General features: G+C 64.3%; 54 protein-coding genes (2 of these 54 cut by a window edge). 42 read left to right on the top strand and 12 right to left on the bottom strand.

Annotated elements, in window-relative coordinates; all coding sequences use genetic code 11:
- A protein-coding gene (locus ACN0TK_RS03825) for a dihydroorotase (protein ID WP_417308115.1) crosses the window boundary here: on the bottom strand, positions 1 to 364 show its 5' portion. Its footprint begins 959 nt before the window's first position; 364 of the gene's 1323 nt are visible here — the first part of the coding sequence; the start codon lies at positions 362 to 364; the stop codon falls past the left edge of the window.
- 51 nt (positions 365 to 415) lie between these two features.
- Here ACN0TK_RS03825 and ACN0TK_RS03820 point away from each other — a divergent pair, with 51 nt between their 5' ends.
- The 3 genes from ACN0TK_RS03820 (at position 416) to ACN0TK_RS03810 (ending at position 2548) form a co-directional block, all read left to right on the top strand.
- Entirely contained in the window at positions 416 to 1240 is an 825-nt protein-coding gene (locus ACN0TK_RS03820) for a YgfZ/GcvT domain-containing protein (RefSeq protein ID WP_417308114.1), read from the top strand.
- Between the two features lie 35 nt (positions 1241 to 1275).
- Positions 1276 to 1884: a hydrolase gene (locus ACN0TK_RS03815; RefSeq protein WP_417308142.1), complete on the top strand. Its 609-nt coding sequence runs from the start codon at positions 1276 to 1278 to the stop codon at positions 1882 to 1884.
- 121 nt (positions 1885 to 2005) lie between these two features.
- Positions 2006 to 2548 (top strand): hypothetical protein, encoded by a 543-nt coding sequence (locus ACN0TK_RS03810; protein ID WP_417308113.1) that lies wholly within the window; start codon positions 2006 to 2008, stop codon positions 2546 to 2548.
- Between the two features lie 4 nt (positions 2549 to 2552).
- Here ACN0TK_RS03810 and ACN0TK_RS03805 read toward each other — a convergent pair whose 3' ends face one another.
- Positions 2553 to 3725: a penicillin-binding protein activator gene (locus ACN0TK_RS03805; protein WP_417308112.1), complete on the bottom strand. Its 1173-nt coding sequence runs from the start codon at positions 3723 to 3725 to the stop codon at positions 2553 to 2555.
- 191 nt (positions 3726 to 3916) lie between these two features.
- Here ACN0TK_RS03805 and rsmI point away from each other — a divergent pair, with 191 nt between their 5' ends.
- From rsmI to ACN0TK_RS03780, 5 genes are all read left to right on the top strand, one after another.
- Positions 3917 to 4810, top strand: a complete 894-nt coding sequence (gene rsmI / locus ACN0TK_RS03800; RefSeq protein WP_417308111.1) for a 16S rRNA (cytidine(1402)-2'-O)-methyltransferase — start codon at positions 3917 to 3919, stop codon at positions 4808 to 4810.
- Positions 4779 to 5174: a YraN family protein gene (locus ACN0TK_RS03795; protein ID WP_417308110.1), complete on the top strand. Its 396-nt coding sequence runs from the start codon at positions 4779 to 4781 to the stop codon at positions 5172 to 5174. The genes rsmI and ACN0TK_RS03795 overlap by 32 nt, the downstream gene beginning before the upstream one ends.
- Positions 5171 to 6115 (top strand): glutathione synthase, encoded by a 945-nt coding sequence (gene gshB / locus ACN0TK_RS03790; RefSeq protein WP_417308109.1) that lies wholly within the window; start codon positions 5171 to 5173, stop codon positions 6113 to 6115. Before ACN0TK_RS03795 ends, gshB begins: the two co-directional genes overlap by 4 nt.
- Positions 6115 to 6909, top strand: coding sequence for a serine hydrolase domain-containing protein (locus tag ACN0TK_RS03785; protein WP_417308108.1), 795 nt, complete (start codon positions 6115 to 6117; stop codon positions 6907 to 6909). Before gshB ends, ACN0TK_RS03785 begins: the two co-directional genes overlap by 1 nt.
- 293 nt (positions 6910 to 7202) lie before the next feature.
- On the top strand, positions 7203 to 7838 hold the full coding sequence (locus tag ACN0TK_RS03780) for a MarC family protein (RefSeq protein WP_417308107.1): 636 nt from the start codon (positions 7203 to 7205) through the stop codon (positions 7836 to 7838).
- Between the two features lie 229 nt (positions 7839 to 8067).
- On the opposite strand, the gene ACN0TK_RS03775 is transcribed toward ACN0TK_RS03780, so the two are convergent.
- Entirely contained in the window at positions 8068 to 8904 is an 837-nt protein-coding gene (locus ACN0TK_RS03775) for a GH25 family lysozyme (RefSeq protein ID WP_417308106.1), read from the bottom strand.
- Between the two features lie 254 nt (positions 8905 to 9158).
- A complete protein-coding gene (locus tag ACN0TK_RS03770) occupies positions 9159 to 9365 on the bottom strand; it encodes a hypothetical protein (RefSeq protein WP_417308105.1) in 207 nt (68 codons plus the stop codon).
- 596 nt (positions 9366 to 9961) lie between these two features.
- On the opposite strand from ACN0TK_RS03770, the gene ACN0TK_RS03765 reads away from it, so the two are divergent.
- Positions 9962 to 11005 (top strand): LacI family transcriptional regulator, encoded by a 1044-nt coding sequence (locus ACN0TK_RS03765; RefSeq protein WP_417308141.1) that lies wholly within the window; start codon positions 9962 to 9964, stop codon positions 11003 to 11005.
- Between the two features lie 15 nt (positions 11006 to 11020).
- Here the strand turns inward: ACN0TK_RS03765 and ACN0TK_RS03760 are convergent, their stop codons facing one another.
- The 4 genes from ACN0TK_RS03760 to ACN0TK_RS03745 all read right to left on the bottom strand — a co-directional run bounded on the left by ACN0TK_RS03760 (position 11021) and on the right by ACN0TK_RS03745 (position 15523).
- Positions 11021 to 12826, bottom strand: a complete 1806-nt coding sequence (locus tag ACN0TK_RS03760; protein WP_417308104.1) for an ABC-F family ATP-binding cassette domain-containing protein — start codon at positions 12824 to 12826, stop codon at positions 11021 to 11023.
- Between the two features lie 156 nt (positions 12827 to 12982).
- Positions 12983 to 13459: an iron-responsive transcriptional regulator RirA gene (rirA, locus tag ACN0TK_RS03755; protein ID WP_417308103.1), complete on the bottom strand. Its 477-nt coding sequence runs from the start codon at positions 13457 to 13459 to the stop codon at positions 12983 to 12985.
- 274 nt (positions 13460 to 13733) lie between these two features.
- Positions 13734 to 14837: an ATP-dependent DNA helicase gene (locus ACN0TK_RS03750; protein ID WP_417308102.1), complete on the bottom strand. Its 1104-nt coding sequence runs from the start codon at positions 14835 to 14837 to the stop codon at positions 13734 to 13736.
- Positions 14837 to 15523: a fumarylacetoacetate hydrolase family protein gene (locus tag ACN0TK_RS03745; protein ID WP_417308101.1), complete on the bottom strand. Its 687-nt coding sequence runs from the start codon at positions 15521 to 15523 to the stop codon at positions 14837 to 14839. Before ACN0TK_RS03745 ends, ACN0TK_RS03750 begins: the two co-directional genes overlap by 1 nt.
- A gap of 176 nt (positions 15524 to 15699) precedes the next feature.
- Here ACN0TK_RS03745 and ACN0TK_RS03740 point away from each other — a divergent pair, with 176 nt between their 5' ends.
- Positions 15700 to 16734 carry a proline racemase family protein gene (locus ACN0TK_RS03740; RefSeq protein ID WP_417308100.1) on the top strand — a complete coding sequence of 345 codons (1035 nt, stop codon included), beginning with the start codon at positions 15700 to 15702 and terminating at the stop codon, positions 16732 to 16734.
- Between the two features lie 2 nt (positions 16735 to 16736).
- Here ACN0TK_RS03740 and ACN0TK_RS03735 read toward each other — a convergent pair whose 3' ends face one another.
- Positions 16737 to 17048 carry a Dabb family protein gene (locus tag ACN0TK_RS03735; RefSeq protein ID WP_417308099.1) on the bottom strand — a complete coding sequence of 104 codons (312 nt, stop codon included), beginning with the start codon at positions 17046 to 17048 and terminating at the stop codon, positions 16737 to 16739.
- 334 nt (positions 17049 to 17382) lie between these two features.
- Between ACN0TK_RS03735 and ACN0TK_RS03730 the strand changes: the two genes are divergently transcribed.
- The 12 genes from ACN0TK_RS03730 to ACN0TK_RS03675 all read left to right on the top strand — a co-directional run bounded on the left by ACN0TK_RS03730 (position 17383) and on the right by ACN0TK_RS03675 (position 28114).
- Complete coding sequence (locus tag ACN0TK_RS03730) at positions 17383 to 18486, top strand: BMP family ABC transporter substrate-binding protein (protein ID WP_417308098.1); 1104 nt, start codon at positions 17383 to 17385, stop codon at positions 18484 to 18486.
- Positions 18487 to 18673: 187 nt separating this feature from the next.
- Positions 18674 to 19786 carry an ABC transporter permease gene (locus ACN0TK_RS03725; RefSeq protein ID WP_417308097.1) on the top strand — a complete coding sequence of 371 codons (1113 nt, stop codon included), beginning with the start codon at positions 18674 to 18676 and terminating at the stop codon, positions 19784 to 19786.
- Positions 19786 to 20706 carry an ABC transporter permease gene (locus ACN0TK_RS03720; protein WP_417308096.1) on the top strand — a complete coding sequence of 307 codons (921 nt, stop codon included), beginning with the start codon at positions 19786 to 19788 and terminating at the stop codon, positions 20704 to 20706. The genes ACN0TK_RS03725 and ACN0TK_RS03720 overlap by 1 nt, the downstream gene beginning before the upstream one ends.
- A 10-nt stretch (positions 20707 to 20716) precedes the next feature.
- Positions 20717 to 21733, top strand: coding sequence for a formamidase (locus tag ACN0TK_RS03715; RefSeq protein WP_417308095.1), 1017 nt, complete (start codon positions 20717 to 20719; stop codon positions 21731 to 21733).
- Positions 21730 to 22449 carry a cysteine hydrolase family protein gene (locus tag ACN0TK_RS03710; RefSeq protein WP_417308094.1) on the top strand — a complete coding sequence of 240 codons (720 nt, stop codon included), beginning with the start codon at positions 21730 to 21732 and terminating at the stop codon, positions 22447 to 22449. The genes ACN0TK_RS03715 and ACN0TK_RS03710 overlap by 4 nt, the downstream gene beginning before the upstream one ends.
- A complete protein-coding gene (locus ACN0TK_RS03705) occupies positions 22449 to 23996 on the top strand; it encodes an ABC transporter ATP-binding protein (protein WP_417308093.1) in 1548 nt (515 codons plus the stop codon). The genes ACN0TK_RS03710 and ACN0TK_RS03705 overlap by 1 nt, the downstream gene beginning before the upstream one ends.
- Positions 23996 to 24670 carry a cysteine hydrolase family protein gene (locus ACN0TK_RS03700; RefSeq protein ID WP_417308092.1) on the top strand — a complete coding sequence of 225 codons (675 nt, stop codon included), beginning with the start codon at positions 23996 to 23998 and terminating at the stop codon, positions 24668 to 24670. Before ACN0TK_RS03705 ends, ACN0TK_RS03700 begins: the two co-directional genes overlap by 1 nt.
- Before the next feature lie 32 nt (positions 24671 to 24702).
- Complete coding sequence (locus ACN0TK_RS03695) at positions 24703 to 24891, top strand: DUF4089 domain-containing protein (RefSeq protein ID WP_417308091.1); 189 nt, start codon at positions 24703 to 24705, stop codon at positions 24889 to 24891.
- Positions 24888 to 26306, top strand: coding sequence for an AtzE family amidohydrolase (locus ACN0TK_RS03690; protein WP_417308090.1), 1419 nt, complete (start codon positions 24888 to 24890; stop codon positions 26304 to 26306). Before ACN0TK_RS03695 ends, ACN0TK_RS03690 begins: the two co-directional genes overlap by 4 nt.
- Entirely contained in the window at positions 26299 to 27066 is a 768-nt protein-coding gene (locus ACN0TK_RS03685) for a 5-formyltetrahydrofolate cyclo-ligase (RefSeq protein ID WP_417308089.1), read from the top strand. The genes ACN0TK_RS03690 and ACN0TK_RS03685 overlap by 8 nt, the downstream gene beginning before the upstream one ends.
- 5 nt (positions 27067 to 27071) lie before the next feature.
- Positions 27072 to 27458, top strand: coding sequence for an oxalurate catabolism protein HpxZ (hpxZ, locus tag ACN0TK_RS03680; protein WP_417308140.1), 387 nt, complete (start codon positions 27072 to 27074; stop codon positions 27456 to 27458).
- A gap of 11 nt (positions 27459 to 27469) precedes the next feature.
- The gene (locus ACN0TK_RS03675; RefSeq protein WP_417308088.1) at positions 27470 to 28114 is read left to right on the top strand and encodes a GntR family transcriptional regulator; all 645 of its coding nucleotides are present in this window, start codon (positions 27470 to 27472) and stop codon (positions 28112 to 28114) included.
- 324 nt (positions 28115 to 28438) lie between these two features.
- Here the strand turns inward: ACN0TK_RS03675 and ACN0TK_RS03670 are convergent, their stop codons facing one another.
- The gene (locus ACN0TK_RS03670) at positions 28439 to 29170 is read right to left on the bottom strand and encodes an SDR family oxidoreductase (protein WP_417308087.1); all 732 of its coding nucleotides are present in this window, start codon (positions 29168 to 29170) and stop codon (positions 28439 to 28441) included.
- Between the two features lie 205 nt (positions 29171 to 29375).
- Here ACN0TK_RS03670 and ACN0TK_RS03665 point away from each other — a divergent pair, with 205 nt between their 5' ends.
- The 9 genes from ACN0TK_RS03665 to ACN0TK_RS03625 all read left to right on the top strand — a co-directional run bounded on the left by ACN0TK_RS03665 (position 29376) and on the right by ACN0TK_RS03625 (position 40016).
- Positions 29376 to 30146, top strand: coding sequence for an IclR family transcriptional regulator (locus ACN0TK_RS03665; protein ID WP_417308086.1), 771 nt, complete (start codon positions 29376 to 29378; stop codon positions 30144 to 30146).
- A 115-nt stretch (positions 30147 to 30261) separates the two neighbouring features.
- Positions 30262 to 31191 carry an ArsR/SmtB family transcription factor gene (locus ACN0TK_RS03660; protein ID WP_417308085.1) on the top strand — a complete coding sequence of 310 codons (930 nt, stop codon included), beginning with the start codon at positions 30262 to 30264 and terminating at the stop codon, positions 31189 to 31191.
- A 146-nt stretch (positions 31192 to 31337) separates the two neighbouring features.
- On the top strand, positions 31338 to 32849 hold the full coding sequence (locus ACN0TK_RS03655) for an alpha-N-arabinofuranosidase (protein ID WP_417308084.1): 1512 nt from the start codon (positions 31338 to 31340) through the stop codon (positions 32847 to 32849).
- Positions 32850 to 33218: 369 nt separating this feature from the next.
- Positions 33219 to 35126, top strand: a complete 1908-nt coding sequence (locus tag ACN0TK_RS03650) for an ABC transporter substrate-binding protein (protein ID WP_417308083.1) — start codon at positions 33219 to 33221, stop codon at positions 35124 to 35126.
- Positions 35127 to 35260: 134 nt separating this feature from the next.
- A complete protein-coding gene (locus tag ACN0TK_RS03645) occupies positions 35261 to 36265 on the top strand; it encodes an ABC transporter permease (RefSeq protein WP_417308082.1) in 1005 nt (334 codons plus the stop codon).
- Between the two features lie 5 nt (positions 36266 to 36270).
- Positions 36271 to 37128 (top strand): ABC transporter permease, encoded by an 858-nt coding sequence (locus ACN0TK_RS03640; RefSeq protein WP_417308081.1) that lies wholly within the window; start codon positions 36271 to 36273, stop codon positions 37126 to 37128.
- A 4-nt stretch (positions 37129 to 37132) separates the two neighbouring features.
- Complete coding sequence (locus tag ACN0TK_RS03635) at positions 37133 to 38161, top strand: ABC transporter ATP-binding protein (RefSeq protein ID WP_417308080.1); 1029 nt, start codon at positions 37133 to 37135, stop codon at positions 38159 to 38161.
- On the top strand, positions 38158 to 39078 hold the full coding sequence (locus tag ACN0TK_RS03630; protein WP_417308079.1) for an ABC transporter ATP-binding protein: 921 nt from the start codon (positions 38158 to 38160) through the stop codon (positions 39076 to 39078). The genes ACN0TK_RS03635 and ACN0TK_RS03630 overlap by 4 nt, the downstream gene beginning before the upstream one ends.
- The gene (locus ACN0TK_RS03625; protein ID WP_417308078.1) at positions 39075 to 40016 is read left to right on the top strand and encodes a family 43 glycosylhydrolase; all 942 of its coding nucleotides are present in this window, start codon (positions 39075 to 39077) and stop codon (positions 40014 to 40016) included. Before ACN0TK_RS03630 ends, ACN0TK_RS03625 begins: the two co-directional genes overlap by 4 nt.
- 68 nt (positions 40017 to 40084) lie before the next feature.
- On the opposite strand, the gene ACN0TK_RS03620 is transcribed toward ACN0TK_RS03625, so the two are convergent.
- The gene (locus ACN0TK_RS03620; protein ID WP_417308077.1) at positions 40085 to 41170 is read right to left on the bottom strand and encodes an ABC transporter ATP-binding protein; all 1086 of its coding nucleotides are present in this window, start codon (positions 41168 to 41170) and stop codon (positions 40085 to 40087) included.
- Positions 41171 to 41382: 212 nt separating this feature from the next.
- Between ACN0TK_RS03620 and ACN0TK_RS03615 the strand changes: the two genes are divergently transcribed.
- The 3 genes from ACN0TK_RS03615 (at position 41383) to ACN0TK_RS03605 (ending at position 44523) form a co-directional block, all read left to right on the top strand.
- Positions 41383 to 42633, top strand: a complete 1251-nt coding sequence (locus ACN0TK_RS03615) for an extracellular solute-binding protein (protein WP_417308076.1) — start codon at positions 41383 to 41385, stop codon at positions 42631 to 42633.
- 106 nt (positions 42634 to 42739) lie between these two features.
- Entirely contained in the window at positions 42740 to 43672 is a 933-nt protein-coding gene (locus tag ACN0TK_RS03610) for a carbohydrate ABC transporter permease (RefSeq protein ID WP_417308075.1), read from the top strand.
- Complete coding sequence (locus ACN0TK_RS03605; RefSeq protein ID WP_417308074.1) at positions 43669 to 44523, top strand: carbohydrate ABC transporter permease; 855 nt, start codon at positions 43669 to 43671, stop codon at positions 44521 to 44523. The genes ACN0TK_RS03610 and ACN0TK_RS03605 overlap by 4 nt, the downstream gene beginning before the upstream one ends.
- A 15-nt stretch (positions 44524 to 44538) precedes the next feature.
- Here ACN0TK_RS03605 and ACN0TK_RS03600 read toward each other — a convergent pair whose 3' ends face one another.
- A complete protein-coding gene (locus tag ACN0TK_RS03600; protein WP_417308073.1) occupies positions 44539 to 45555 on the bottom strand; it encodes a LacI family DNA-binding transcriptional regulator in 1017 nt (338 codons plus the stop codon).
- Positions 45556 to 45853: 298 nt separating this feature from the next.
- Here ACN0TK_RS03600 and ACN0TK_RS03595 point away from each other — a divergent pair, with 298 nt between their 5' ends.
- The 8 genes from ACN0TK_RS03595 to ACN0TK_RS03560 all read left to right on the top strand — a co-directional run.
- Complete coding sequence (locus tag ACN0TK_RS03595) at positions 45854 to 47782, top strand: ABC transporter substrate-binding protein (RefSeq protein WP_417308072.1); 1929 nt, start codon at positions 45854 to 45856, stop codon at positions 47780 to 47782.
- Positions 47783 to 47884: 102 nt separating this feature from the next.
- On the top strand, positions 47885 to 49993 hold the full coding sequence (locus ACN0TK_RS03590) for a family 10 glycosylhydrolase (protein WP_417308071.1): 2109 nt from the start codon (positions 47885 to 47887) through the stop codon (positions 49991 to 49993).
- Positions 49994 to 50001: 8 nt separating this feature from the next.
- Entirely contained in the window at positions 50002 to 50988 is a 987-nt protein-coding gene (locus ACN0TK_RS03585; protein ID WP_417308070.1) for an ABC transporter permease, read from the top strand.
- Complete coding sequence (locus ACN0TK_RS03580) at positions 50988 to 52163, top strand: ABC transporter permease (protein WP_417308069.1); 1176 nt, start codon at positions 50988 to 50990, stop codon at positions 52161 to 52163. The genes ACN0TK_RS03585 and ACN0TK_RS03580 overlap by 1 nt, the downstream gene beginning before the upstream one ends.
- A gap of 4 nt (positions 52164 to 52167) precedes the next feature.
- Positions 52168 to 53910 (top strand): ABC transporter ATP-binding protein, encoded by a 1743-nt coding sequence (locus tag ACN0TK_RS03575; protein ID WP_417308068.1) that lies wholly within the window; start codon positions 52168 to 52170, stop codon positions 53908 to 53910.
- A 10-nt stretch (positions 53911 to 53920) separates the two neighbouring features.
- Positions 53921 to 54694, top strand: coding sequence for a hydroxypyruvate isomerase (hyi, locus tag ACN0TK_RS03570; protein ID WP_417308067.1), 774 nt, complete (start codon positions 53921 to 53923; stop codon positions 54692 to 54694).
- Positions 54695 to 54721: 27 nt separating this feature from the next.
- Entirely contained in the window at positions 54722 to 55597 is an 876-nt protein-coding gene (locus tag ACN0TK_RS03565) for a 2-hydroxy-3-oxopropionate reductase (protein ID WP_417308066.1), read from the top strand.
- A gap of 88 nt (positions 55598 to 55685) precedes the next feature.
- Positions 55686 to 56123 carry the 5' end (the start) of a beta-galactosidase gene (locus ACN0TK_RS03560; RefSeq protein WP_417308065.1) on the top strand. It continues 1671 nt past the right edge of the window, so the window shows 438 of its 2109 coding nt (coding positions 1–438); the start codon lies at positions 55686 to 55688; its stop codon lies off the right edge, out of view.

The following is a 56123-nucleotide window of genomic DNA, read 5'->3' as shown; positions in this document are numbered from 1 at the left end:
CGAAGTCGCAGTGCATGCGGTTGGTGCCGAGCGCGATCTTTTCCTCGAACCGTTCGCGGCTCGTGGTCAGTGGATTGGTGTTGGGCATTTCGAAAACGCCCGTCACACCGCCCATTACTGCGGAAAGCGATCCGGACTCCAGATCTTCCTTCTGCGTCAGTCCCGGTTCGCGGAAATGCACCTGCGTATCGATGACGCCCGGCAGCACATGCAGCCCGCTGCAATCGACGATGTCACCGGCATCGGACGCCCCGAGATCGCCGAGTGCCACGATCCGCCCATTGGTGACGCCGATGTCGATCACCTGGCGTCCGTCGTGGTTCACCACGGTGCCGTTCTTGAAGATCGTGTCGTACTGCGCCATGTCTGGGGTCCCGGCCTACTGTCGTTGCGCCGGGTGTAACGGAAGCCCGCCATGCCCACAATCCATCGACCCAATCGTGTCGCCTTCCGCTTTTCAGGCCCGGACGCGCAAAAGCTGCTCTTTGACGTTGTTACCGGTCGTCTGATGGCCGAGCCCGGTCCCGGCGTGCCCTGGGCGCTCCTGTCGCCGCAGGGCAAGGTGCAGGCCGAAGGGCTGAGCGGCTGGGCTGACGACGCCTTCTGGCTCGATGTCGATGCGTCGGTCGCCGACGCCTTTTACAAAAAGATGCGGCTTTACAAGCTGCGCGCCGATCTCGAGATCGCGGATTTGCGCAATAGCCACGCGGTCGGCTGGAGCGCCGAAGAGCCGGGGGCGGGCGTCACCCATCTCGACCCGCGCGGGCTTGGCACCCGCGTCATTGCTGAGAAAGCCTCGGCTGCAGACTGGCTGGAGGCGGACGACAGCTACGCCGCGCGCCGCATCGCCGCCGGCGTGCCGGAGCAGGGCAGCGATTTCGGCATCGACGAGGTGTTTGCCCACGATATCGGCCTGGATCTGCTTGGCGGCATCGACTTCGCCAAGGGCTGCTACATCGGTCAGGAGGTCGTAAGCCGCATGAAGCATCGCGGCACCGCGCGTCGGCGTCCGGTGATCGTGTCGGGGCTCCCGCCGTCCACGCCCCCCGGCTCTGCCGTATCGGCCGGCGGCCGCGAGGCCGGGCGTCTGGGCAAGGTGGTCGATGGCACGGCCGTCGCGATCCTGCGGCTCGATCGGATCTCCGATCCAGCGGCTGTCAGCGTCGATGGCGCGCCCGTTCGCGTCGCATCGCCGGAATGGGCCAGCTACGCGTTTGGCGAATCAACGTCCGCCGACTAGTCTGCGGCCTTCAGCATCGGGGGCAGATCATGGTGGTGAGCAGGGCGCGCGCCTGGCAGCGCATGCTGAGCGGTCGACGGCTGGATCTGCTCGACCCCTCGCCGCTCGACGTCGAACTCGTCGACATCGCGCATGGACTGGCGCGCGTGGCGCGCTGGAACGGTCAGACGGTCGGCGACTATCCCTTTTCGGTGGCGCAGCATTCGGTGCTGGTGCTCGAACTGTTCCGGGCGGTCAATCCGACGGCCGATGCACGCGCACTGCTCTATGCGGTGCTGCATGATGCACCCGAATACGTGATGGGCGACATCATCTCGCCCTTCAAGGCGGCGATGGGCGGCAATTACAAGGATGTCGAAAACCGGCTGCTCGGCGCGGTGCACCTGCATTTTTCGCTGCCCGCCACACCGCCCACGGCGTTGACGCGGCAGATCAAGAAGGCCGATCGCGAAGCCGCCTACCTCGAAGCCACCCACCTCGCCGGCTTCGCCGTGGACGAGGCGCGGCGCTTCTTCGGGGAACCGAGCGTGCCGCTGTTCGAGTTCGAGCCGTTCGAGCAGTTGATCCGGCCCTGGCCGACCCGCGAGGCGCATGATCGGTTCGTCGCGACGGTCGAGACTCAGCTGGCACAACTGGCTGTGTGAACCAACGCCAAGCTTAACGTGGTTAAATTAAGTATAATGCCTGTTCCATTTTGACCCAATTGCTCTCGGTATGGTTGATGTCTGGTTAACGCCAGCGCACCGGCTCGAGAGGATCTTGGGTATGAAAAGCGACACCAGGACCATCATCACCACGGCTGCCGTGATCGGTGGCGCGGCGATGCTGATGGCCTTGCCCAGTCTGTTGCCGCCCGCGATTGCCAAAGCCGAGCCGATGGCAACGCTGCTCAGCTCAGCCAACGAGATTCTGCCGCCCGCCATTCGCATGGACGATCTGGTCCGCTGGGACTTCAAGAGCGCCCCCGGCGTCGTGATCGATGACAGTGTCTCGACCGAGCCCCTGGGATACAGCGAAGTCGAAAAGATCGGCTACGGCCGAAGCGAGACCGTCAAGATCGTCGAGACGGCAACCGGCGTCTATTCGAGCGATGGCATCTACAGCCCCTACGTCCGCTATCCCGGCATCGAGCTGCAGCCCGACATGGGCGCAGCGCTGTTTGCAATCTGGGGCGGCGCCGGCGGTTGGACCTTCCTGCGCTCGATGACCGCCGGGTCGTTCCTCTCGATGACCCCTTTTGACGGCGGCAATCTCGTGGTCACCGATGACGGAACCTGCGTCGTGACCAAGCGCGCAGTCAGCTGCTAGGCCGCTAGAGCTTCGCGCCTTCGGCGATGCTGGCGCTGCCGATCGCCACCTGCTTGATCACCAGCGCATATTCGCTGCGTCCATTGGCAAGGAAGCGGAACACGCCGTCACGACCATTGAACCCGGCCGGCAGCGTCAGCTGCGCGCGGTCGTAGCGCGGCGTGCCATTGGCCAGCGACGATGCGTTGGCGAGGATTGTGGCCGTATAGGCAATGGTCGAGAGCGGATGCGGCGTACCGCCGAATTTCGCCTGATACTCCGGCGTCAGCGCCGCCAGACCGGCATCGTCGACAGCCGGGAAGATCGCCCCGGCCAGCGTCGTGGTATTGTAGATCGACGCATCGCCATTCCAGTCGGCCGAGCCGACGAGCTGCACCTTGCCGGGTTCGATGCCGGCTTCGGCGAGCAGGTTGGCAAAGCTCGGTGCCGTCGCCCGGTCGGGGATGAACACGGTGTCAATCTGCCCTGCCTGGATCAGCGGGGTCAGCTGCGTGACGATGGTGCGCGCCTCGGCTTCCGACGAGAAATTATATACAGCCCGCGCCGCCAGTCCGAGATCGGCTGCCGCCTGACGGAAGGCACCTTCCTGGATCCGGCCGAACGCGGTCGTCGGGAAGACGCCAGCATAGGCGCGCTTGCCGATCTTGTTCACATAGCTCATCGACCGCTTCATTTCGGTCTCGGGCAGAACGTTCAGCAGGTAGATGCCTGGCGCCGCAGCGCCGGAATTGTTGGAAAAGCCGATTACGGGGATGCCCGCGGCCCGCGCCACCTGTCCGGCTGCCGTCACCTGATCGGCGCGCAGCGGCCCGAGGATCAGGCTCGCGCCTTCGGCCAGCGCTTCCCTTGCAGCCTGGGTGGCCCCGCCAGCACCATCGCCTGTATCCTTCACCACCACGGTGATATTGTCCTGGATCGTGCCGCTGTTCTGGATGAAGTCGACCGCGAGTTCCGAGGCATTGGCCAGCGAGGTGCCGACCTGAACCAGCGAGGGGTCGCCGCTGAGCGGCAAGAGCAACGCCACGCGCACCGGCCCGCTGCCGAATGTCCGACCACTGGCCGTTGGCAGCGTATCGGAGCTGGTTGTGCCGCCCGAAGTCGTGCCGCTCGGGCCGAAATTGAGACCGCCCGTCGAACAGGCTGCAAGCAGCGCCACCGTCACGAGCCCGATACCCATCGTTCTCAGTGTCCTGAACGCGCCGCCGTGCTTGCTCGATGTCACGTGCTCACCCTCTGCAATCGTCGAAATAACCCGTGAGCCCATAAAATGTACCGCCCGGGTGGCGGCAGGGCACCCAAACGCGTCTATACAGAAACGGAGCCGCCGCTTAAAGACCGACGTTAACCTGCACTTAACTCATCGGGGGAATGCCTGTGGCCGATCGGCCGTCCAGCTACACCATTCAGGGCACCAGTTTCGAAGCGCCACCCGGCCAGCCCGGGCTGCATGTCGTGGCGACGCCCATCGGCAATCTGCGCGATATCACGCTGCGCGCGCTGGAAACGCTGGCCGGCGCCGACCTGATCCTGTGCGAAGATACGCGGCATTCGGCAACGCTGCTCGAGCATTTCGCCATCCGCACTGCGCGCCAGGCGCTGCATGAGCACAATGAGCGGGCGCGGATCGACGATGTGCTGCGCATGCTCGCCGAGGGCAAGGTGATCGCGCTGATATCGGACGCCGGCACGCCGTTGCTGTCCGATCCCGGCTTCCCGCTGGTGCGCGCCGCGCGCGAAGCCGGCCATCCGGTCTATGCTGCGCCCGGGGCTTCGGCGCTGCTGGCCGCCTTGGCGGTTGCCGGCCTGCCGACCGACAGCTTTGCCTTTATCGGCTTCCTGCCGCCAAAGGCCGGCGCCCGCGCCAATGCCCTGACGCCGCTGGTATCGCGCCCCGAAACGCTGGTCTTTTACGAATCGCCGCGCCGCCTCGGCCCCGCGCTGGCCGCCATGGCCGAGGCGTTCGGCTCGGACCGCGAGGCGGTGGTCGCGCTGGAGCTGACCAAGCGCTTCGAGCGCCAGCATCGTGGGCTGCTGTCGGAACTTGCCGACCATTTCGAGGCCGAAACGACCAAGGGAGAAGCCGTAATTCTCGTCGCCGGTGCGACGGCGCATGCCGTCGATGAGGCCGACTGGCAGGCGGCGCTGACCGAAGCCCTGGGCGATCAACCGCTTCGCGCCGCCGTCGACGAAATCACCGCCCGGTTCGGGCTCAAGCGCAAGCTGGTCTACAATGCCGCGCTCGCCCTCAAAGCCGCATCCTAGCCGGCTGGCAGCCGAACTCTTCGGCCGGCGTGGCGAGCGCCTGGCTGCCTGGTATCTCAGAGCGAAATTCTACACCATCGTCGCCGAACGCGTCCGCACCCCGGTCGGCGAGATCGATCTCGTCGCGCGGCGCGGCGGCGTGACCGTGTTCGTCGAGGTCAAGGCGCGGCGCAGCACCCATGCCTATGCCGATGCGCTGGCTGCGGTGAACCGCCGCCGGATCTCCCGGGCAGCGGGCTATTACCTGTCGCGTCACCCCGCACTGGCGGCCACCACATTGCGATTTGACGTGATTTTCCTTGCACCCTTCAGGTGGCCGCGTCATTTGAAGCATGCCTTTGACGCCAGCCAGGACGTAACATGACCCTCAAAGTCGCGGTCCAAATGGACCCCATCGAGACCATCACTCCGCTCGGCGATTCGACTTTCGCCATGATGCTCGAGGCCCAGGCCCGTGGCCATGAACTGGCCTACTACGTGCCGCAGTCGCTTGCCCTGCGCGACAATGTCGTCTCGGCCAATCTGGCGCCGGTCGAGGTCTTCGACAAACCCAAGGGCGAGCATTTCACGCTGGGCGAGTTCGCCCGCGGCGATCTGGCAGAATACGACGTGCTGCTGATGCGGCAGGATCCGCCCTTCGACATGAACTACATCACGCTGACCCATATGCTGGAGCGGCTGCACCCTAGGACCTATGTAGTCAATCCGCCGGCCCACGTGCGCAATGCGCCCGAGAAGATCCTCGTCACCGAATTTCCGCAGCTGATGCCGCCGACATTGGTGACGCGCGACCGCGAGATGATCCGCGACTTCCGCCGCGAGCACGGCAACATCATCTTGAAGCCGCTCTACGGCAATGGCGGTGCCGGCGTATTCCTGCTGCAGGAGGGCGACCAGAACCTCGCCTCGCTGATCGAATTGTTCGAGACGAACTTCCCCGAGCCCTTCATGGTGCAAAAATACCTGCCGGATGTGCGCAAGGGCGACAAGCGCATTATCCTGATCGACGGCGAGCCGGTGGCCGGCCTCAATCGCATCCCCGCTGATGGCGAGGCGCGCTCCAACATGCATGTCGGCGGCCGTCCCGAACTCAGCGAGCTGACCGAACGCGAGCGCGAGATCTGCGCCACCATTGGCCCGGCACTCAAACAGCGCGACATGATCTTCGTCGGCATCGACGTGATCGGCGACTACCTGACCGAAATCAACGTCACCAGCCCCACCGGCATCCGCGAAATCAAGCGCTTCGGCGGTCCCGATATCTCGGTGATGATCTGGGACGCCATCGAGAAACGGGTGGGGTAATGCGCCCTGACCTGCCACGTGCCATTGCCGCGGCGGGGTTTGACGATGGGACTCAGCTTTCCATCGCGGTCGCTGACCAGAACGGAGAGATATTCGAGGCTGTCGGCGGGGAATGGCCCGACGGGCGCCCCGTTGCCCTGACGGATCGGTTCTATCTTGCCAGCCTCGCCAAGCAGATGACCGGCGCAGCGGCAGCGCTGCTGGTTTGCGAAGCGCGCCTCGATCCGAATGCGCCTCTGTCGCGCTACATGCCCGATCTGCCGGGTTGGGCGAATGGCGTCACGATCAGCCAACTTGCCCACCACACCGGCGGCTTGCCGGAGAGCGGGACGATGGAGGACGCGCTCGGCTCGGGGCGCTGGACGTCGGAATATGCGCTAGCGCAATTGCGGCAGATGCCAGAACTGCCGCATGTGACGGGCGCGGCACATATCTATTCCAATGCCGGCTATATCCTGCTGGCTGAGGTCGTCGCGCGGCAGGCCGGGCAGAGCTTTACCGCGTTCGCCAAACAGCGACTTTTGCGTCCCTTCGAGCTCACCGGAATCGGCTTTGCGAGTGAGCCCGGTAGCGAACCTCAGTGGGAGCGGATGGGTCCAATCCTGCCGTGTTCAATCGGTGACGGTGGCGTGTGGACCACGGCCGCCGATTTCGCGCGCTGGCTCGCAATGATGAATCGCGATGAGCTCAGGCTGGCAAACCGGATGACCCGGCCCGGACGGCTGTCGAACGGTTCTGCGGTGGACTATGGCTGGGGCATCGGCCTGCGTCGGCACTCTGGCCGATCGCTCTAATTGCACGGCGGCAGTTGGGTCGGCGCTCGCGCCCGCGCCGTCCGTATGCCCGACCCGGGAATTGCAGTTGTGGTTCTTGTGGCATCGGACCGTGAAGCCGGCCTCTCGGAGTTGGTAGACCGGTTGGTGGTCGAGCTCGTATAGCCAGACCGCACGCTGTTGCCGCCGTCCCGGTGCTCGCGCTTGGCTGGAGGCGCAACGCCCTGTGCCCTGATATGTCCCGCCGCCCGCGATGGCCCTTTGCCCGGACGCGCAAAATGGCTTAGGGCTGGGCTTCGACTTCGGGGAACACGATGAGCAGCTTCTTTGTCGCAATAGCGACTCTGTTCGCGACGGTTGGCGTCGCCGACATCGCCTTCATTTTCGCGGCGCTGACCAAGGACAACACGCCAGCGGAACGGCGCGTGTTCGCGACCCGCGGCGTGCTAATCGCACTGGCGATCCTGTTGTTCTTTGCTGTGCTCGGCAACGCCATCCTCGACCTGTTCGGCATCACCATTCCGGCGCTGCGCACCGCGGGCGGTGTGCTGCTGCTTTTGATCGCGATCGACATGGTGTTCGCCCGCCATTCGGGCGGCACCGGCACGACGGATGAAGAGGAAAAAGAGGCCAGACAGGCGGGAGACATTTCTGTCTTCCCGCTTGCCATGCCGTTGCTGGCCGGGCCCGGCGCCATCAGCGCAGTCATTCTGCTCACGACCGGCGCGAAGTCCGATCTCGAGTTCTGGCTGGTTCTGCTGGCCATCGTCGCCATCCTGGCACTGGCCTGGCTGACGCTGTTGATCGCGATACCGATCCAGCGGCTGTTGGGGCTCACCGGTTTGTCGGTGGTGTCGCGGGTCGTTGGTATTCTGCTCGCCGCCCTGGCGGTGCAGTTTGTCTTCGACGGCATCAGGACCAGCGGGCTGATCCCGGGCCTGACAGGCTGACCGCTACTTGCGCGCCATCGTCGAGGTCACGGTGGAGCCACCAGGCGTGGGCTTTGCGGCCTTGTCCTGCTTGGGCTTCTTGGCTTCCTTGTTCTTGCGTAACTGGCCTTTGGCCATGATCGATCCTCCACGCGCGGACCACGCTGGTCCGGCTGACCGCGGACGCTAGACCTGCGGCTGATCCGGCACAAGCAGATTGCGTGGCGGTGGCCGGCGGCCACCAACACATCTACTTGAGACTGCGGCAACGCCCCTGTGCGCCGAGCCGTTCGGCATTGCGCGGATCGCAGCCGGTGAGCAGGAAGCGCACCCACTCGCCCTCGCTGCCGTAAAAGGCGTTGCGATCGACTTCGGTGTGAACGCCCGACATCGTGCCGGTCTGCGTCCACTGCCAGAACAGCCACGGGCGGTTGCCGTACTTGTGGTGCGGCTCGGCAGCGGTCGAGCGCAGCCAGAACGAGGAATCGAAATGCTCGCCCGCGAGGATGTCGCGGTAAAAGTTCATGTCGGTATAGATGATCGGCACCTTGCCGGTGTGGCGCTCCATCGCGGCCAGCATGACACGGACCTTTTCGAGGATATCCTCGCGGTTGTGCCGGTTGGTGCAGCTCGAATGATTGTTCCACTCGAGATCGAGCACCGGGGGCAGGGCGTCCGGATCGGCGGGAATCATCTTGGTGAACCAGGCGGCCTGCTGCGAAGCGAGGCTGCACCAGGTCATGAAGTGATAGGCGCCGCGCGCCACCCCGGCGTTCTTCGCCCGGTGCCAGTTGTCGTAGAAATTGGGATCGATGTAGTCCTTGCCCTCGGTCGACTTAATGAAGACGAAGTGCGTCCCGCCGGCCTTGGCCGCCGAAAAGTCGATCCGGCCCTGATAGCGGGCCACGTCGAGCCCCTGGATCGGCAGGCTCCAGGCGCGGCGCACCCCGGCATGCGGATCATTGTCGCCGGGCGTGCCGATGTGGCTCGTGGGCGAGCGTCCACAAGCGGCCAACAGCGCCAGCAGAGCGACAAGCGCCAGCGTTTTCAAAGGTGTGCGGATCGGGAGGGCGGCAGTGGCTGTCATGTCGCAAAAAGGCCTTCGGTCACAGAGATCGAAAGGCTTTGATTCAACATGGTGCGCTTAATGAAACCTTGCCCTAACCCTTTGATATCGGGGCATGGTTAATGCCGTGGCAGGAGGTGTGGCGTCTTCCCGGCCCCCGCACGCTGGCGAGAGCGGGCAACGTGCAAAAAAATCCCGGCGCGATCTGTGGCCGTACCGGGCGTGTATCGGGAAATCGTCGTTGGTCGCAGTCGCCGCGTAAAGTCCGGGGCGGCTTAGCTGTGCATTACGGATTCGCGAACGGCTTCCTCAGCCTCTTCGACACTGTCGAACAGCTGGCCATCCACGGAAAAGGCATCGAGCTTCACGGCGAGAAAGCGGAAAGCGTCGCCTTGTGCAACCAAAACGCCCTTGGGTTCGCCGTCGATATCGATGGCTATGGGCTTGCCCGCCTGGGGGCTATCGAGTTCTGCATGCTGCATGGAATGTGCTCCATCGGCACGTCGTCCCTGATTGGACGACGCAGGTGTTACCGGGAAAGTGAGACGATGACGTGACGGCGGGTCACATTCGTTTCAGTAGGCAACACCCGATGCGATGAACTCCGGCGCATACGACAATACCGTCCTGGAGGAATGTGCGGTCTGCGATGTGCATTTGCGTCTCCTTTCGGTCAGTATTGGGCCTCAGAGCGAATCGAGCCGTTTATCTACTTCGGCTTCTTGACGTTCTTGTACGGCGAGCTTCCAACCCTGCGCTTCTGATAACGGCGGGACCGGCGATGATCAAGTGCGCAAAAAGACTCAACCGCGCTTGAACCCTTCCATCAGCATACCGCCAGACGCCGGGCCGAGCGAGCTGGCGGCTTTGCCTTTGTCGGTCGCGAGGCGGAATTTTGTGCTCAAGCGCCGCCATACAAACGAACGGAAAGTGCTGGCCGCCGATATCGGCATGCCTTGATATTACCCCCGCGTTCTGATGATCTTCATGGTGCGGATCCTGTGTGCCCCTCAAGCGGCGCCGGGTCGGGCCTCGAAGAAGGCCGGTCCGCGAGAGGGAGGAGACATCGTTGGCCCGCATGGACTCGCGCGATTCGGCGCGCGGTGTGCCGCACGCGTCTATCGCGCGCCCGGCCACGAAACCGACCTTGCGCACCATTGCCCAGATGACGGGCTTCAACGTCACGACGATTTCGCGTGCGCTCAACAATGCGCCCGAGCTCAGTGCCGACACGCGCGACCGCGTGCAAAAGATCGCAGCCGAGATCGGCTATGTGCCCGATCGCACGGCGCTGCGGCTGAAGACCGGCCGCACCCACGTCATCAGCCTGCTTCTCGATGCCCAGGACGATCTGTTCGGCATGGGCCAGTCCATGGTCAGCGGCTTGACCGAGGCGCTGCGCGGCACGCCGTACCACGTTGTGATCACGCCGGGATTTCGCAACGCCCCGCCGCTCGACCCGATTCAGTACATCGTGCGCAATCGGGTCGCCGATGGCATCATCCTGTCGCGGACCGAGCCCGACGATGCCCGCGTCGCCTTCCTACTCGACGAGGATTTCCCCTTCGTTTCGCATGGGCGGACGGGTTTCGCCCGGCCCCACGCCTTCGTCGATTATGACAATGAGGCCTTCGCGCACCATGCCGTGCTGCGCCTCGCCGAAAAGGGATGCCGCCGCGTCACCATTCTGGTGCCGTCACAGCGCTACAGCTTCGGCCTGCAATTGCGCGCCGGGTTCAACGCGGCGGTGGCGGAGGCGAAGCTCGATGGCGAGATCATGGAGGGGGTGACGATCGACACGGCCGCGGAGGAGATTCGTCTCGCCACCATGGAGCGCCTGTCGCGTCCGGACTCGCCGGATGGCTTCATCTGTTCCGGAGATTCGGCGGCGCTCGGTGTCATGGCCGCGATCACCGATCTGGGGCTGACCATCGGCCGCGATGTTGAGATCGTCGCCAAGCAGACCTCTGGCATTTTCAGTCAGGTCCGGCCGCGGGTCGACACGATCCACGAGGATACCGCCCTGGCCGGAACGCAGATGGGCGAATTGCTGCTGCGTCGCATTCAGGGCGAAGACCCGGCGACGCTGCAGATCATCCAGCAGCCGCAGATCTGGTTCTGAGCGGGCTGCCCGGCCTCAGCCGTCCATTTCCTCGCGCAGCGCTTCGAGCTCAAGCCACCGGTCTTCGGCAGCACCCAGAGCGGTCTGGGCCGCCTCCAGTGCCTTGCTTGCCGCCGCGAACCGGTCCGGCTTGCGCGAGAACAGCTCCGGATCGGCCATTTCCTCCGTCAGAGCAGCGATCTCTTTTTCCAGCCGCGCGATCTCGCCAGGCAGGGTTTCGAGGGCGTGCTTGTCCTTGAAACTCATCTTCTGCTTAGGCGCCGGTGCGGGTGCCGCGACCACCGGAGCCGACTTCACCGCCTTCAGGGTTTCGTTTTCCGGGGCGCGCACGCCATAGCCGCGCTGGCGCACCATGTCGGAATAGCCGCCGGGGTACTCCGTCCATCGCCCGTCGCCTTCGGCGACGATCACCGAAGTTGCCACCCGGTCGAGGAAATCACGGTCATGGCTGACGACGATCACTGTGCCCGGATAGTCGGTCAGCATTTCCTGCAGCAGATCGAGTGTCTCGAGATCGAGATCATTGGTCGGCTCGTCGAGCACCAGCAGGTTTGACGGCAGCGCCAGGGCGCGGGCGAGGGCCAGCCGGCCGCGTTCGCCGCCCGACAGCTTGCCGACGGCGGTGCCCGCCTGCTCGGGCGTGAACAGGAAGTCTTTCATATAGCCCACGACATGCTTGGGCGTGCCGTTGATGTCGAGCGTATCCGAGCCGCCCCCGGTCAGCGCTTCCTTCAGCGTCGACTGCGGGTCGAGCGCGGCGCGGCGCTGGTCGAGCGTCGCGAGTTCGAGATTGGAGCCGAGGCGGACCGTGCCGCTGTCGGGTTTGAGCGCGCCCGTCAGCATGCGGATCAGCGTCGTCTTGCCCGCTCCATTGGCGCCGATGATGCCGACCCGGTCGCCACGCACGACGCGGGTCGAGAACGACGACACCACCGGCTTGTCATAGGTCTTCGATATCTCGTCGGCTTCAATCACCAGCTTGCCCGACTGGTCGGCTTCCGACACGGCCATCTTCACTTCGCCCACCGCGCGCTTCTGGTCGCGGCGCTGCTGGCGCAGGTCGTTCAGCCCTTCGAGCCGGCGCACATTGCGTTTGCGGCGGGCTGTGACGCCATATGTGAGCCAATGCTCCTCGCGCACGATCTTGCGATCGAGCTTGTGCCGTGCGGTCTCTTCTTCCTCGAGCACCTTGTCGCGCCATTCCTCGAAGCCGGAAAACCCCTGGCTCAGCCGGCGCGTCGTGCCGCGGTCGAGCCAGACGGTGGCGCGGGTCAGATCGGAAAGAAAGCGACGGTCATGGCTGATGATGATCAGCGCCGAGCGGATCGATTTGAGTTCCTCTTCCAGCCATTCGATGGCCGGCAGGTCGAGATGGTTGGTCGGCTCGTCGAGCAGCAGGATATCGGGCTCGGGCGCCAGCACGCGGGCCAGCGCCGCGCGACGGGCCTCGCCACCGGATAGCCGTGAGGGTTCCTCGGCGCCAGTCAGGCCCAGCGCATTGAGCAGATAGGGCGCGCGATAGCTGTCGTCGCCCTCCTGAAGTCCATCCTCGACATAGTCGAGCACCGTGGCAAAGCCGGTAAGATCGGGCTCCTGCGGCAGATAGCGGATGGTCGTGCCGGGCTGCACGAAGCGGCGCCCGCCATCGGAGAGGATCTCGCCCGCCGCAATCTTGAGCAGGGTCGATTTGCCGGAGCCGTTCCGGCCGACGAGCGCCAGCTTTTCGCCGGGCAGCAGCGACAGGTCGGCGGCCTCCAGCAACTGGGTGGACCCCAGCGTCAGGGCGATGGATTGCAATGTAAGGATGGGCGCGGGGGCCATGGGCGTTCCGATCTTGGGATCGCGCCGCATAGAGCATGTCGGGCCGGGCAGATCAACGGCGGTTCGATTGGCTCTGCCGGCCCCGGTGCACCACCACCGGGCGGTTGCACGAAGCGATGCTGACGCGGGACGTCGCGCCTTGGTGCAGGGCGGCGTCTAGTTGGCGGACTGCGCGATCAGCACCGGCTCCATATCCTCGAACTTGAGGCCGAGGCGCTGACGCAGCGAGCGGCGTTTGCTGGCGAGGTCGGCAATCGTGTGGCTCTCGAGCACTTCGAAGAATGCACCGAGTGCTTCGCGCAGCGCCGCGTTGACGTCGCAGCTGTCGACCAGCGGGCAGGTGATCTCACCGTCCTCGAAGCATTCTGCCATGGTGAAATTGTCTTCGGTCAGCCGCACGGTATCGAGCAGCGTGATCTCCTCGGCAGGCCGACCCAGTCGGATGCCGCCGTGGCGCCCGCGCACGGTTTCGATTAGCCCGGCCTCGACCAGCGGCTTGATCAGCTTGAACAGGAACAGTTCGGAAATCGCATGCGCCTTGGCAATGTCGGCGACCCGGCTGAGGTCCGGGTCGTTGACCGCACAATAGATCAGGGTGCGGATGGCATAGCTCGACTGGCGGGTCAGTCTCATGGATCACTCCGATTATGCACAACTGCCGCCGTGCGTGCGTTCGAGTCCAGTACGGGATTGGGCTGCTGATTAACGCAGCGACCCGTATGAAGTCCACATAGCTTATAACGGTTCTAAACTTCGTCAAGTAAACATGAATGTGATGTTCATGAAATATCTTGTTACGTTGGCGGCAAGTCCCTGAAACCCGGTGCTTTCCGGTGACGGGTCGTACAATGGTGAGCGAGCGCATATGGCCCGGTCCGACTGGCGAATTGCCTGCCCGGCGCCAGTGTCAGCTGACCACGGTTATCTGCTCGCTGGCCCGGGTGACCGCGGTATAGAGCCAGCGGCTGCGGTCCTCGCGGAAAACGTGGCTTTCGTCGAACAGATAAACATTGTCCCACTGCGAACCCTGCGCCTTGTGCACGGTCAGGCAGTAGCCGAAGGTGAACTCGTCGAACTGGCGGCGCTCGGGCCAGCTCAGTTTGTCCTCCTCGCCGGCAAAGAATGCGGCGTGGGTGACGACCTTGGCCGAGACGACATTGGAGCGCCCGGCGCCCGGCTCGTCGGGCTCGAGCTCCATCTTGTAGCGGTCGCCGGTGCGTTTCTTCACTTCGCTCGCGACCCAGATCTGACCGTTGAGCAGTTTCTTGACCGGATTGTTCCTCAGACAGACCAGCCGGTCGCCCGCCACCGGCTGGTGCCGCGGCAGGCCCTTCAGCTCGCGCAGCCGGTCATTGTAGGAAACGCGGGTCTTGTTGCGGCCGGCGAGCACCTGATCGGCATCGAGCACCGCCTGCCGGTCGACATCTTCGCGACCGATGACCAGGCTTTCGCCATAGCGGCCATGCTCGAGATAGCCGCCTTCGCGGATCTCCATCGACATGCGGATGATCGGATTGTCTGCTGCCTGCCGGTGGATCTCGGTCAGCATGAAATCCGGTTCCTGCGCGGTGAAAAAGCCCGCGCCCTGCACCGGCGGCAGCTGGAAGGGGTCGCCCAGCACCAGCACCTTGGTGCCAAAGCTCAACAGGTCGCGGCCGAGGTTCTCGTCGACCATCGACACCTCATCGATGACGATCAGATCGGCACTCGCCGCATCGCTCTCGGGGTCGATGGCGAACTTGGGTTCGCCCTCCTTCTCGCTGACCAGGGAATAGATGAGGCTATGAATGGTCGAGGCGCCGCGCGCGCCGTACTTGCGCATCACCATCGCCGCCTTGCCGGTGAAGGCAGCGTATTTGACGGTCTTGACGCCCTGGGCGAGGTGGCGGGCCAGAGTCGACTTGCCAGTGCCGGCCCAGCCGAACAGGCGGAAGACCTGCGGGCCGTCCTTTTCCTTGAGCCACGCCGAAACCGCCTTCAGCGCCTCATCCTGTTGCGGCGACCACTCCATCAGGCGATGGTCGCCGTGACGGTGCCGATGCCGGCAATGCTGCCCTCGAGCCGGTCGCCCCTGACCACGGCACCGACGCCCGAAGGCGTGCCGGTGAAGATCAGGTCGCCGGGGCAGAGTTCGAAATAGCGGCTGAGCTCGGCGATCACGTGCGGCAGGTCCCAGGTCATCTGCTCGAGATCGCCCGACTGGCGCGTCTCGCCGTTGACGGTGAGGGTGATCGCGCCGCTCAGCGGCCAGGCTACGTCGGCGGCACGCGCCAGCTCGCCCATCGGTGCCGAATGGTCGAAGCCCTTCGCGACTTCCCAGGGCTTCGTGGCCTTCTTGGCCCAGGCCTGCAGGTCGCGCCGCGTCAGGTCGATGCCCGTCGCATAGCCCCACACATGCTGGCGCGCGGCATCGACGGAGATATCGCGCCCACCGGTGCCGATAGCGGCGACCAGCTCGATCTCGTGATGCAGGTCCTCGGTCATCGTGGGGTAGGGGACGTCAGCACCATGGGTCATCAACGCATCGGCGGGCTTGGCGAAAAAGAACGGCGGCTCGGCATTGGGGTCGTGCCCCATCTCGCGCGCATGGGCGGCATAGTTGCGCCCGACGCAGTAGATCCGCCGCACCGGGAACTGCCCGCCCCCCTTGACCGGCGCCACAACCTGCGGCGGCGCCGCGAAAACCAGATCGTCCATTGCAAAAACCTCAATACCGATGCGCGGTGACCATAGCGATCTTCTGAATGGCACAAAACAAGAACTTTAGCGCCCGTCCGATCGCTTGGGGAGAGCCGGCTGCGCTGCAGGGTGCGGAAGCGCTTGCCGGGGTGCCGGCACTTGCCTTACGCCAGTTCGATCCGTGGAGACAGGACATGCGCTGGTCAAAAACCGTCACGATGGTGGAAGCCCATGCCGAGGGCGAGGTGGGGCGGGTCGTGACCGGCGGCGTCATCGACGTGCCCGGCGCAACGATTGCCGACAAGCTGCGCCACATCAACGAGGTCGACGACAGCCTGCGCCGCTTCCTGGTGTTCGAGCCGCGCGGCGCCGCGCAGATGAGTACGCTGCTGACTTTTCCGCCGACCCGGGCCGACGCAGATATCGGCTTCATCGTGCTGCAGGGCGACAAGGCGCACGCGATGAGCGGATCGAACAGCATCTGCCTCGTCACGGTGCTACTGGAGACGGGCATGCTGCCAATGCATGATCCCGAGACCATTGTGCGCATCGATACGGCAGCCGGACTGGTCGTCGCCCGGGCGAGCTGCCACGACGGCAAGTGCGAGCGGGTCACGCTGACCATGACCCCGTCCTTTGTCCATACGCTCGATCGCCCGGTGGAGGTGCCGGAGCGCGGACAGGTGCGCGTCGATATCGCCTATGGCGGGGTGTTCTATGCGCTGGTCGATGCGGGCGCGCTCGGGCTCGAGATCGTGCCGGAACAGGCACGGCAACTGGTGGCGGCGGGATCGGCCATCCACCGTGCGCTCTACTCCGGGCCCGCGATCACCCATCCCGAGATCCCGGAGGTGGCCGGCATTGCCTATGTGATGTTCACCGGCCGCAATGCCGAGGGCGAGCCGGTCAGCGCGACGATCATGGCGCCGGGGCGGATCGATCGCTCGCCATGTGGGACCGGCAATTCCGCGCGGCTGGCCGTGGCGGCGGCGCGCGGCGAGGTGCAGCCGGGCGACAGCTATTCGGCGCGCTCTATCATCGGCTCGCGATTCGAGGTGACCCATGCCGGTGAGACCAGCGTTGCGGGCATGCCTGCGGTGATTCCGACGATTTCCGGGCGCGGCTGGATCCATGGCATCCATCAGATCGGCGTCGATCCGACCGATCCCTTTCCGCACGGCTTTGCGGTGGCGGACACCTGGGGCGATGCCTTCGATTTGATGCGCTGAGCTCAGATCGCGATATCGAAGACGATGAGCCCGCTGTCGCGGCCGCCTTCGAGTGCCGCGACCATCTGCGCCCCTGCGGCCTTGTGCGCCGGATCGACCAGATAGGCGTCGCGCGCCGCTGCGTCGCCGAAATCGATGACGAAACCGTGCTCGAAGCCGAGGCTTTTGCCCTCCGGACTGACATTGGCGCCGAACTGCATGGCGACGATGCCCGGCAGGTGATCGCGCAGGGCCGCCAGGTCGCCGAAGATCGCCGCGCGCGCGTCCGCCGTGACGTCAGCTCTGAATTTCACCAATACGATATGTCGGATCATCTCACTCTCCCTTTGCCGCACCGTGACGGCCAATTACCGGGCTGACAAGCCGCGCCGGCAGGTCTTAACGCCCGTTAACCAGCTGTATGCAACAAGATCCATTATGAACAAATAATAGGCATTGGTAGCTGAGCGGCACGATTCATGTGCATCTCGCAGTTAATGCGCTTCGTATGCACCGCGCGTACGCAGCCTGAAGAGTGGAATAAACCCAAACACTTACAAGCAAGTGAGCGAGAATTGGCAAGTTGGCACGCCGTTTGCAACGTCTGTCTTCGGAGGCGCTGGCAGCCAGACTGTCATTGCCATGGTGCAAATCAGGGGAACTTCCGTCATGTCATTTTCTCATCTCTCGCGGCGCTCGCTGCTCAAGGTCGGCGCAGCCGGCCTCGCAACGGCCGCGCTGCCTTTCGGTCTCGCTCGGGCGCAGACCGACGTCGTGCTCGGCATCGTCTATGTCGGTCCCAAGGATGACTTCGGCTGGAACCAGGCGCATGCCGTTTCGGTCCAGGCGCTCAAGGACCTGTCCGGCATCACCGTGGTCGAGGAAGAAAACGTCCCCGAGACCGACGCTGTCTCCAAATCGATGGAGTCGATGATCAATCTCGATGGCGCGAACCTGATCCTGGCGACGTCCTTCGGCTACTACAACCCGTTCGTCGTCGAGCTGGCGCGCAAATATCCGAACGTCACCTTCCGCCACGCCGCGCCGCTGTGGAACGAAGAAACCGATCCGATGAACGCCGGATCCTACTTCCCCTATCTCAACCAGGCGCATTACGTGAACGGCGTCGCTGCCGGCCTGAGCTCGGGTGGCAAGATCGGCTTCGTGGCCGCCAAGCCCATCCCGACCGTGCTCTCCAACATCAACTCGGTGCTGCTCGGCGCCCGCTCGGTGAACCCCGATGCGACCGTGCAGGTGATCTTCACCGGCGAGTGGAGCCTGCCGGTGCGCGAGGCCGAGGCCACCAATGCCCTGATCGACGCCGGTGCCGAAGTCATCACCTGCCATGTCGACAGCCCCAAGGTGGTGATCGAGACCGCCGAAGCGCGTGGCATCAAGACCTGCGGCCACAACGCCAGCCAGGCGCCGCTGGCGCCGACCGGCTTCATCACCGGCGCCGAATACAAATGGGAGACCATCTACTCCCAGTATGCCGATGACATTGCGGCCGGAAACACCCCGCCGAACTTCCTGGTCGGTGGCTACGACAACGACATGCTGCGCAACACGCCCTATGGCGCCGGCGCCACGCCCGAAGCGATCACCGCCGCCGATGCCGCCATCGCGGCGCTCATGGCCGGCGAGCCGATCTACAAGGGCACGCTCAAGGACAACCAGGGCAATGTCGTCGTCGACAAGACCTACGACAACTACGACCCCTACCTCGACGGCATGAACTGGCTGCTCGAGGGTGTGCAGGGCTCGATCACCTGAGGTCAGGTTTGCGGCAGCGGGGGCGGGTGCACGCCGCCGCTGCCGCAGAACGCGAGGGCGGCCGCGCGTCGGCCGCCCGACCATCCGAGCCCCCATGGTGCGTCTGTCGCGCCACGCGGGCGATGCGTCCGGACCCACGCCTTCGACCCGAGCGCGATGAGGTCCTCCAAAACGGAGTGTCGCCGAAATGACTGCCGAAACCGCCGATGCTGCCGCTCCGGAACGCGCCGGTGCCAATCTGCAAGCCCTGCGCTTTGCCGAATCGATCGCCATTCCGGTCGGCGCCATCATCGTCTCGGCCATTCTGTTTGCCCTCTTCCTTCTGGCCATCGGTCATGACCCGGTGCAATTTTACAACCTCGTGTGGGTGGGGGGATTTGGTTCGTCCTTTTCCTTCCAGAACTCGCTGCAGCGCGCCGCGCCGCTGATCCTCACCGGGCTCGCCTTTGCCATTCCGGCCCGCATCGGCTTGACGATGATCGGCGCCGAAGGCGCGCTGGTCCTCGGCGGCTTCAGCGCCGCAGCCATTGCCATTCCGCTGGTTTCGTCCGGCGTGCCGCCGCTCGTCACGCTGCCGACCATGGCCATCGCCGGCATGGTGACCGCCGGGCTTTGGGTCGGCTTCACCGGCTGGCTGAAATATGCGCGCGGCGTCAACGAGACCATCGCCTCACTGCTGATGAGCTATATCGCCATCGCCATCATGAACTTCTTTGTCGAAGGCGCGCTGCGCGATCCGGCTTCGGCCAACAAGCCCTCGACCATGCCGATCGGCGATGCCTATCGCATCGGCGCGATCCCCGGCACCGACGTCCACTGGGGCTTTGCCGCCGGCATCGTGCTGGCAGTGCTGCTGTGGATGCTGATGAGCCGCACCACCTTCGGCTTTGCCGCCCGCATGACTGGCGGCAACCCGCGCGCCGCGCAGGCCCAGGGCCTGCCGGTCGGCTGGCTGATGGTGATCTGCTGCATGATCGCTGGGGCCTGCGCCGGCCTTGCCGGCTTCTTCGAGGTGGCCGCCATTCACGGCCAGGCCAATGCCTCGCTGGTCGCCGGCTACGGTTTCACCGGCATCCTCGTGAGCTTTCTCGCCCGCCACAATCCGATCGCCATCGTGCCGGTCGCCATCCTCTTCGGTGCCATCGCTGCGGCCGGCGGCGTGGTGCAGCGCCGCATGGGCCTGCCCGATGCGACGGTGCTGGTGCTGCAGGGGATCCTCTTCGTCGTGCTGCTGGTCTCCGAGACCTTCTACGGCCGCTTCAAGATCTTCCAGCCGCGCGCAACCGGGGACCGCACCTGATGGATTCGAACGCTCTCGTCACCGTCCTCATCGCCATGCTCGGCGGCGCCATCCGGGTCTCGACACCCTTCATGTTCGTGGCGTTGGGCGAAACGCTGACCGAGAAATCCGGGCGGATCAACCTGGGGCTCGAGGCCAATCTGGTCCTCGGTGCCATGGTTGCCTATGCGGTCTCCTACATGACCTCAAATCCGTGGCTTGGCGTCCTCGCGGCGGGTGGCTCGGGCCTCTTTCTGGGGGCGCTGCACGGTTATATCTGCAAGCTGCCCAAGGTGAACGATATCGCCGTCGGCATCGCCATGATGAGCTTCGGCACCGGCCTCGCGTTCTTTTTCGGCAAGCCCTTCATCCAGCCGACCGCGCCGCGGCTCGACGCCATTCCGCTGGGCGACTGGACCGGCAACCCGATGCTGGCTCAGGCGCTGCAGGTCAACCCGCTGTTCTTTGTCGGCATCATCCTCGCCATCGCCATGTGGTGGGCTTTCCGCAACACGCGCTGGGGCCTGATCGTTCGCATGACCGGCGACAGCGCTGCCTCGGCCAAGGCCATGGGCGTTTCGGTCGATCTCGTGCGCTTTCTCGCAACGGCGGCCGGCGGCTTTCTCGCCGGCATCGGCGGGGCTTTCCTGTCGCTCTACTATCCGGGCAGCTGGAACGAGGGCCTCAGCTCCGGCCAGGGCCTGATGGCCGTGGCGCTGGTTATCTTTGCGCGCTGGGACCCGATCAAGTGCATCCTCGCGGCGCTGCTCTTCGGTGCGGCGGGCGCCATCGGCCCCGCCCTGCAATCGATCGGCATTTCCCAGGGCTACTACTTCTTCAACGCCGCCCCCTACATCCTGACGCTGATCATCATGATCATCTCCGCGGGCTCGAAAGCCTCGGCCAGGGATGTGCCGGGCGAACTGTCGATCACCAAATAGGAGCGGGCTGATGAGCGGTCTCGGCGGACTGAACAAATCCGAAAACGGCGTGGTCATCGGCCTCGTGCAGCTGCAACTGCCGGTGACGGAGACGCGCGACGATCTGGCCCGGCAGACGGCGCGGATCGTCGAACTGGTCGGCAAGGCGCGGCGCAACCTCGGCACCATGGACCTCGTGGTGTTTCCCGAATACGCGCTGCATGGGCTGTCGATGGACACAAATCCCGAGATCATGTGCGATCTCGACGGCCCGGAAGTCGCGGCGTTCAAACAGGCCTGTCGCGACAACGCGATCTGGGGCTGCTTTTCCATCATGGAACGCAACCCCGGCGGCAACCCCTATAATTCCGGCATCATCATCGACGATCAGGGCGAATTGCAGCTCTACTATCGCAAGCTCCACCCCTGGGTGCCGGTCGAGCCCTGGGAGCCGGGTGATCTCGGCATTCCGGTGATCACCGGACCCAAGGGCTGCCAGCTGAGCCTGATCATCTGTCACGACGGCATGTTCCCCGAAATGGCGCGCGAGGCCGCCTACAAGGGTGCCGAGATCATGCTGAGGACCGCCGGCTATACGGCGCCGATCCGCCAGTCCTGGCGCTTCACCAACCAGGCCAACAGCTTCCACAATCTGATGGTCACCGCCAATGTGTGCATGTGCGGCTCGGATGGCACCTTCGACTCGATGGGCGAGGGCATGATCGTCAACTTCGACGGTGCGATCATTGCCGAAGGCACGACCGGCCGGGCAGACGAGATCATCACCGCCGAAGTGCGGCCCGATCTCGTGCGCGAGGCGCGCGCCAACTGGGGCGTCGAAAACAACATCTACCAGCTCGGCCACCGTGGCTTCACCGCGGTGAAGGGCGGGGCGCAGGACTGCCCCTACACATTCATGCACGACCTCGTCGCTGGCCAGTACCGGCTGCCGTGGGAAGACGAGGTGAAGGTCACCGACGGCACGCCATCGGGGTTCGACGCCCCGACCCGGCTCTATGGCGAGACCCATCAGGAGGCGGCCGAATGAGCCTCACCGACGAACGGGTCGACGCCGCCTTCGTCCCCGGTGGCCGCACCGTCGCATCCGATCCCTACGCCTGGCCCTTCGATGGCGATCTCGGCCCGCACAATACCGCGCTGGTGGTGATCGACATGCAGATCGATTTCTGCGCGCCCGGTGGCTATGTCGATTCAATGGGCTACGATATCTCGCTGACCCGCGCGCCCATCGAACCGATCCAGGCCGTGCTCAAGGCAATGCGCGCCAGGGGCTACCCGATCATCCACACCCGCGAGGGCCACAAGCCGGACCTGAGCGATCTGCCAGCCAACAAGCGCTGGCGCTCGCAGCGGATCGGCGCCGGGATCGGCGATCAGGGCCCCTGCGGCCGCATCCTGGTGCGCGGCGAGCCGGGCTGGGAACTGATCCCCGAACTGCAGCCCGAGCCGGGCGAGGCGATCATCGACAAGCCGGGCAAGGGCAGCTTTCTCGCCACCGATTTCGAGCTGGTGCTGCGCATGAAAAACATCCGCAACATCATCCTCGCCGGCGTCACCACCGATGTGTGCGTGCATACGACGATGCGCGACGCCAATGACCGCGGCTATGAATGCCTGCTGCTCTCCGACTGCACCGCCGCCACAAAGCTCGAGAACCATCTCGCGGCGCTCGACATGGTCAAGATGCAGGGTGGCGTGTTCGGCGCGGTGGCCAGTTCCAGCCAGCTGATCGAGGTGCTGTGATGAACGCCGTGACCCCCATGCCTGTGCCCGAAACCAAGGGGCGGGCGCCCTCGCTCGAAGCAGTGGGCATGACCAAGATCTTCGGCCCGCTGGTGGCGCTCGACGACGTCTCGATCAACGTCGAAGCGGGGTCCTTCCACGCGCTTCTGGGGGAGAACGGCGCCGGCAAGTCGACGCTGGTCAAATGCATCATGGGCTTTTATTCGGCCGACAAGGGTCAGGTGCGGCTAGACGGCAAGGATGTGTCGATCCGCACGCCGCGCGACGCCCGGGCCAATGGCATCGGCATGGTCTATCAGCATTTCACCCTGGTCCCCTGCCTGACGGCGGCGGAGAACCTCGTGATCTCGCGCGCCGATGCACCCTCGGTGATCGACTGGCAGAAGGAGAAAAAGCACCTCGCGGACTTCATCGAGCAGATGCCCTTTCGCGTGCCGCTCGATGCGCCGGTCTCCTCGCTCTCGGCCGGTGAGAAACAGAAGCTCGAGATCCTCAAACTGCTCTATCTCGACCAGCGCTTCATGATCCTTGACGAGCCGACCTCGGTGCTGACCCCGGGCGAGGCCGACGAGATGCTGGGCCTGCTGCGCGGCATGGCGGCGCGCAAGGAGATCACCGTGCTGATGATCTCGCACAAGTTTCGCGAGGTGAAGGCCTTCTGCGACCATTTCACCGTGCTGCGGCGCGGCCAGTTCACCGGTTCGGGCGACGCCCGATCGGCGACCGTTTCCGACATGAGCGCCATGATGATCGGCGATACGACGATCACCGAACGCGCGGCGCGCAAGCCCACCGAAGGGGGCCGCGACATGCTGGAACTGGCGGCGCTGTTCGCCGACGACAATGACGGCATGCCGGCGATCCAGTCGGTGAACCTCAAGGTCAAGGCGGGCGAGATCGTCGGGATTGCCGGGGTCTCCGGCAATGGCCAGTCGGCGCTGGTCGAGGTGCTCTCGGGCCAGCGGCAGATGAGCGACGGCGGCATATTCATCCGCGGCGACCGATTCGAGCCCAAGCGCAAATCCTACGACAAATACAAGGTCTTCGGCCTGCCCGAGGAGCCGCTGAAGAACGCCACCGTGCCGCGCATGAGCGTTGCCGAGAACATCGCCTTCAGGTCCTTCGACAAGCCGCCGGTGGCCAGCATGGGCTGGTGGATGTCGCCGGGCCCGATGCGTGCCAAGGCGCGCGAGTTGATCGCCAAATACCGGGTGAAGACCCAGGGGCCGGACGCGCCGATCGAAACCCTGTCGGGCGGCAATGTGCAGCGCGCCGTGCTGGCGCGTGAGCTGAGCGGCGACGTCGACGTGCTGATCGTCGCCAATCCCTGCTTTGGGCTGGATTTCGCTTCGGTCGCCGATATCCGTTCGCAGATCATGGAGCAGCGCAATCGCGGCGCCGCGGTGCTGCTGGTGTCGGAAGACCTCGACGAAATCCTCGAACTGTCGGACCGCGTGGCGGTGATGTCGGGCGGCACCATCACCTATGTGGCGCCGATCGAGGAAACCGACCGCAACACCATCGGCCAGCACATGGCGGGGCATTGATGACCATCGAGATTCCCGCGCAGCCCTATCCCTATCCGCTCGACCCCGCGCATACCGCGCTGGTGGTGATCGACATGCAGCGCGACTTCATCGAAAAGGGCGGTTTCGGCGACAGCCTCGGCAATGATGTGGCGCGGCTCGAGGCGATCATCCCGACGACGGCGGCGCTGATTGCGCTGTTCCGCAGGCAGGGCTGGCCGGTGATCCATACGCGCGAGGCGCACAAGCCGGACCTGTCCAACTGCCCGCCCTCGAAGATCCGCCGCGGCAATCCGACCCTGCACATCGGGGAAACCGGCGCGATGGGACGGCTGCTGATCGCTGGGGAGCCGGGCAACCAGATCGTCGATGCGCTGGCGCCTGCCGAGGGCGAGATCGTCATCGACAAGCCGGGCAAGGGGATGTTCTGGGACACCGGCATCCACGAGAGGCTGCAGGCGATGGGCATCACCCACCTGGTTTTTGCCGGGGTGACGACGGAAGTGTGCGTACAAACCTCGATGCGCGAGGCCAATGATCGCGGCTATGAATGCCTGCTGATCGAGGATGCGACCGAGAGCTACTTCGCCGAGTTCAAGCACGCCACGGTCAAGATGATTGCCGCGCAAGGCGGAATTGTGGGATGGGTAACCCCACTCTCGGAGCTCGACAGGGCGGTAGGCGCGCCCGGATGACGGGCCCGGACAGCAAAGAGGCGTCGGGGGACATGGCCTATAAACCGTTCGATGCCGATGCGATGATGGACGCGTCGGCCAACCTGCTGCATTTGCGGATCGACGAGGACTATCGGCAGGGCATCCGCATGAACCTGAAGACCGCGGCCAAGATGGCGGCGCTGCTCGAACAGGTGAAACTGCCCGACGACGCCGAACCGGCGGCGGTCTATCGGCCATGAACCCGCTGCTCAAGGCGACGGCGACCGCGGCGCAGATTGCCGAGGGCGTGCAGGCCGGTACGGTCAAGGCGCGGGCGGTGATCGATGCCAGTCTGGACCGGATCGCCGCACATAACGACACGCTGGGCGCCTTTACCGAAGTCACCATGTCCCGGGCCCGCGAGGCCGCGGACCGCATCGACAGCATGGTGGCCAATGGCGTCGAGGTGGGACCGCTGGCCGGGGTGCCGTTTTCGGCCAAGAACCTGTTCGACATCAAGGGCGTGACGACCCTCGCCGGCTCCAAGATCAACGGCGACGATCCCCCGGCGGCCGAGGATGCGACGCTGATCGCCCGGCTCGAGGCGGCGGGCGCCATTCTCGTCGGCGCGGTCAACATGGGCGAATATGCCTATGACTTCACCGGCGAAAACGCCCACCACGGCCCGTCGCGCAATCCGCATGCGCTCGACCACATGTCGGGCGGTTCCTCCGGCGGGTCGGCGAGCTGCGTTGCCGGTGGGCTGACGCCGCTGAGCCTGGGGTCGGACACCAATGGGTCGATCCGCGTGCCGAGTTCGCTGTGCGGGCTGTTCGGACTGAAGCCGACCTATGGCCGGCTGAGCCGCGCCCACACTTTCCCGTTTGTCGCGAGCCTCGATCATCTCGGGCCCTTCGCGCGCTCGGCGACGGATCTGGCGCTCGCCTATGACGCGATGCAGGGCTATGACGAGGCCGACCCGGCCCAGACCAAGCGCCCGCATGAGCGCACGGTCGCGCGCCTGCGCCACCCGGTGCCGGGGCTGCGGATCGGCATTGCCGACGGCTATTTCATCGGCGACGCGGACGTGCAGGCCCATGTGCAGCATGTGGCCAAGGCCCTCGACGCGACGCGGACGGTCAGCCTGCCGGACGTGCCCTCGGCGCGGGCCGCAGCCTTTCTGATCACCATGGCCGAAGGCGCATCGCTGCATCTCGACCGCCTGCGTGAACGCCCCGACGATTTCGATCCCGATACCCGCGACCGGCTGCTGGCCGGCGCCATGCTGCCGGCCGCCTGGGTCGACAAGGCGCAAAAGCTGCGCCGGGCCTGGCGCGAGAAAGTGCTGCCGCTGTTCGACGAATTCGACGCCATCCTGGCGCCCTCGACGCCGATGAAGGCGCCTTTGATCGGCCAGAAGACCGCCAGTTTCGCCGGTGTCGAAATGCCGGTGCGGCCGAACCTCGGGATCTATGCCCAGCCCATCAGCTTCATCGGCCTGCCGGTCTGCGCCGTGCCGGTGTGGCTGCCGGGCGCCGATCTGCCGCTCGGCGTGCAGGTGATCGCGCCGCCCTGGCGCGAGGACCTGGCGCTGCGCATTGCCTATCAGCTCGAAACCTCGGGCGCCTGCGTGGCGCCGGTGGCGAAACAATTTGCGGAGACCGACGATGAGTGATGCGGGGCGCTGGGCCGGACGCAACCCGGAAAAGGATCTGGTGCGCAACGACGTGTGGCGATCGCTGGAAGCGGACGGCGTGGCCGTCGGGCCGGCCTGGAGCATGATCCCCAATTTCGTCGGCGCCGACCTCGCGGCCTGGCATCTGGCGCAGGCACCGGAATGGGCGGCGGCGAAGACCGTCAAGACCAATCCCGACGCGCCGCAGATCCCGGTGCGGCTGCGGGCACTCTATCAGGGCAAGACCGTTTATGCCCCGGTGCCCTATCTGACGCGCGAATTTCCCTATCTCAGGCTCGATCCGGAGGTACTGAAAGCCAAGGGCGTCTCGTTCGAGCTGGCCGCCACCTCGGAAGGCTTCATGGCGCATGGCGAGCGCATCGAGTTCGAGGACGTTGCGCCGCTCGATTTCGCGGTGGTCGGCTCGGTCGCCGTCTCGCGGCTCGGCGGGCGGACCGGCAAGGGCGCCGGCTTTGCCGATCTCGAAACCGCGATCTTCCGGGAACTTGGGATCATTTCGGACACGACGCCGATCGCGACCACCATTCATTCGAGCCAGCTCGTCGGACCCGATCGCGTGGTGCTGGAAGCCCATGACTCGCCGCTCGATTATGTCGCGACCGAACAGGGGCTGATCGCCACAGGCAATCGCGACCAGCGGCCGGGGGGCGTCGACTGGGAGCGGGTGCGGCCGGATCAGTTCGAGAACATTCCGTTCCTGACGGCGCTGCGGTCGCGCATGGAACAGCGTCGGCCATGAGCGATATGGCGTCCAACCGCCCCGAAGTGCTGGCCGAAGTGCGGGCCGTCTTTGCGCGCTATGAGGAGGCGCTGGTGGGCAATGATGTCGCCGTGCTGGACGAGCTGTTTCTCGATAGCGCCGAGACCATCCGCTACGGCATTTCCGAGAACCTTTACGGCATCGCGGCGATCCGGGCCTTCCGCAATGCCCGCCCGGCACAGGGGCTGGCGCGGACGCTGGAAGATACCGTCATCACCAGCTATGGCGACCAGATGGCGATCGCGTCGACGCTGTTCCGGCGCGATGAAGCGCCCGGAAAGATCGGCCGGCAGATGCAGACCTGGATCCGCACCGCGACCGGCTGGAAGGTGGCCGCCGCCCATGTCAGCATCATCGACGCGCCGGCCTAGGAGCAGTTCCCGTGTTGAAGCGCACATCCTCCGAAGAGATCCGCCGCCAGATCGCGGAGCGGATCATCGGTGGCCTGATCGAGCCCGGTACGCCGCTCGACGAAACCCAGCTGGCGGCTGAATTCGCGGTGAGCCGCACGCCGGTGCGCGAGGCGCTGCGGCAGCTGGCGGCGAGCGGGCTGGTAGATCAGCGTCCGCATGCGAAAGCGCTGGTCGCCAAGCCCGACGATGCCGTGCTGGCCGGGATGTTCGAGGTGATGGCCTGGCTCGAAGCGCTCTGCGCCGGCCTTGCGGCCGAAGCCATGAGTTCGGCGGAGCGCGAACAGCTCGACGTGCTGCACACGAAAATGGCGGCGCTGGTGCGGGCCGGCGACGCGGTCGGCTATGGCGAGCGCAACGACGAGTTCCACGCCCTGATTTACGACGGCGCGCACAATGCCTATCTGGGCGAGATCACCCGCTCGACGCGGCAGCGCGTGCAGCCCTTCCGCCGTGCGCAGTTCAACGCGCTCGGGCGGCTGGCGAAATCGCATGCCGAGCACGGGCTGATCGTCGAGGCGATCCTGCGCGGCGAACGGCATGAGGCCGAAACCGAGATGCGCAACCACATCACCATCGTCCGCACCGAAGTGCAGCGGCTCGGCCAGCCCGCCTGAACGGCGGACGGACTGAACGGTTTTCGCCGATATCGTTTTCTGTCGGTTTTTCGCTCTCTCGCGCTGCCTCCCAGGCCGTAGTGACTGGAGCAGTCTGGCACGGGCGGCAGGCGCGGGCACAAGTTCTGGTTCGTGCTGGTAGGGCAGGGGCTTGTGGCCGGTCTTGGCTACGCTGGCCGCTAGCGTTGGCCGGGCACCAGGGCACGCGGCGGTGGCGGCCGCACAAAATCGCCGCGCCAGCGCGCCGGAATCGCCATCTTGATGAACGGCGGCTGCAGATCTGGCCGGCGGCATACGCGATGCCACCGGCCGTTCGGGTCGTGATCAGGCGGTCCAGCCGCCGTCGATATTGTGAACCTGGCCGGTCGTGTAGGTGGCGCCCGCGAGATAGACCGCGAGATCGGCGATCTCTTCGGGCTGGCCGATGCGGCCGATCGGCTGACGGGCGATGAACGCTTTTTTGGCCGCTTCGAAATCGCCGGTGGCGTGCCAGCGCTCGTGCAGGCTCGGCGATTCCACCGTGCCCGGCGCGATGGCGTTCACCCGGATGCCCTTGTCGGTATAGTCGGCGGCCATGGATTTGGTGAGCCCGATGACCGCGGCCTTGGAGATCGAATAGGCGGCGCGGTTCGGCACGCCCGTCACCGAGCTGGCGACAGTCGCCATGTTGATGATGCAGCCGTCCTTGCGCTCCAGCATCTGCGGCAGCACCGCCTTGATGGCCCGCACCTGCGCCCAGACATTGAGGTCGAAAGCGAATTCGAGGTCGGAGTCCGGCATCTCAAGCACCGTGCCGGAATGAACGACGCCAGCGCAGTTGAACAGGATATCGATGTGGCCGATCTCGGCCACGGCCTTTTCGACCTCTTCGGGTTTGAGGACGTTCAGCACCCGTGTGGTGATGCCCGGCGTGCCGTCAAGCTCCTTGAGCCGGTCGGCATTGATGTCGGTGGCGATCACCGTGGCGCCCGCCTTGGCGAAGGCTTCGGCCGAGGCCCGGCCGATGCCCTGCGCGGCGGCCGTGATGAGGACGATCTTGCCGCTGATGTCGGCCATTTGGGTCTCCCTGAAACCGGATGGTGGACGTGGCGCCTTGCCGGCACCGGATGGCCGGAAGCGCGGCCATTGTCTCGATCATCCATATGTGAATAGACTATTTGCAAGTAAGCATGCGCCGCGCAGCGGCGTCAATGCGACCTCGGGCTGCGCCGCATGACTGCGCAAGTGAATGCGCCGCTTTGGGGCGCCGGGAGACCAGCAGATGTCCGACCCGCATGATGCGGACCGCTATCGCGCCCCGGCGCTCGACAAGGGGCTCGATATTCTCGAGCTGCTCGCCGACAGCGACGCGGGTCTGAGCCAGGCCGAGATCGCCAAGGCGCTGGGCCGCAGCGCCAACGAGATCTACCGCATGCTCGACCGGCTGGTGCGGCGCCGCTATGTGCGGCGCACACCCGCCGACCGCTACGAGGTGACGCTGAAACTGTTCGAACTGGCGCACGCCCGGCCGCCGCTCGGCCGGATGGTGAATGCCGCCATGCCGGCGATGCGGAGCTTCGCCCGCGACACGCGGCAGGCCTGCCATCTGAGTGTCTATGATCGCGGCGCGCTGATTGTCGTGGCGCAGGTCGATGCACCGGACTACTGGAATGTCTCGATCCGCACCGGCGCCCGTTTCAGCCTCACGGGCACAGGGTCGGGCCTCGTTCTGCTGGCGCATACGCCCGCCGAGGAGCGCCGGCTGATACTGGCCGAGCAGCAGCCGGCCCAGACGCTCGACGATGCCGTCGCGGCGGAGCTGCAGACCATTCTCGCGCAAGGCTATGGTGATGTCCCGAGCCGCCAGATTGCCGGGGTGCGCAATCTCGCCGTGCCGGTGCTGGGGCCCATGGGCCGGGTGCTGGCGGTCTTTGCCTGCCCCTATACCGAGCGGCTCGACAGTCTCGACGCGCCGTCACGCCAGGCGACGCGCCAGGCCCTGATCGCGGCCAGCGCCACGATCTCCGAGCGTCAGGCGCGCGAAGAGGGCTGAAGCGCAACACTTTGAAGCAATTTCGCCGCGAGGGGACGCGCGCCCCGGACCTGCGCCTTGTCGTAATCGGAAAGTTTGATACACATCGCGTCCCTATCAAACAGGCCTGATCAGCATGAGCCGGAACTTCCTTGTCGTCGACCCCTCGGAGCAGCCCGAAGTGCTGCGCGCGCTGGCTTCCGAACTGCGCGTCGGCATGCTGAAACTGCTGCAGGTCGAAGGCGCGATGAACGTCAACGACATCGCCACCTGCCTCGCCCAGCCGCAGTCGACCATCAGCTCCAACCTGCAGGTGCTGGTCGATGCCGGGCTGGTGCGCACGGAGTCGCGCAAGGCGCGCAAGGGCAACCAGAAGATCTGCCACTCGCTGTTCGACGAAGTGCTGGTGATGTTCAAGGAAGACACCGGCGCAGTGCGGGCCAATACCATCGAGGTGGCGATGCCGCTGGGGCTCTATACCAGTTGCGATGTCTCCTCGCCCTGCGGGCTGTGCTCGACGACCGGCATCATCGGCATGCTCGATGTGCCGGACACGTTCCTCGATCCGGACCGGATGAACGCCGGGCTGATCTGGTTCACCCGCGGCTATGTCGAGTACCAGTTTCCCAACAATGCCAAGCTGGCGCAAAAGACCATCGAGAGCATGGAATTCGCCATGGAGCTGAGCTCGGAAGTGCCCGGCACCCATGCCGACTGGCCGAGCGACATCACCCTGAGCGTCAATGGCACTGAAATCGGCACATGGCTGTCGACCGGCGATTTCGGCGATCGCCGCGGCGTCTTCACCCCGGACTGGTGGAAGCTCAAGGGCTCGCAATATGGCAAGCTCAAGAGCTGGCGCGTCACCCATGAGGGCACCTTTGTCGACGGCATGAAGATCTCGCCGATCTCGCTGTCCGATCTCGACCTCGGAACGCACCATTCGATTCGGCTGCGCATTGCCGTGAAGCCCGATGCGAAACATCCCGGCGGCATCAATATCTTCGGCCGCGGCTTCGGCAATTACGATCAGGACATCCTGTTGCGGCTGGAAACCGCGGGCTGACGGCATTGCGCTGCCCGGTTCGATCGGGCGCTCCCGTCATTTTGCGACCAATGGATCATCAAGCCGCCTTGCGCTGACCAAGCGCCACCGATAGAACCGCATAAACTGATATAGATCAGGAATATGGACTATCGGAGGAGGATGCGGTGAAAGCCACCGTCGTTGCGAACAAGGAATTCACGATCTCGAAAATCGACGATCGTGTCTATGGGGCGTTTCTCGAGCATCTCGGGCGTGCCGTTTACGAGGGCATTTACGAGCCGGACCACCCAACCGCCGATGCGGATGGCATGCGCGGCGACGTCGCCAAGCTGGTCAAGGATCTCGACGTGCCGATGGTGCGCTATCCCGGCGGCAATTTCGTTTCCGCCTATAACTGGGAAGACGGCATCGGCCCGCGCGAAGAGCGCCCGACCCGGCTCGATCTCGCCTGGCACACCTCCGAATCCAATGCCGTCGGCATTCACGAGTTCGCCGACTGGTGCGCCACCGTCGGCACCGAGATGATGCTGGCCGTGAACCTTGGTTCGCGCGGCGTCGACGAGGCCCGCAATTTCCTCGAGTACGTCAATCATCCCGGCGGCTCCTACTGGAGCGACCTGCGCATCAAGAACGGTCGCAAGGAGCCCTGGAACGTCAAGATGTGGTGCCTCGGCAACGAGATGGACGGCCCCTGGCAGGTCGGCCACAAGGATGCCGACGAATATGGCAAGCTCGCCGCCAACACGGCCCGCGCCATGCGCATGTTCGATTCCTCGCTCGAGCTGATCGTCTGCGGCTCGTCGCACATGGACATGCCCAGTTTCCCTGACTGGGAGCGCATCGTGCTCGAGCACACCTATGATCACGTCGATCATATCTCGCTGCACATGTACTTCGCCAACCGCGACGACGACACGCCGAACTATCTCGGCCTCAGCCACAAGCTCGACCGCTACATCGATACGGTGGCCGCGACGATCAAGCAGGTGAAGGCGAAGAAGAAATCCAACAAGGACATCTACATCTCCTTCGACGAATGGAACGTTTGGTACCATTCGAACAAGAAGGACCGCGAGATCCTGGACGGCAACAGCGGCTGGCCGCATGCGCCGGGCCTGCTCGAGGACATCTACAATTTCGAAGACGTGCTGATGGTGGGGCTGATCCTCAACACCTTCATCCGCCGCTCCGATGTGGTGAAGATCGCCTGTATCGCCCAGCTGGTGAACGTGATCGCCCCGATCATGACCGAAAAGGGCGGTCCCGCCTGGGCCCAGACCATCTACTACCCGTACTACTTCGCCTCGCGCTATGGCCGCGGTACGGCGCTGCAGCTCCTCACCAGCTCACCGGGCTACGAGACGAAGCACCGCGAGGACACGCCGTTCGTCGACATTTCGGGCGTGCATGACGAAGAGGCGGGCACGCTGACCTTCTTCCTCGTCAACCGCAATCCGAGTGAATCGATCGATGCCGAAGTGAGCCTGCAGGGCTTTGCCGGTGGCGAAGTGGTCGATCATCAGGTGATGACGCATCCTGATCTGAAAGCCGTCAACACGGCCAAGAACCAGGACGAAGTGGCGCCCAAGGCCGGCGAAGGGGCCAAGCTTGCCGATGGCATGCTGACCGTGCCACTGCCGCCCTACTCGTACCAGATGGTGCGTGTGAAGCTCTGAGGGCACACTGTATTGTGAAGCTCAAGGCCTGTCGCACCCGGTAATATGGGACCGGATGCGGCAGGCCGACAGCGACAGCTTAGCCGGCCGGAATTCAAGCCCTGCGGCGTGCGGCGCGTAGCCGGACTGTTCGACTGCAGGGCGCACGTGCCACAGGGTCGCGGCTGCCAAGACGCGCCCGATAAGCCCTTGCGCCGCTTCAATATTCGCAAGTCTGATTTATATCGGATATGCCGTTGACAAGATGCGCGCATGGGCTAGCATCTAAAAAGGGATGATCAGGAATCTGACACCCTGGGGATGAGGCGGGCTGCTTTGAGCAGTCCGGGATGAACGGAGCGCGACAGGGCGCTTCAAGGGAGGAAATCGATGGATAGAAGAAATTTTCTGCTGATGTCGTCTGCCAGCGCGCTGGCGCTTGCGGCGAGCAGCACGGCCTGGGCGCAGGAAGCCGGCCTGCCGATCACGGATTTTCCGCGTGAGCAGACCGTCATCGTGCACAATCCGGAAGGCACGATCCGCAATCCGGGCTGGTTCAACCTGTGGGTGAACGGTGGCGGCGGTCTGTCGACCGGCCTGCAGCAGCTGACCGCGGATACGCTGTGGTACATCGACCCCGATGCCGGCATTCCCGAAGCCAGCGAAAACGCCATCTACTACTCGCTGGCCGAAGGCCCGTGGGAGTACAATGACGACTTCACGGAAATGACCGTGAAGCTGCGCGAAGGCATGATGTGGTCCGACGGCGTCGAGTTCACTGCCGACGACGTGGTCTACACCGTCGAGACCCAGGCCAACCTGCCGGGCACCGGCTGGTATGGCGCCTTCTCGACCCAGGTCGAAGAAGTCACCGCGCCGGACAAATACACCGTCCACTTCAAGCTCAAGGCGCCGAACTCGCGCTTCCACACCACCTTCGCGGTGCGCTGGAATGCGGCATGGATCATGCCCAAGCACGTGTTCGAGAAGGTCGACGACATCCTGTCCTTCGACAACAATCCGCCGGTTAGCCTCGGGCCCTACACCCTGCACTCGTTCGACCCGAACGGCACCTGGTACATCTGGGAAAAGCGGCCCGACTGGGACAAGACCACGATCGCGCTGGTCGGCGAGCCCAAGCCGCAGTTCATCATCTACCGCAATAATATTTCGACCGACAATCGCCTGATCGAGATGCGCAACGGCAATCTCGACATGATCCACGATCTGTCGCCGGAAGGCACGTTCTCGATCGTGCAGCAGGATGCGGATACCCAGGGCTGGTTCTCGGGCTTCCCCTACGCGCATCCCGATCCGACCCTGCCGATGGCCGTGTTCAACCTGCAAAAGGAAATGTTCCAGGACAAGCGCGTCCGCTGGGCTCTCACGCTCATGCTCGACGCCCGCGCCATGTCCATGGCGTCCTATCGCGGTGCGGCGACGCTGTCGGCCATCTCGATCCCGCCGACCGGAACGCATCCGCGCGACTATCATGCGCCGCTGCAGGACTATCTCATCAACTACGAGATCGACACCGGCACCCGCAAGATCAAGCCGTATGACCCCAATATCGGCATGCAGATCGCCGATATGGTGCGCCCGCAGTTCGGTGACGGCGTGCCGACCGACGAGGAGGCCGTGCGCAACGCCTTCGGTTACGGCTGGTGGAAGCAGGACCTCGAGGCGGCCTCCGAGCTGCTGATGTCGGCCGGCTTCACCAAGCAGGGCAACAAGTGGATGATGCCCAATGGCGAGCCCTTCGCCTTCTCCGTGCTGATCCCGCAGGAAGGCGTGATCAACCGACTTGGCGTGATGATTGCCCAGAGCTGGTCGCAGGCCGGCGTGGATGCGACCCCGGAAGTCGCAACCGATATCTGGGACCGGACCGGTGCCGGCGACTTCGACGTCGAAATCGGCTGGGCCGTGGAAACCTACGGCGGTCATCCGGACCTTGCCTTCTTCCTCGACAGCTACCATTCGGAGTTCGTCGTGGAGCCGGGCGAAATTCAGCCGGGCCGCAACTGGATGCGCTGGACCGATCCGCGTCTCGACGCGATCATCGAGAAGGTGCGCGGTGTCGACTTCAACGATCCCAAGGCACTGGAATACGGCCATGAGTTCGTGAAGCTGCATCTCGACGAGATGCCGAACATCCCGATCATGTCCTACAATGTGTTCTCGGTGCAGTCGAACCGGAACTGGACGGGGTGGCCGACCGCCGACAATCCCTATGCCAACCCGGTCACCAACTGGTCGAACGGCAAGTACATCTTTACCCAGATCGAGCCGGTCAGCTGACCGCCTAGCTCAACTGACGGTCCGGCCAAATTGGCCGGGCCGCCACCGTCGGCGGCGGGGTGACAACGTCACCGCGCCGTTTCGGCTCCCGCTGTCGCAGCCCTGCCGGGGGCAGGACGACCTAGGACGACTTTATGCGTAGCTATTTCTGGTTTGTCGGCAAACGCGCCCTGCAACTGCTCGCCGTGGTATTTTTCGGCGTATCGGCGACGTTCCTCGTGACCCACCTGTCACCGATCAGCCCGGTCGAGACGGCGCTTGGCCGCATGACCGCGCGTTCCAATTTCGACCCCGAAGCGATCGTCGCGATGCGCGAGGCGCTGACTGAGATGTACGGGGTCAACGAACCAATTCTGATGCAGTACATCAATTTCTGGGCGCGGCTGGTGCGCGGGGATCTCGGTCCCTCGCTGCTCGCCTTCCCGACGCCCGCGATGACGCTGGTCATGCGCGCCATGCCGTGGACCGTCGGCCTGCTGGTCACCTCGACGCTGATCACCTTCGCCATCGGCAACCTGTTCGGCGGCCTTGCCGGCTACATGCAGAACAACCGCTTCTTCAAGGCCTTCGGCATCATCGCCATGGGCATCCAGCCCATCCCCTATTACATCGTCGCCTTCATCCTGCTGATCATCTTCGGCTTCCTGTGGCCGGTACTGCCGATCTCGGGTGGCTTCGCGATGAACGTGACGCCTGGCTGGTCCTTCGAGTTCATCGGCTCGGTGCTGCTGCATTCGATCCTGCCGGCGCTGTCGCTGGTGCTGGTTGGTTTCGGCGGCTGGTTCCTCGGCATGCGCGCCCTGGTGAGCAATATCGTCACCGAGGACTATGTCACCTATGCCGAACTCGGCGCCGTGCGGCGCGACACCATCGTCCTCGGCTATGTCATGCGCAATGCTTTGGTGCCGCAGCTGACAGCGCTCGCCATGGCGCTTGGCGGCGTCTTCTCCGGCACGGTGATCACCGAGCAGGTGTTCAACTATCCCGGCCTCGGCTCGCTGCTGATCGATGCGGTGAATGCCGGTGACTATTCGCTGGTGCTGGCCGTTTCGACAGTTTCGATCACCTCGGTCGCCGTCGCCATCTTCATCGTGGATCTGCTCTATCCGATCCTCGATCCACGCGTGCGGGCGGAGTAACCGACATGTTTGCCGTCCTCCGTGACCTCATTCGCTACAATATCGAATTCGCCATTGGGCTCGTCCTGCTGCTGAGCGTGGTGATCTTTTCCTCGCTGAGCTTTTTCGCGCCGGTCGATCCCTCGCTGATCTATGTGACGATCCCCGACCAGCCGCCGTCCTGGCAGTACTGGTTCGGCACCAATTCGCGCGGCCAGGACATGTTCTGGCAACTTTCCGCCGCTTTCCGCAACAGCCTGATCTTCGGTGTCACGGTGGCGGTGCTGAGCCGCATCATCTCACTGACCGTGGGGCTGACTGCCGGCTATCTCGGTGGCTGGGTCGACCGGGCGCTGATGTTCGTCAACGACATCTTCGTCGCCATGCCGATCTTCCCGATTCTGGTGCTGTTCTATTTCGTGCTGCGCAACGACATGGACAGCTTCACCCTGGCGCTGATCATGGCCTGCTTCGGCTGGCCCTTCGATGCCCGGCTGATCCGCTCGGTCGCCCTGGGTCTCAAGCATCGTGAATTCACCCGCCACGCGATTTTTGCCGGCATGTCGACCCGCAAGGTGCTGCTCGAGGAGCATCTGCCCTATGTGATGCCGATCGTCTTTTCGACCTTCCTCAACAACATGCTGTGGTCGATCGGCTTCGAGGTGACCCTGGCCGTCTTGGGCTTTACCAACATCAACAACCCGACCGTCGGCACCGTGCTCTATTGGGCCAACTCGCATTCCGCCATGGTGGTGGGCGTGTGGTGGTGGATCGTCATCCCGGTGATCCTGATCGCAATGACCTTCCTCGGGCTCTTCCTGCTCGCGGTGAGCGTCAACGAATACATTGATCCGCGCAGCCGCCTGCGCCGCATGGGAGCCTGATCCGATGGACAAGCCCATACTCGAGGTCGAAGGGCTCAAGGCCTACTACCAGATGAACTATTTCGGCGTGAACCGTCAGGTGAAGGCCGTCGACGACATCACGATGAACATCCGCCGCAACGAAGTCTATGGCATCGCCGGCGAGAGCTCGTCTGGCAAGACCAGCTTCATCAAGGTGCTGGCGGCGGCGATCCGACCGCCGATGCGGATTGTTGCCGGAACGGCGAAATACGACTTCAAGGACGCCCCGTTCGACGTCGCCGATGCGACGCCCGCCCAGATCGAGGCGGTGCGCTGGAAACACCTGAGCTACATCATGCAGGGCTCGATGAGCGTGCTCAATCCGGTACGCCGGATCGGCAAGACCTTCGAGGATTTCTCCAGCCGTCCGCTGGGCCTCAAAGGCGCCGCGTTGCGTGAGCGCGTGATCAACCACCTGGGACGGCTGAAACTGCCGCCAGACGTGCTGAGCGCCTATCCCCATGAGCTGTCGGGCGGCATGCGTCAGCGCGTCACCATCGGGCTGGCGACGGTGTGTCATCCCGAATTCATCATTGCCGACGAGCCGACCACGGCGCTCGACGTGGTGGTGCAGAAAGAGGTGCTGGGACTCATTCGCGAGATCCAGCAGGACATGGGCTCCTCGGTGGTGTTCGTCACCCATGACATGAGCGTGCACGCCAACATGGCCGACCGGATCGGCATCATCTATGCGGGGCGCCTCGTCGAAGAGGGCCCGACCCGCCAGATGTTCTTTGCGCCCAAACATCCCTATACGGCGCATCTGGTGGCCAGCCTGCCGCGAATTGGCGACACCACGCAGCGTCCGGCGCTCGAAGGCCGGCCGCCCAATCTCGCCGATCCGCCGAGCGGTTGCCGCTTCCATCCACGCTGCCCGCTGGCCATCGACAAATGCAAGACCGACGTGCCGCCCCTGACGACGGTCGCCAATGATCACCGCTCTGCCTGCTGGCGCTCGGACGAGGTGAAGCCTCTGGTCGAACCCTCACAGACTGCGGAGACCGTGGCATGAGCGATCTGCTGAAAGTCGACAACGTTTCCAAGCGCTTCAACATGGGCGGCCTGTTCGGCCGCAAGACCGTCGACGCGGTGCAGGGCGCCAGCTTCACCCTGTCCGCCGACAAGCCCGAGATCTTCACGATCATCGGCGAATCCGGTTCGGGCAAGACCACGCTGGCCCGCATGATCCTGGGGCTCGAGCTGCCGAGCTCGGGTGAGATCAGCTTCAACGGCAAGACCGTGAGCCATCGCGTCGGCCGCGCTGAGCGGCTGGCTTTCATGGGCGATGTGCAGCCGGTGTTCCAGAACCCGTTCGAAGCCTTCAATCCATTGAAGCGCATCGACCGCTATCTGGAATCGACGGCGCGACGCTTCCTGAAGCTCACCGACACGACCGCTATCGACAAGGCGATGGACGAGGCCCTGCAAAAGGTCGGTCTCAGCCTCAAGGAAGTGAAGGGACGCTATCCGCACGAGCTCAGCGGTGGGCAGCTGCAGCGCGCCGCCATCGCCCGGGCGCTGATCCCCAATCCGCCGCTGCTTATCGCCGATGAGCCGGTGTCGATGGTCGATGCGTCGCTGCGCATGTCGATCGTCAACCTGCTGCGCTCGCTGCGCGACGATCTCGGGGTCTCGGTGATCTACATCACCCATGATCTGGCGACCGCCTATTACATCTCGAACCGCCTGATCATCATGCAAAAGGGCAGGGTGGTGGAGATGGGCCCGGCCCGGCTGGTGCTCGACAGCCCCGAGCACCCCTATTCGCGGCTGTTGAAAGCCTCGGTGCTCTCGGCCGACGATGCTGGCGCGGGTAAGCTCGGCAGCGACCCCGAAATGATCGCGCGGGCCACCGAGATGCTCGACCGGCCGGGACGGCTGGTTGAACAGGCCGATGGCCGCCAGGTCAGGACTTACGAAACGGCATGAGCGCACCGGTTTTTCGCGACCCCATCGAGGATGGGGCCGCTGACCCCGTCGTCGTGCGCCGCGAAGGCACCGACGAGTGGTGGATGTTCTACACCAACCGCCGCGCCAGCGTGGACGAGGACGGCTTCGGCTGGATCCACGGCTCGCCGATCGGCACTGCCGTCTCCACCGACGGCGGCGGCAGCTGGACCTATCGCGGCACGGTGAAGGGGCTCGACGCGCCGGGCGACAGTGGGCTCAACACGCATTGGGCGCCGGAGGTGATTTTCGCCGAGGGGCGCTATCACATGTTCCTGACCTATATCACCGGCACCCCCACGCACTGGAACGTGCCGCGCCGCATCACCCACTTCGTGAGCGACGACCTCGAAACCTGGACCCGGCTGGGGCCGGTGGAACTGTCGAGTCCGCGCTGCATCGATGCCTGCGTCTATCATTGCCCCGACGGCCTGTGGCGCCTCTGGTACAAGGACGAGTCGAAGGGGTCGGCCACCTGGTGTGCCACCAGTCCCGACCTGATGGACTGGACCGTCGCAGGCGAGGTGCTGGCGGGTTCGCCCGACGCGCCGCCGCACGAGGGGCCTAATGTCTTTGCGCTCGGTGGCCACTACTGGCTGATCGTCGACGAGTGGCGTGGCCAGGCAGTCTATCGCTCCGACGATACCGTGAACTGGACCCGCCAGGGCCTGATCGGCGACGCGCCCGGCACCGATCCCGAGGATCGCCGCTTCGTCCGCCACGCCGACGTCGTCGTCAACGGCGATCACGCCGCGCTGTACTATTTCACCCACCCCGAATGGGACGAGCGCAGCCAGACCGAAGGTCCCCCTGACGCGGACGCCCGCCGCACGGCCATCCATCATGGCCGACTGACGGTCACCGACGGCGTTCTGATACTGGAGCGCAACATTCCGGTCGACCTCGCCCTGCTGACGTGACCAGCAGGGATGAGGGGTGAGCGGGGCCGCGTGGTTATCCACCGGCCCCGTGCCACCATTGTTTCGCGCTAGAGTCGCTTGCCCTCGGCATCGAACAGCAGGCAGGCGTCGGTCGGCACGCCGGCGCGCACTTCTTCGCCATCCTTGGCCACCGCATGGCCGCGCTGCTCGATGGTGACCTGCGTGCCATCAGCATCGGCAGCGTAGATATAGGCCGTACCGCCCAGTTGCTCGACCACCACCGCCTTGCCGGTCAGGGCAACGGGCGCCGCGTCCGCGGCGACGAAATGTTCGGGCCGGATACCCACCTGAACCTGCTGGCCGGCACTGACAGCGCCATCGCGAATCGGCACCGGCAGAACGGTCTGACCGAAGCCCGTCAGCTGCACCTCGGCGACACTGCCTGAAACGGATTTGACCGTGCCCGCGAGGAAGTTCATCCGGGGCGATCCGATGAAGCCGGCGACGAACAGATTGTCGGGGTTGTCATACAATTCGACGGGCGAACCGACCTGCTCGACACGGCCATCGCGCAGCACCACGATGCGGTCGGCAAGCGTCATCGCCTCGACCTGGTCATGGGTGACATAGACCATCGTCGCGCCGAGCGTTTGATGCAGCTTGGCGATCTCCAGACGCATCTGCACGCGCAGTTCGGCATCGAGGTTCGACAACGGTTCGTCGAACAGGAACACCTTGGGATCGCGCACGATGGCGCGGCCGATGGCGACGCGCTGGCGCTGGCCGCCGGAGAGCTGTTTCGGCTTGCGCTTCAGCAGCGGCATCAATTCCAGCGTACGGGCCGCCTGATCGACCTTTTCGGCCAGTTCTTCCTTGGGCATGCCGCCCATGCGCAGCCCGAACCCGATGTTCTGTTCGACGGTCATATGCGGGTAGAGCGCATAGGACTGGAACACCATGGCGAGGCCGCGATCGGCGGGGTCGACATCGGTCACATCCTCATCGCCGATCTGCACCGTGCCGGCACTGACTGACTCAAGACCCGATATGATGCGAAGCAGGGTCGACTTGCCGCAACCGGACGGGCCGACAAGCACAACGAACTCTCCGTCTTCCATGTGCAAATTGACATCGCGCAGCACTGGTACTGCGCCGAAAGATTTGTGCAAATCCGATACGGTCAAACTTGTCATACAACTATTCCCCCTGTCGCGAGACGTGCGACGACCCGTCTGAAAGCGGGCTATATTGACGTGAGGGTTCGCATTGGGATTGCCATCTGTCAATCGTCGTCACGCCACAAAAAGCTTGCCAGACGAACCCTGTCGTTATTAGCTTGAGGAACGTCACTCAAGAAATTGGCCCAGACCAGTTCTGAGGCATGACGGACAATGGGAGGAAGATCATGAAACGTTGGGCTCTGGCCGCAACTATCGCTGTGCTGGGTGCGTCGCCCGCACTCGCCGAAACCACCGTGCGCTGGCTGCACATCACCTCGATTCCGGAAGAAGTCGAGCTGCTCAAGAACGCGGCGCGCACCTATGAATCGATGAACCCCGATGTGACCATCGACGACCAGTTTCTGGAAAACGAGGCCTTCAAGGCCAAGCTGACCACCCTGCTGCAGTCCGACCAGGCGCCGGACATCTTCTTCAGCTGGGGCGGCGGCGTCATGGACGCGCAGGTCGAGGCCGGCGTCGTCCGTCCGATCGGCGATGTCGTCGACCAGGCAACGCTGGACAGCATCGGCTCGGCCGGTGTCTCCGCCTTCACCCGCAATGGCGAGCTCTACGGCATCGCTCGCGACGTGGGTGAAGTCGTGCTGTGGTACAACAAGGATCTGTTCGAGCAGGCCGGCGTCGATCCCGAGTCGCTGTCGACCTGGGACGGCTTCATCGAAGCGGTGAAGACCTTCAAGGAAAACGACATCACCCCGCTCGCACTCGGCGGCAAGGACAAGTGGCCCGCCCACTTCTGGTGGTCCAAGATGATCGTGCGCCTCGCTGGCGAGGATGCGTTCAACGCCGCTGCGGCGGGTGACGCCAGCTTCACCGACGAGCCTTTCGTCAAGGCAGCCGAGTACCTTTATGAGCTCGGCCAGCTCGATCCCTTCCAGCAGGGCTTTGAAGCCGCCGCCTATGGCGACGCTTCGGGCTACTTCGGCGACGGCAAGGCCGCGATGCACCTGATGGGTGACTGGGACTATTCGGTCATGAAGGACAACTCGGCTGACAAGGCCGGTATTCCGGACGAGAGCCTCGGCATTCTGCCGTTCCCGACCCTCGAGGGCGGTGCCGGCGATCCGTCGGACACGCTGGGTGGTCTCTCCGGCTGGCTCTTCTCGAAGAACGCTTCGGATGAAGCGGTCAAGTTCATCGAGTGGTTCAACAGCGCCGAAGTGCAGAAGGACTTCGCTGACAAGTCCTTCTACATCCCGATCGTCGCCGGTGCGGCCGATGACATGACCAACCCGTACAAGAAGATGGTCGCCGAGGACATCAACCAGGCCCATTGGCACGCCCTGTTCTTCGACCAGGCCCTTGGCCCGGATGTTGGTGGCGTGATCAACGACCTGTCGATCGAACTCGCCGCCGGCTCGATTTCGCCGGAAGAAGCAGCCGAAGAGCTGCAGGACGCGGCCGAATCGGCACGCTGAGTCTGTGACGGGTGCGGGGCCTGAGGTCCCGCACCCATCCCTGTTGGGTGCACGCCCGGAGCGCCCCGGTCCGCACCCGGATCATTGTTTCAGCGGATAGATTTGAATGACCGATATGACGGCCAATGCTGCGCTTCAGGGCGCGCCCGCGCGGCGCCCGAAACGCCGCTTCGACAGCAAGAAGCTGTTCGCCATTGCGCTGCTGGTCGTACCAGCCCTGGCACTTTTCTCGATCTTCGTGCTCTGGCCGCTGATCAACGCTTTCATCTTTTCCTTCTACAAGTGGAACGGCTACGGCCCGATCACCGAGTTCGTCGGCGTCGAGAACTATGACGACGTGATCACCCAGCGGCATTTTTCGACCGCGATCCGCAACACCATCATCCTGTCGGTCGTCTCGCTGCTGATTCAGCTGCCGCTCGCCCTTTGGGTGGCGCTGGCGCTCTATCAGAAGGCCTGGTTCGTCTCGATTTTCAGGACGATCTTTTTCGTCCCCTACATGCTGGCCGACGTCGCCGCGGGGCTGATCTGGAAGTTCGTCTATGACGGCAATTACGGGCTCTTGCCCGCCGTCGGCGACCTCACGGGGACAGAACTGCCCTTTGTGCTGGCCGATCGCTTCTGGGTGATCCCGGCCATTGGCCTGGTGATCGTGTGGAAGTATTTCGGCTTCCACATGATGATCTATATCGCCGGCCTGCAGTCGATCCCCAACGAAGTGCTCGAGGCGGCGCGGCTCGACGGCGTCTCGAAATGGAAGATCATGTGGTATGTGAAGATCCCGATGATCCGCAATTCGATCGTCATCAGCGTCTTCTTCGCCATTGTCGGCTCTCTGCAGCTGTTCGACGTGATCCTGCCGCTGACCGGTGGCGGACCCTCGAACTCCAGCCACACGATCGTGTCCTTCCTCTACCAGTTCGGCATCCTGCGCATGAAGATCGGCTTCGGCGGCGCGGTGAGCGTGATCCTGTTCATCCTGTGCGTGGCGGTGACGCTGATCTACCGCCGTCTGCTGTTTACGAGGGACCCGGCATGAGCGCGAAACGCAGGCTAACCATCGTCGGCAGCCGGCCCGAGATTTCCATCGGGCAATGGGTGACGATCATTCTCGTCGCCCTGTTCATCCTGGTGCCGTTCTATACGACGGCGCTCGGCGGCTTCAAATCGATCGGCGAATTGCGCACCAGCCCCTTCGGCCTGCCGCAGAGCTGGGACCCGACGAACTTCACCGATATCCTGGCGCAGGGGGCGTTCTTCCAGTTCCTCTGGAATTCGCTGGTGATCGCCTTCTTCACGGTCATCCTGACGCTGCTGACGTCGGCCATGGCGGCCTTCGCACTGTCGCACATCCGCTTCTTCGGCCGCTCGATGCTGACCAGCCTGTTCATGCTGGGGCTGCTGTTTCCCTTCGCGACCGCCATCCTGCCGCTGTTCATCACCATTCGCGACATGGGCCTGCTGGACAATCCCATGGCGGTGATCCTGCCGCAGGTGGCGTTCAATCTGGCGTTCTCGATGCTGCTGTTCCGCTCCTTTTTCCAGGAGCTGCCGACCGAGCTGATCGAGGCAGCGCGCATGGATCGCTGCGGCTATCTCAGGATTTTCTGGCACATCGTTTTGCCGCTGAGCCTGCCGATCATCGCGACCGTGGGGGTGTTCGCCTTTGTCACCAGCTGGAACAACTTCCTCTTGCCGCTGATCATGCTCAACAACGACGCGGCCTTCCCGTGGCCGCTGGGCATCATGCAGTATCAGGGGCAGTACAGCACCGACTGGCCGCGCATCCTGGCTTTCCTGACGCTGACCATCATCCCGGCGCTGCTGTTCTTCCTGCTCGCCCAGCGCTACATCATCTCGGGCCTGACCGGCGGCGCCGTGAAGGGCTGAGCGTCCGACCGGCGTTCAGCCGGTCGCGGCCTGCTGCGCGTCGTCGTCGTCGAGATCGAGCGCCGGGGCGGTCGAGGCGCGCTCGACGATGCGTGCGGCCATCATGATTCGCCGCGGCACATCGGGCGATACCCGCTGGTGCACCCGGTCGTCGAGCACCTGCACCAGCCCGGCGCCGATCTCGAGCCCATGCACCTTCACCGTGGTGAGATGCGGCGAGATCTGCGTTGCGGCGGAATAATCGCCGAAGCCGATGATGCTGATCTCTTCGGGGATGCGATGGCCGAGCCGCAGCAGTTCGGACATCACCGTCAGCGCCAGCCCGTCATGCGCGCAAAAGAATGCCGTGGGGTGAAAGCCGTCGGCCCGCGCCTTGGCGAGATGCTCGGTGAAGCGGATCTCGGCGTCGAACTTCATTTCCAGAAACTGCACGTCGGCGTGCTTTTCCAGCACTTCGCGCATGCCATAGAAGCGCTCGACACGGCCGCGATAGCCCGGCGCGCCATGCACATAAACGATGCGGCGATGCCCCAGACCGAGCAGGTAATGCGCCACGGCAGAGGCCGCTTCGTGGTCGGTGCCCGAAACGATGTCGAACGGCTCCAGCGGATCGAGCCAGCCGTTGCGCGCCACCGGCACGCCCATGGCGCGCACTCGGTACATGCTGTCCTTGACGTGTGGACCGACCATGGCAATGCCGCTGCAACTGCGGGCAAAGCGCTCGACCTCGTCCGGGTCATGGGTCCAGCGCATGCGCACCTGATAGCCCCGCCTTTGCGCTTCGGCCTGAAACCCCGACTGCACCAGCAGATGCAGCTCGGAATTGATCAGATCGGTGTCGTGGAACACCACCCCTAGCACTGGCTGCTCGCCGTCGGTCAGCGCGCGGACATAGCCCAGTTCAGCAGCGACGGCCTGCACCCGGCTGCGCGTTTCGGCGCTGACGCCATCCTTGCCGCTCAGCGCACGGGACACCGCGAATTTCGACAGTCCTGTGCGTTCTGCAATGGTCGCCAATGTGACGCGGGCCATGCCGATCTCCTGCTTGTCCTGCGTTCCTAAGCAAACACCGCCAATAACGCAACCTAACCAACCCGCGCGCACAACCCGTTGTTCCCAAGAGACAGCCTGGCCTCATGAACAATGGCCTCTGCTGCCACTTAGGCCGTCATCTGCTCAACGCGGAGGCGGCTGCACATTCTGCTCAAACCTAAAGCAGATCATAACTTCGCATCAACATGAAACATAACACTTTACCTAACAAAATACCGGTGCAAGCCTAACGACAGCCCATAACAGGCCCTAAGGCCGTTGAGCTTCGGAGGAACCCATGTCACGCATCTCTCGTAGAGCCTTTCTGGTCGCGTCATCTGCCTTTGCAGGCGCGCTTGCCCTGAGCGGCCCCGCCCTTGCCCAGGACTATGCCGAATCCCCCATGCTGGAGTCGGCCGTTTCGGCGGGCGATCTGCCGCCTGTCGCCGAGCGCCTGCCGGCCAATCCGCTGGTCATCACGCCGCTCGAGCGCGTTGGCCAGCAGGGTGGCGACTGGAACCATGCGCTCGTCGGTGGCGGCTCGCTGTCGATGCTGGTGCGCTACCAGGGCTACGAGCCGCTGGTGCGCTTCACCCCCGACTGGTCGGGCATCGAGGAGAATGTCGCCGAGTCCTATTCGGTCAGCGACGACTCGACCGAATACACCATCACGCTGCGTGAGGGGCACAAGTGGTCGGATGGCGCGCCCTTCACCACGGCTGACGTGCAGTTCTGGTACGACGCCTATTTCATGGACGCCGAGACCTCGCTGGGCGGCAATTCCTTCTGGTACACCGAGGGTGAGCCGGGCCAGCTCGAGGTTGTCGACGAGCAGACCTTCAAGGTGAAGTTCACCGCGCCGAACGGCTTCTTCCTGCAGCAGCTCGCCTGGGCCCAGCAGGACCAGCTTACGCGGACGCCCAAGCACTATCTCGAGCAGTTCCACATCCGCTACAATCCGGACGCCGACCAGTTGGCCAAGGACGAGGGGCTGGAGAGCTGGATCCCGCTGTTCCAGCGCGAGATCGGCATGCTCGACGACAATACCTTCTTCCAGAATTCCGACCGCCCGACGCTCAACGCCTGGTACTTCGAATCCGCGCCCGGCCAGAGCACCGAGCAGGCGATTGCGCTGCGCAATCCCTACTATTTCAAGGTCGATACCGCCGGCACCCAGCTGCCGTACTTTGACCGCATCGTCTACCAGATGGTCGCCGACCCCGAAGTGCTGCTGCTCAAGACGCTGCAGGGCGAAATCGACATCATGGACCAGTACATCGCGACCCCGGCGAACAAGCCGGTGCTGTTCGACGGGCAGGAGGCCGGCAATTACGGTTTCTATACGCTCAAGGAATCCGCCGCTAACGTCATGGTGTTCCAGCTCAACCTGAACCACACCGACCCGGTGAAGAACGAGCTGTTCAACACCAAGGAATTCCGCCAGGCGCTGTCGCTTGCGGTCGATCGGCAGGCGCTGATCGAGGCGGTGTTTGTGGGGCAAGGGTCTCCGGCCCATGCCTCGATCCAGGAAGGCGATCCGCTCTACAATGAGCAGCTGGCCAAGCAGTTCACCGAGTATGATCCGGACAAAGCCAACGCCATGCTGGACGAGATCATCCCGGAAAAGGACAGCGAGGGCTATCGTCTCGATTCCGAGGGTCGCCGCGTGTCGATCATCTTCGAGATCGACCAGGCCCGCTCGACCTTCCTCGACATGTTCGAACTGGCCCTGCCGATGTTCCAGGATGTCGGCATCGACGCCCAGATGCGCACCATGGACCGCTCGCTGTGGGAGACCCGGGTGCGCCGCGGCCGCGAGTTCGATGCGACCGCGCATCAGTTCGGCGCCAACTCCGGCGTCGCCGCCATGCTCGACGCGCGCTACTTCGTACCGTTCAACTCCAACGCGCTCTACGCCCCGGGCTGGTCGCTCTATTACACCGAGCCGGACAATCCCGATGCCATCGAGCCGCCGGCCGAGGTCAAGGCCCAGCAGGAGCTCTACAAGCGGCTGCTCGCGACCGGCGACGAAGCCAAGCAGAACGAGCTGATGGCCGAGCTGCTGCAGAACGCCGCCGACCAGTTTCTGACCTTCGGCGTCAGCCTGCCGCCCGACGGCTATGGCGTGGTCAAGAACGACGTCGTCAACCTGATGGACACGATGCCGAACTCCTTCGGCTGGCCGACGCCCGGCCCGGCGCGTCCGGAGCAGTTCTTCAAGGACTGATCACCAAAGCACCATTCGGCTGTCGCCCGCGGGCGGCGGCCACTCTCCGCCGGTGGCCCTCCCGGTGCCGGCGGAGCCGTATCCAAACCGTGAGACCATCCTATGCTCGACGCCAAGCCGCAGGCCGCCAACACGCTCAGAACCCCGGACTGGTACCGGTCTGCGACACGCTGGACCCAGCTGACGCTGGCAGAGGATGACCCGGTCAAGTTCGATCCGGCCTACTGGATCGAGATCTTCAAGCGCACTCAGTCCAACGCGACCTGCATCTCGGCGGGCGGCTATGTGGCCTACTATCCCTCGCAGGTGCTGCTGCATCACGTCAGCCGCTTCATCGGCGACACCGATCCTTTCGGGACGCTGGTCGACGGGGCGCGGGAACTCGGCATGCATGTGATGGCGCGGGTCGATCCGCATGCCATTCACCAGGACGCCGCCGACGCGCATCCCGAATGGATCGCCGTCGATGCTGAAGGCAAGCCGCGCCGTCACTGGGCTTTCCCGGATGTCTGGGTGACCTGCGCCTATTCCGACTACAACTTCAGGTTCATGCCCGAAGTGCTGCGCGAGCTGACCGCGAACTACGATATCGACGCGATCTTCGCCAATCGCTGGCAGGGGCACGGCGTCTGCTATTGCCAAAGCTGCACCACGAACTTCAAGGCGGCGACCGGCTACGACCTGCCGCGCGACGACAGCGTCGAAAACCCCGCCTGGCGCGCCTGGAGCGGCTGGCGCCGCCAGCAATTGAGCCGGCTGGTGGTCGAATGGGACGAGGCGATGAAGGCGATCAAGCCGCACACCAGCTTCATTCCCAACATGGGGTCGGTCTCGCTGATGGAGTTCGATCTCGAAATGATCGAACGCTACTGCCCCTTCCTCTGCGTCGACGACCAGGCGCGGCACGGCACCGAGCCGGTGTGGATGAGCGGGCGAAACGGCAAGCGCATGCGCGCCACCTTCCCCGAGCGCCCAGCGATCCTCATCACCTCGATCGGGCCGGAAAACCAGTATCGCTGGAAGGACGCGGTGACGACCGGGCCGGAAATGCGCGCCTGGATGGACAATGGCACGACGCAGGGCCTCTTGCCCTGGTTCACCAAGTTCAACGGCGTCGTGCCCGACGACCGCTGGGTTGAGCCGATCAGCAAGAGCTTTGCGCTGCACGCGAAACTCGAGCCGGCGCTGGCCGGGACCCGGCCGGTGGCCGAGGTGGCGATCCTCGATCCCTCGACGACGCTGCGGCACCATGGCCAGGACACCCGCCGCACCGCCGAGGCCGATGATTTCGGCTTCTACCACGCGCTGGTGGAAGCCAAGATTCCCTTCGAACTGGTCTCGGACCAGGCGATGACGCCGGAGGGTCTCGACCGCTTCAAGGTGCTGGTGCTGGCCAACAACACCTGCCTCGACGATGCGCAGATCGCAATGCTAGACGCCTATGTGGCCCGCGGCGGATCGCTCGTCGCGGCCTTCGAGAGCGGCACCCGCACCGCCGACAATGCGACGCGCGAGACGCTGGGTCTCGGCCCGCTGCTCGGCGTCACCCGCACGGCGCCGACCCGCGGCATCGTCAAGAACACCTATATCGCGCTCAACGGCACGCATCAGTTGACCGAAGGATTTGCGGGCGCCAACCGGATCATGGGGGGCACCCGGCTGATGGCCGTCGACGCGGCGGAGGACACCGAGCAGCCGTTCCTTTATGTGCCGGATTTCCCCGACCTGCCGATGGAAGAGGTCTACCCGCGCGAAGCGCCCAAAGGGGCCGCGGTGGTGACCCGCCAGCACGATGGCGGTGGCCGCACCGTGTTCATTCCCTGGAATATCGGCGGGATCTTCTGGGAAGTGATGACCCGCGACCATGGCCAGCTGATCGAGAATGCCGTGCGCTGGGCGCTCGGCAAACGCCCCGATGTCGAGACCACGGGCAAGTCGGTGCTCGATATCTCGGTGCGCGAAGGCGCCGACGCGACCACGGTGGTGCTCAATAACCTCACCAACCCGATGATGATGAAGGGGCCGATCCGCGAGATTTATCCGGTCGGCCCGCAGCAGCTGTCGATCGCCATTCCCGAGGGCCGCAGCTTTGCGGCCGCCGAGGCGCTGGTCGCCGGCGGCACGCTGGACGCGACCGAAAAAGACGGCCGCGTCAGCGTCACCATCCCCGGGCTCGATACGCTCGAAGCCATCCGGTTGAGCTGGGCCTGAGGCACGTCATGCTGCGTTTCATCATCAAGCGGCTGCTCTACATGATCCCGACGCTGATCGGCATGTCGATGATCGCCTTCCTGATCATCCAACTGCCGCCCGGCGACTACGTCACCTCGATGATCGCCTCGATGTCGGACAGTGGGCAGAACGTCGATCCGCAGCAGATCGAGGCGTTGCGCCGCTCCTATGGCTTCGACGATCCGATCTGGCTGCAATATTTCAAGTGGATCACCGGCATCCTCACCCGCGGCGATTTCGGCTATTCCTTCGAGTGGAACCGCCCGGTGGCCGACCTGATCTGGGAACGCATGGGCTCGACCCTCGCGATCTCCATCGCCTCGCTGCTGTTCGTCTGGGCCGTGTCGCTGCCGATCGGCATCTATTCGGCCGTGCGGCGGCATTCGGTCGGCGACTATGCCTTCACCTTCCTCGGCTTTCTCGGCCTCGCCATTCCCAATTTCATTCTGGCGCTCAGCCTGATGTACGTGAGCTACAAGTTCATGGGCCAGAGCGTCGGCGGGCTGTTCTCGCCGCAATATGTCGAGGCGCCCTGGAGCTGGGACAAGTTCGTCGACCTTCTGGCGCACCTCTGGATCCCGGTGATCGTCATCGGCACCTCGGGCACCGCGGCGCTGATCCGGATCCTGCGCGCCAATCTCACCGATGAGCTCAACAAGCCCTATGTGATCACCGCCAAGGCCAAGGGTTTGCCGGGCTACAAGGTGGTGCTGAAATATCCGGTGCGGATTGCGCTTAATCCCTTCGTCTCGGCCATCGGCTGGGTACTGCCCGAACTGATCTCGGGCGTCACCATCACCGCCATCGTTCTCAACCTTCCGACGGCCGGGCCGCTGCTGCTGCGCGCCCTGATCAGCCAGGACATGTATCTCGCCGGCAGCTTCATCCTGTTGATGGGCGTGTTGACCCTGATCGGCATGCTGGTCTCCGACCTGCTGCTCGCCCTGCTCGACCCCCGGATCCGGTTCAACTGATGAGTACACATACCTTCATCACCGACGAAACCGAGACCGGCCCCGCCGTTTCGTCCCTGCGCACCGATGGCCAGATCGAAGAGATCGCGGCCGCGGGCCAGTGGACGCTGATCTGGCACAAGTTCGCCAAGAACAAGGTGGCGATCGTCGCCGGCGTGATCATTGGTCTGCTCTATCTGGTGGCGCTCTTCGCCGAATTTCTGGCGCCGACCCTGCCGCATCTTTCGAAGCCGCGCTTTACCTATGCGCCGCCGCAGGAGATCCGCCTCTTCGTCAAGACGCCTGAGGGCGACGACCGCTTCCAGTTGCATGTCACCGGCTATCGTATGGAGGTCGACCAGGCCTCGCTGCGCCGCAGCTATACGATCGACGAGGACAAGGTCGTGCCGATCGGCTTTTTCGTGAAGGGCCAGCCCTACAAGCTGTGGGGCCTGATCCCCATGGACACTCATCTGCTCGGGCCGCTGAAATCGACCGATACCATGTATCTGCTGGGCACCGACAAGCTGGGCCGGGACCTGCTCAGCCGGCTGATCCACGGCACCCGCATTTCCATGTCGATCGGCTTGATCGGCGTCGGGATCAGCCTGTGCCTCGGCGTCATTCTCGGTGCGCTGTCGGGCTTTTATGGTGGCACCGTGGATCTGGTGATCCAGCGGGTGATTGAGGTGATTTCCTCAATGCCGACCATCCCGCTCTGGCTCGGTCTTGCCGCAGCCATCCCGCTGACCTGGTCGCCGCTGACGGTCTATTTCATCATCACGCTGATCGTTTCGCTGTTCGGCTGGACCGGGCTGGCGCGCGAGGTGCGCGGGAGGTTCTTCGCGCTGCGCGGCGAGGACTTCGTCACGGCCGCCAAGCTCGACGGCTCCTCGGAACGTCGGGTGATCTTCCGCCATATCCTGCCCTCGCTCACCAGCCACATTCTCGCGGTGCTGACCCTGGCGCTGCCGACGATGATCGTCGCGGAGACGGCGCTGAGCTTTCTCGGCATCGGCCTCAAGGCGCCGGTGGTGAGCTGGGGCGTGCTGCTGCAGGAAGCGCAGAATGTGCGCACCATCGCCACCGCGCCCTGGCTCCTGCTGTGGCCCGGCGGCGCCGTGGTGCTGACGGTGCTGGCCTACAACTTCCTCGGCGACGGTCTGCGCGACGCCGCAGACCCCTATGAGAGCTGAGCCGATGACCCACTACCCCACAACGGCCAGTTCCGTGAGCGCCGCGCCCGATCCCGAGGTGATCCTGCGGGTCGAGGACCTGAGCCTCGATTTCCGCCTACGCACGCAGACCTTGCATGCCGCACGCAATGTGAGTTTCGAGCTGCGCCGTGGCGAAACGCTCTGTCTCGTCGGCGAAAGCGGCTCGGGCAAATCGGTGACGGCGCGGGCGCTGCTCGGCATCATCGACAAGAATGGGGCGATCAGCTCGGGGCGCATCCTGCTCGACGACAAGAAGGGCAGCACGATCGACATCGCGCAATTGAAGGACAACAGCATCGACATGCTGCGCATTCGCGGCGGGCGCATCGGGCTGATCTTTCAGGAGCCGATGAGTTCGCTGTCGCCGGTCCATACCATCGGCAGCCAGATCATCGAGGCGCTGCTGCTGCACCGCCAGATGGACAAGCGCCAGGCGCGGGCCGAGACCATCGAGCTGCTGCGCCAGGTCGAGATCCCCAATCCCGAAATCCAGATCGACCGCTACACGTTCGAATTCTCGGGCGGCATGCGCCAGCGCGCGATGATCGCCATGGCGCTCGCGGCCGACCCGGAAATCCTCATCGCCGACGAACCGACGACGGCGCTCGACGTGACGACCCAGGCCGAAATCCTCGACCTGATCAAACGCCTGCAGGTCAGCCGCGGCATGGCCATGCTGCTGATTACCCATGATATGGGCGTGGTGGCTGAAGTGGCCGATGATGTCGCGGTGATGCGCTATGGCCGGATCGTCGAGGCGGGACCCGTGGACGCGATCTTTCATGACGCGCAGCACGCCTATACCAAGCGGCTCCTCGCCTCGACGGTGAAGCTTGAGGAAAACCGCCGCACCCAGGCGCGCGTCGAGGGCTTTGCGCCGACCGTCGCGCCGGTGCTCTCGGTGCGCAATCTCACCAAGGTCTATGGCGCGACCAAGGGCTGGTTCGGTAGCACCAGCCACGCTGTGACCGCGGTCGACGACGTGAGCCTCGATCTCTACCCAAACGAAAACCTCGGGATCGTCGGTGAGAGCGGCTCGGGCAAGACCACCATGGGCCGGTTGATGCTGCGCATCATCGAGCCGACGTCCGGCCAGATCACCTATCGCCGCGACGGCGAGGAGATCGACGTGACGGCGCTGTCGAAGCGCGAGCTGCGCGACTTCCACCGCGACGTGCGCCTGGTGTTCCAGGACCCCTTTGCATCGCTCAATCCGCGGATGACCGTGCGCGACATCATCGGCGATCCGCTGCATATCACCGGGATCGCGCGTGGTGCCGCGCTGGAACGCCGGGTCGGGGAACTGATGGAACTGGTGGGGCTCGATCCGCTGACCATGGAGCGCTATCCGCACGCCTTTTCCGGCGGGCAGCGCCAGCGCATCGGCATCGCTCGGGCCCTGGCGCTCGACCCCAGGGTGATCATCGCCGACGAGGCGACGGCGGCGCTCGACGTGTCGATCCGTTCGCAGATTTTGGATCTACTGCTTGAGATTCAGAAGCGGCTGGGGCTGAGCTTTGTCTTCATCTCGCATGATATTTCGGTGGTGCGCTATTTCTGCGACCGGGTTGCGGTGATGCACCGCGGCAAGGTGGTCGAGACCGGTTCGGCCGAGCAGATTTGCACCGCGCCGACAGAACCCTATACCAAAAGCCTGATATCGGCGGTGCCAAACCCCGATCCGCGCAACAAGCGGATGCTGCATCGCACCCGTTTCAACGCCTGAGGACTGTGACGTGCCAAAATTCGCCGCCAACCTGACCTTTCTCTATACCGAGTTCGACTTTCTCGACCGCTTTGCCGCCGCCGCCGGCGATGGCTTCAAGGCCGTCGAATACATGTCGCCCTATGTGGCGACCAAGGAAGCGATTGCCGAGAAACTGGCCGCGCATGGCCTGACCCAGGCGCTGTTCAACCTGCCGGTCGGCGACTGGGATGGCGGCGAACGCGGTATCGCCTGCCTGCCCGACCGGGTGGACGAGTTCAAGCAGGGCGTGGCGGCAGCGATCGACTATGCCAAGGCGCTCAACTGCACCAAGGTGAACTGTCTCTCCGGCATCCCCAAGGGCATCGACGCAGCGACGGCCGAGCAGACGCTGGTCGAAAACCTCAAATATGCCGCCGCCGAGCTCAAGGCGGCCGGGATCACTTTGGTGCTCGAGCCGATCAACACCCGCGACATCCCGGGCTTCCTGATCGCGACGACCGACGATGCCGAGCGCGTGCTTGACGCAGTCGGCTCGGACAACCTGCTGATCCAATACGATTTTTATCACATGCAGATCATGCAGGGCGATCTCGTGCCGACTTATGAGCGGCTCAAGGGCCGGATTGGCCATGTGCAGATCGCCGACAATCCGGGCCGCAACGAACCGGGCACCGGCGAGATCAACTACCCCTTCGTTCTGGCCGCGCTCGACCGGCTTGGCTACGACGGTTGGGTGGGCTGCGAATATAAGCCCAAGGCCGGCACCACCGCCGGGCTGGGCTGGATGCAGTCCTTTGTCTGAAGTGCATTTTGAGGGAGTGAGAACGCCATGAACATCGGATTTATCGGACTGGGCGTCATGGGGCGCCCGATGGCGGAACATCTGATCGACGCCGGGCACAGCCTGACCGTCAGCCGGGTGAAGCCCGTCTCGCAGTTTCTCGCCGACAAGGGCGCGACGGCTGCCGAGACGCCCAAGGCGGTCGCCGAGGCCTCCGAGGTCGTGATCCTGATGCTGCCCGACACGCCCGATGTCGAGGCCGTGCTGTTCGGCGAGAACGGCGTTGCCGAAGGCCTGCAGCCCGGCGCGCTGGTGATCGACATGAGCTCGATCGCCCCCGTAGCGACCAAGGGCTTTGCCCAAAAGATCGAAGAGCTGGGCGGCGAATATCTCGACGCGCCGGTTTCCGGCGGCGAGGTGGGCGCCAAGAATGCCGCGCTGACCATCATGGTCGGCGGCACCGAGGACGCTTTCAAGCGCGGCCTGCCGCTGCTTGAGAAGATGGGCAAGACCATCACCCATGTCGGTGGCTCGGGCGATGGCCAGACCGCCAAGGTGGCCAATCAGATCATCGTCGGTCTGACGATCGAGGCGGTGGCCGAAGCGCTGCTCTTCGCGAAGTCGGCCGGTGCCGACCCCGCCAAGGTGCGCGAGGCGCTGATGGGCGGCTTCGCCAGCTCGAAGATCCTCGAAGTGCATGGCGAGCGTATGATCAAGCGCACCTTCGATCCCGGCTTCCGCATTCGCCTCCACCGCAAGGACCTGACGCTGGCCGTCGACGGCGCGCGCGAACTCGAGATCGCGCTGCCCAATGCCGCCGCGACGCAGCAATTGATGAATGCCGCTATCGCCTTGGGCGACGGCGACAAGGACCATTCCGGCCTGATCCGGACGTTGGAGGCGCTGGCCGGCCAGAAAGACTAGCCCGCTTCCACCTGTTCACCCCAAACGCATTCGGCGGCGTCCGTGACCCGGTTGCCGGAGGATGCCGGCTTGCCTCAAGGAGCCCGAAATGCCGCTCGACCGCCTGCCACAGACGCCCTATGGGGCGGTCTACTTCCGCAAGTCCAACCCACCGCGTGACGATTGGGACCGCGACTACCAGACCGCGGCCGAAGACGGGATGAACGTCTTCCGCCACTGGTTCATGTGGTCGGCCATCGAGCGCAAGCCGGGCGAATATGACTGGGCCGATTTCGACCGGCAGCTGGACCTCGCCGCCAAGAACGGCATGCGCACGGTGATCGCCGAACTGACGCATACAGTGCCCGATTGGGCCTGGCGCAAATGGCCGGAAGCCCGGCAGAAGCGGGTCGATGGCAGTGAGGTGAAATCGGGCATGGGCGTTTCGGCGGCCACCGGAGGTTTTGCCAACAATGGCGGCGGCGCCGGCGCGCTGAGCATGAACTGTCCCGAGGTGAAGGCCGCTGCCGGGGCGTTCCTGACCGCA

It is taken from the genome of Devosia sp., from assembly GCF_048261455.1.
Taxonomy (GTDB): domain Bacteria; phylum Pseudomonadota; class Alphaproteobacteria; order Rhizobiales; family Devosiaceae; genus Devosia_A.
This window is presented reverse-complemented; position numbering and strand designations above follow the sequence as displayed.

What these genes read in the sequence shown, in the direction of transcription:
- ACN0TK_RS03740 (WP_417308100.1), top strand. Translation starts at nt 15,700, where the DNA reads ATGCGCTGGTCAAAAACCGTCACGATGGTGGAAGCCCATGCCGAGGGC.
- ACN0TK_RS03765 (WP_417308141.1), top strand. Translation starts at nt 9,962, where the DNA reads ATGGACTCGCGCGATTCGGCGCGCGGTGTGCCGCACGCGTCTATCGCG.
- ACN0TK_RS03745 (WP_417308101.1), bottom strand. Translation starts at nt 15,523, where the DNA reads ATGGACGATCTGGTTTTCGCGGCGCCGCCGCAGGTTGTGGCGCCGGTC.
- ACN0TK_RS03650 (WP_417308083.1), top strand. Translation starts at nt 33,219, where the DNA reads ATGGATAGAAGAAATTTTCTGCTGATGTCGTCTGCCAGCGCGCTGGCG.
- ACN0TK_RS03595 (WP_417308072.1), top strand. Translation starts at nt 45,854, where the DNA reads ATGTCACGCATCTCTCGTAGAGCCTTTCTGGTCGCGTCATCTGCCTTT.
- ACN0TK_RS03695 (WP_417308091.1), top strand. Translation starts at nt 24,703, where the DNA reads ATGGCCTATAAACCGTTCGATGCCGATGCGATGATGGACGCGTCGGCC.
- hpxZ (WP_417308140.1), top strand. Translation starts at nt 27,072, where the DNA reads ATGGCGTCCAACCGCCCCGAAGTGCTGGCCGAAGTGCGGGCCGTCTTT.
- ACN0TK_RS03665 (WP_417308086.1), top strand. Translation starts at nt 29,376, where the DNA reads ATGTCCGACCCGCATGATGCGGACCGCTATCGCGCCCCGGCGCTCGAC.
- ACN0TK_RS03635 (WP_417308080.1), top strand. Translation starts at nt 37,133, where the DNA reads ATGGACAAGCCCATACTCGAGGTCGAAGGGCTCAAGGCCTACTACCAG.
- ACN0TK_RS03710 (WP_417308094.1), top strand. Translation starts at nt 21,730, where the DNA reads ATGAGCCTCACCGACGAACGGGTCGACGCCGCCTTCGTCCCCGGTGGC.
- ACN0TK_RS03780 (WP_417308107.1), top strand. Translation starts at nt 7,203, where the DNA reads ATGAGCAGCTTCTTTGTCGCAATAGCGACTCTGTTCGCGACGGTTGGC.
- gshB (WP_417308109.1), top strand. Translation starts at nt 5,171, where the DNA reads ATGACCCTCAAAGTCGCGGTCCAAATGGACCCCATCGAGACCATCACT.
- ACN0TK_RS03685 (WP_417308089.1), top strand. Translation starts at nt 26,299, where the DNA reads ATGAGTGATGCGGGGCGCTGGGCCGGACGCAACCCGGAAAAGGATCTG.
- ACN0TK_RS03645 (WP_417308082.1), top strand. Translation starts at nt 35,261, where the DNA reads ATGCGTAGCTATTTCTGGTTTGTCGGCAAACGCGCCCTGCAACTGCTC.
- ACN0TK_RS03630 (WP_417308079.1), top strand. Translation starts at nt 38,158, where the DNA reads ATGAGCGATCTGCTGAAAGTCGACAACGTTTCCAAGCGCTTCAACATG.
- ACN0TK_RS03620 (WP_417308077.1), bottom strand. Translation starts at nt 41,170, where the DNA reads ATGACAAGTTTGACCGTATCGGATTTGCACAAATCTTTCGGCGCAGTA.
- ACN0TK_RS03820 (WP_417308114.1), top strand. Translation starts at nt 416, where the DNA reads ATGCCCACAATCCATCGACCCAATCGTGTCGCCTTCCGCTTTTCAGGC.
- ACN0TK_RS03785 (WP_417308108.1), top strand. Translation starts at nt 6,115, where the DNA reads ATGCGCCCTGACCTGCCACGTGCCATTGCCGCGGCGGGGTTTGACGAT.
- ACN0TK_RS03730 (WP_417308098.1), top strand. Translation starts at nt 17,383, where the DNA reads ATGTCATTTTCTCATCTCTCGCGGCGCTCGCTGCTCAAGGTCGGCGCA.
- ACN0TK_RS03585 (WP_417308070.1), top strand. Translation starts at nt 50,002, where the DNA reads ATGCTGCGTTTCATCATCAAGCGGCTGCTCTACATGATCCCGACGCTG.
- ACN0TK_RS03760 (WP_417308104.1), bottom strand. Translation starts at nt 12,826, where the DNA reads ATGGCCCCCGCGCCCATCCTTACATTGCAATCCATCGCCCTGACGCTG.
- ACN0TK_RS03770 (WP_417308105.1), bottom strand. Translation starts at nt 9,365, where the DNA reads ATGCAGCATGCAGAACTCGATAGCCCCCAGGCGGGCAAGCCCATAGCC.
- ACN0TK_RS03700 (WP_417308092.1), top strand. Translation starts at nt 23,996, where the DNA reads ATGACCATCGAGATTCCCGCGCAGCCCTATCCCTATCCGCTCGACCCC.
- ACN0TK_RS03640 (WP_417308081.1), top strand. Translation starts at nt 36,271, where the DNA reads ATGTTTGCCGTCCTCCGTGACCTCATTCGCTACAATATCGAATTCGCC.
- ACN0TK_RS03690 (WP_417308090.1), top strand. Translation starts at nt 24,888, where the DNA reads ATGAACCCGCTGCTCAAGGCGACGGCGACCGCGGCGCAGATTGCCGAG.
- ACN0TK_RS03810 (WP_417308113.1), top strand. Translation starts at nt 2,006, where the DNA reads ATGAAAAGCGACACCAGGACCATCATCACCACGGCTGCCGTGATCGGT.
- ACN0TK_RS03720 (WP_417308096.1), top strand. Translation starts at nt 19,786, where the DNA reads ATGGATTCGAACGCTCTCGTCACCGTCCTCATCGCCATGCTCGGCGGC.
- ACN0TK_RS03725 (WP_417308097.1), top strand. Translation starts at nt 18,674, where the DNA reads ATGACTGCCGAAACCGCCGATGCTGCCGCTCCGGAACGCGCCGGTGCC.
- ACN0TK_RS03715 (WP_417308095.1), top strand. Translation starts at nt 20,717, where the DNA reads ATGAGCGGTCTCGGCGGACTGAACAAATCCGAAAACGGCGTGGTCATC.
- ACN0TK_RS03735 (WP_417308099.1), bottom strand. Translation starts at nt 17,048, where the DNA reads ATGATCCGACATATCGTATTGGTGAAATTCAGAGCTGACGTCACGGCG.
- ACN0TK_RS03610 (WP_417308075.1), top strand. Translation starts at nt 42,740, where the DNA reads ATGACCGATATGACGGCCAATGCTGCGCTTCAGGGCGCGCCCGCGCGG.
- ACN0TK_RS03580 (WP_417308069.1), top strand. Translation starts at nt 50,988, where the DNA reads ATGAGTACACATACCTTCATCACCGACGAAACCGAGACCGGCCCCGCC.
- ACN0TK_RS03575 (WP_417308068.1), top strand. Translation starts at nt 52,168, where the DNA reads ATGACCCACTACCCCACAACGGCCAGTTCCGTGAGCGCCGCGCCCGAT.
- rsmI (WP_417308111.1), top strand. Translation starts at nt 3,917, where the DNA reads ATGCCTGTGGCCGATCGGCCGTCCAGCTACACCATTCAGGGCACCAGT.
- ACN0TK_RS03615 (WP_417308076.1), top strand. Translation starts at nt 41,383, where the DNA reads ATGAAACGTTGGGCTCTGGCCGCAACTATCGCTGTGCTGGGTGCGTCG.
- ACN0TK_RS03605 (WP_417308074.1), top strand. Translation starts at nt 43,669, where the DNA reads ATGAGCGCGAAACGCAGGCTAACCATCGTCGGCAGCCGGCCCGAGATT.
- ACN0TK_RS03625 (WP_417308078.1), top strand. Translation starts at nt 39,075, where the DNA reads ATGAGCGCACCGGTTTTTCGCGACCCCATCGAGGATGGGGCCGCTGAC.
- ACN0TK_RS03775 (WP_417308106.1), bottom strand. Translation starts at nt 8,904, where the DNA reads ATGACAGCCACTGCCGCCCTCCCGATCCGCACACCTTTGAAAACGCTG.
- ACN0TK_RS03670 (WP_417308087.1), bottom strand. Translation starts at nt 29,170, where the DNA reads ATGGCCGACATCAGCGGCAAGATCGTCCTCATCACGGCCGCCGCGCAG.
- ACN0TK_RS03565 (WP_417308066.1), top strand. Translation starts at nt 54,722, where the DNA reads ATGAACATCGGATTTATCGGACTGGGCGTCATGGGGCGCCCGATGGCG.
- ACN0TK_RS03750 (WP_417308102.1), bottom strand. Translation starts at nt 14,837, where the DNA reads ATGGAGTGGTCGCCGCAACAGGATGAGGCGCTGAAGGCGGTTTCGGCG.
- ACN0TK_RS03590 (WP_417308071.1), top strand. Translation starts at nt 47,885, where the DNA reads ATGCTCGACGCCAAGCCGCAGGCCGCCAACACGCTCAGAACCCCGGAC.
- rirA (WP_417308103.1), bottom strand. Translation starts at nt 13,459, where the DNA reads ATGAGACTGACCCGCCAGTCGAGCTATGCCATCCGCACCCTGATCTAT.
- ACN0TK_RS03660 (WP_417308085.1), top strand. Translation starts at nt 30,262, where the DNA reads ATGAGCCGGAACTTCCTTGTCGTCGACCCCTCGGAGCAGCCCGAAGTG.
- ACN0TK_RS03600 (WP_417308073.1), bottom strand. Translation starts at nt 45,555, where the DNA reads ATGGCCCGCGTCACATTGGCGACCATTGCAGAACGCACAGGACTGTCG.
- ACN0TK_RS03795 (WP_417308110.1), top strand. Translation starts at nt 4,779, where the DNA reads ATGCCGCGCTCGCCCTCAAAGCCGCATCCTAGCCGGCTGGCAGCCGAA.
- ACN0TK_RS03705 (WP_417308093.1), top strand. Translation starts at nt 22,449, where the DNA reads ATGAACGCCGTGACCCCCATGCCTGTGCCCGAAACCAAGGGGCGGGCG.
- ACN0TK_RS03805 (WP_417308112.1), bottom strand. Translation starts at nt 3,725, where the DNA reads ATGGGTATCGGGCTCGTGACGGTGGCGCTGCTTGCAGCCTGTTCGACG.